The 48,282-nt window shown below is 62.8% G+C and carries 50 protein-coding genes, 1 tRNA gene, 1 other RNA gene and 1 pseudogene (1 of these 53 cut by a window edge); 30 read left to right on the top strand and 23 right to left on the bottom strand.

Features of this window, described 5'->3' with window-relative positions:
* Nucleotides 1–88 precede the first annotated feature (88 nt).
* Nucleotides 89–439, bottom strand: coding sequence for an MBL fold metallo-hydrolase (locus WG900_RS05320; RefSeq protein WP_339965288.1), 351 nt, complete (start codon nucleotides 437–439; stop codon nucleotides 89–91).
* A gap of 136 nt (nucleotides 440–575) precedes the next feature.
* On the opposite strand from WG900_RS05320, the gene WG900_RS05315 reads away from it, so the two are divergent.
* Nucleotides 576–1,001 (top strand): hypothetical protein, encoded by a 426-nt coding sequence (locus WG900_RS05315; protein ID WP_339965287.1) that lies wholly within the window; start codon nucleotides 576–578, stop codon nucleotides 999–1,001.
* A gap of 45 nt (nucleotides 1,002–1,046) precedes the next feature.
* Here the strand turns inward: WG900_RS05315 and murI are convergent, their stop codons facing one another.
* The gene (gene murI / locus WG900_RS05310) at nucleotides 1,047–1,856 is read right to left on the bottom strand and encodes a glutamate racemase (RefSeq protein WP_339965286.1); all 810 of its coding nucleotides are present in this window, start codon (nucleotides 1,854–1,856) and stop codon (nucleotides 1,047–1,049) included.
* A gap of 79 nt (nucleotides 1,857–1,935) precedes the next feature.
* On the opposite strand from murI, the gene plsY reads away from it, so the two are divergent.
* Together plsY and dprA are read left to right on the top strand one after the other, a co-directional pair.
* Nucleotides 1,936–2,526, top strand: coding sequence for a glycerol-3-phosphate 1-O-acyltransferase PlsY (gene plsY, locus WG900_RS05305; protein ID WP_339965284.1), 591 nt, complete (start codon nucleotides 1,936–1,938; stop codon nucleotides 2,524–2,526).
* Nucleotides 2,527–2,546: 20 nt separating this feature from the next.
* Nucleotides 2,547–3,646 (top strand): annotated as a pseudogene (dprA, locus tag WG900_RS05300) (DNA-processing protein DprA).
* Between the two features lie 8 nt (nucleotides 3,647–3,654).
* On the opposite strand, the gene WG900_RS05295 reads toward dprA, so the two are convergent.
* Nucleotides 3,655–4,614: a 2OG-Fe(II) oxygenase gene (locus WG900_RS05295; RefSeq protein ID WP_339965282.1), complete on the bottom strand. Its 960-nt coding sequence runs from the start codon at nucleotides 4,612–4,614 to the stop codon at nucleotides 3,655–3,657.
* 128 nt (nucleotides 4,615–4,742) lie between these two features.
* Between WG900_RS05295 and topA the strand changes: the two genes are divergently transcribed.
* Nucleotides 4,743–7,352: a type I DNA topoisomerase gene (topA, locus tag WG900_RS05290; protein WP_339965281.1), complete on the top strand. Its 2,610-nt coding sequence runs from the start codon at nucleotides 4,743–4,745 to the stop codon at nucleotides 7,350–7,352.
* A complete protein-coding gene (locus tag WG900_RS05285) occupies nucleotides 7,352–7,531 on the top strand; it encodes a hypothetical protein (protein WP_339965280.1) in 180 nt (59 codons plus the stop codon). The genes topA and WG900_RS05285 overlap by 1 nt, the downstream gene beginning before the upstream one ends.
* On the opposite strand, the gene WG900_RS05280 is transcribed toward WG900_RS05285, so the two are convergent.
* The 6 genes from WG900_RS05280 to lepB all read right to left on the bottom strand — a co-directional run bounded on the left by WG900_RS05280 (nucleotide 7,528) and on the right by lepB (nucleotide 12,338).
* A complete protein-coding gene (locus WG900_RS05280; protein ID WP_339965278.1) occupies nucleotides 7,528–8,247 on the bottom strand; it encodes a sterol desaturase family protein in 720 nt (239 codons plus the stop codon). The genes WG900_RS05285 and WG900_RS05280 overlap by 4 nt on opposite strands.
* 141 nt (nucleotides 8,248–8,388) lie before the next feature.
* A complete protein-coding gene (locus tag WG900_RS05275; protein WP_339965276.1) occupies nucleotides 8,389–8,997 on the bottom strand; it encodes a hypothetical protein in 609 nt (202 codons plus the stop codon).
* A 44-nt stretch (nucleotides 8,998–9,041) separates the two neighbouring features.
* Nucleotides 9,042–9,887: an SGNH/GDSL hydrolase family protein gene (locus WG900_RS05270; RefSeq protein ID WP_339965274.1), complete on the bottom strand. Its 846-nt coding sequence runs from the start codon at nucleotides 9,885–9,887 to the stop codon at nucleotides 9,042–9,044.
* Nucleotides 9,884–10,825: a GTPase Era gene (era, locus tag WG900_RS05265; RefSeq protein WP_339965272.1), complete on the bottom strand. Its 942-nt coding sequence runs from the start codon at nucleotides 10,823–10,825 to the stop codon at nucleotides 9,884–9,886. Before era ends, WG900_RS05270 begins: the two co-directional genes overlap by 4 nt.
* Entirely contained in the window at nucleotides 10,822–11,502 is a 681-nt protein-coding gene (gene rnc, locus WG900_RS05260) for a ribonuclease III (RefSeq protein ID WP_339965271.1), read from the bottom strand. Before rnc ends, era begins: the two co-directional genes overlap by 4 nt.
* Nucleotides 11,499–12,338 (bottom strand): signal peptidase I, encoded by an 840-nt coding sequence (gene lepB / locus WG900_RS05255; protein ID WP_339965269.1) that lies wholly within the window; start codon nucleotides 12,336–12,338, stop codon nucleotides 11,499–11,501. Before lepB ends, rnc begins: the two co-directional genes overlap by 4 nt.
* A 155-nt stretch (nucleotides 12,339–12,493) precedes the next feature.
* On the opposite strand from lepB, the gene pgi reads away from it, so the two are divergent.
* A complete protein-coding gene (gene pgi / locus WG900_RS05250) occupies nucleotides 12,494–14,008 on the top strand; it encodes a glucose-6-phosphate isomerase (RefSeq protein ID WP_339965267.1) in 1,515 nt (504 codons plus the stop codon).
* 12 nt (nucleotides 14,009–14,020) lie between these two features.
* On the opposite strand, the gene WG900_RS05245 is transcribed toward pgi, so the two are convergent.
* Nucleotides 14,021–14,410, bottom strand: coding sequence for a hypothetical protein (locus tag WG900_RS05245; protein ID WP_339965265.1), 390 nt, complete (start codon nucleotides 14,408–14,410; stop codon nucleotides 14,021–14,023).
* A gap of 183 nt (nucleotides 14,411–14,593) precedes the next feature.
* Here WG900_RS05245 and gorA point away from each other — a divergent pair, with 183 nt between their 5' ends.
* The 9 genes from gorA (at nucleotide 14,594) to WG900_RS05200 (ending at nucleotide 25,522) form a co-directional block, all read left to right on the top strand.
* The gene (gene gorA, locus WG900_RS05240; protein WP_339965264.1) at nucleotides 14,594–15,940 is read left to right on the top strand and encodes a glutathione-disulfide reductase; all 1,347 of its coding nucleotides are present in this window, start codon (nucleotides 14,594–14,596) and stop codon (nucleotides 15,938–15,940) included.
* 124 nt (nucleotides 15,941–16,064) lie between these two features.
* Nucleotides 16,065–17,591, top strand: coding sequence for an acyl-CoA carboxylase subunit beta (locus tag WG900_RS05235; protein ID WP_339965263.1), 1,527 nt, complete (start codon nucleotides 16,065–16,067; stop codon nucleotides 17,589–17,591).
* A 152-nt stretch (nucleotides 17,592–17,743) separates the two neighbouring features.
* A complete protein-coding gene (gene bktB, locus WG900_RS05230) occupies nucleotides 17,744–18,928 on the top strand; it encodes a beta-ketothiolase BktB (RefSeq protein ID WP_339965261.1) in 1,185 nt (394 codons plus the stop codon).
* A complete protein-coding gene (mce, locus tag WG900_RS05225) occupies nucleotides 18,925–19,362 on the top strand; it encodes a methylmalonyl-CoA epimerase (protein ID WP_339965260.1) in 438 nt (145 codons plus the stop codon). The genes bktB and mce overlap by 4 nt, the downstream gene beginning before the upstream one ends.
* Nucleotides 19,362–20,144, top strand: coding sequence for an enoyl-CoA hydratase-related protein (locus WG900_RS05220; protein ID WP_339965258.1), 783 nt, complete (start codon nucleotides 19,362–19,364; stop codon nucleotides 20,142–20,144). Before mce ends, WG900_RS05220 begins: the two co-directional genes overlap by 1 nt.
* An 8-nt stretch (nucleotides 20,145–20,152) precedes the next feature.
* Complete coding sequence (gene scpA, locus WG900_RS05215) at nucleotides 20,153–22,270, top strand: methylmalonyl-CoA mutase (RefSeq protein ID WP_339965257.1); 2,118 nt, start codon at nucleotides 20,153–20,155, stop codon at nucleotides 22,268–22,270.
* Nucleotides 22,271–22,281: 11 nt separating this feature from the next.
* Entirely contained in the window at nucleotides 22,282–24,303 is a 2,022-nt protein-coding gene (locus tag WG900_RS05210; protein ID WP_339965255.1) for an acetyl/propionyl/methylcrotonyl-CoA carboxylase subunit alpha, read from the top strand.
* On the top strand, nucleotides 24,300–24,740 hold the full coding sequence (locus WG900_RS05205) for a DUF488 domain-containing protein (RefSeq protein WP_339965254.1): 441 nt from the start codon (nucleotides 24,300–24,302) through the stop codon (nucleotides 24,738–24,740). The genes WG900_RS05210 and WG900_RS05205 overlap by 4 nt, the downstream gene beginning before the upstream one ends.
* Nucleotides 24,737–25,522 carry an acyl-CoA thioesterase gene (locus WG900_RS05200; protein WP_339965252.1) on the top strand — a complete coding sequence of 262 codons (786 nt, stop codon included), beginning with the start codon at nucleotides 24,737–24,739 and terminating at the stop codon, nucleotides 25,520–25,522. Before WG900_RS05205 ends, WG900_RS05200 begins: the two co-directional genes overlap by 4 nt.
* On the opposite strand, the gene aroB is transcribed toward WG900_RS05200, so the two are convergent.
* Together aroB and WG900_RS05190 are read right to left on the bottom strand one after the other, a co-directional pair.
* Nucleotides 25,523–26,629: a 3-dehydroquinate synthase gene (gene aroB / locus WG900_RS05195; protein ID WP_339965250.1), complete on the bottom strand. Its 1,107-nt coding sequence runs from the start codon at nucleotides 26,627–26,629 to the stop codon at nucleotides 25,523–25,525.
* Nucleotides 26,620–27,198 (bottom strand): shikimate kinase, encoded by a 579-nt coding sequence (locus tag WG900_RS05190; protein ID WP_339965248.1) that lies wholly within the window; start codon nucleotides 27,196–27,198, stop codon nucleotides 26,620–26,622. The genes aroB and WG900_RS05190 overlap by 10 nt, the downstream gene beginning before the upstream one ends.
* Nucleotides 27,199–27,401: 203 nt before the next feature.
* Here WG900_RS05190 and WG900_RS05185 point away from each other — a divergent pair, with 203 nt between their 5' ends.
* The 4 genes from WG900_RS05185 (at nucleotide 27,402) to WG900_RS05170 (ending at nucleotide 32,623) form a co-directional block, all read left to right on the top strand.
* The gene (locus tag WG900_RS05185) at nucleotides 27,402–29,219 is read left to right on the top strand and encodes an NACHT domain-containing protein (protein ID WP_339965246.1); all 1,818 of its coding nucleotides are present in this window, start codon (nucleotides 27,402–27,404) and stop codon (nucleotides 29,217–29,219) included.
* Nucleotides 29,216–30,106, top strand: a complete 891-nt coding sequence (locus WG900_RS05180) for a tyrosine recombinase (RefSeq protein ID WP_339965335.1) — start codon at nucleotides 29,216–29,218, stop codon at nucleotides 30,104–30,106. The genes WG900_RS05185 and WG900_RS05180 overlap by 4 nt, the downstream gene beginning before the upstream one ends.
* A gap of 9 nt (nucleotides 30,107–30,115) precedes the next feature.
* Complete coding sequence (locus tag WG900_RS05175) at nucleotides 30,116–31,063, top strand: acetyl-CoA carboxylase carboxyltransferase subunit alpha (protein ID WP_339965244.1); 948 nt, start codon at nucleotides 30,116–30,118, stop codon at nucleotides 31,061–31,063.
* Nucleotides 31,064–31,153: 90 nt separating this feature from the next.
* Nucleotides 31,154–32,623: a M48 family metalloprotease gene (locus tag WG900_RS05170; RefSeq protein WP_339965243.1), complete on the top strand. Its 1,470-nt coding sequence runs from the start codon at nucleotides 31,154–31,156 to the stop codon at nucleotides 32,621–32,623.
* Nucleotides 32,624–32,693: 70 nt separating this feature from the next.
* Here WG900_RS05170 and WG900_RS05165 read toward each other — a convergent pair whose 3' ends face one another.
* The 3 genes from WG900_RS05165 to WG900_RS05155 all read right to left on the bottom strand — a co-directional run bounded on the left by WG900_RS05165 (nucleotide 32,694) and on the right by WG900_RS05155 (nucleotide 33,669).
* Nucleotides 32,694–32,867 carry a Flp family type IVb pilin gene (locus WG900_RS05165; protein WP_339965241.1) on the bottom strand — a complete coding sequence of 58 codons (174 nt, stop codon included), beginning with the start codon at nucleotides 32,865–32,867 and terminating at the stop codon, nucleotides 32,694–32,696.
* A gap of 201 nt (nucleotides 32,868–33,068) precedes the next feature.
* Nucleotides 33,069–33,242, bottom strand: coding sequence for a Flp family type IVb pilin (locus WG900_RS05160; RefSeq protein ID WP_310533846.1), 174 nt, complete (start codon nucleotides 33,240–33,242; stop codon nucleotides 33,069–33,071).
* Nucleotides 33,243–33,348: 106 nt separating this feature from the next.
* Entirely contained in the window at nucleotides 33,349–33,669 is a 321-nt protein-coding gene (locus WG900_RS05155) for a Flp family type IVb pilin (RefSeq protein ID WP_339965238.1), read from the bottom strand.
* Here WG900_RS05155 and WG900_RS05150 point away from each other — a divergent pair.
* The 9 genes from WG900_RS05150 (at nucleotide 33,668) to mmsB (ending at nucleotide 41,627) form a co-directional block, all read left to right on the top strand.
* Nucleotides 33,668–34,057 (top strand): (deoxy)nucleoside triphosphate pyrophosphohydrolase, encoded by a 390-nt coding sequence (locus WG900_RS05150; protein ID WP_339965237.1) that lies wholly within the window; start codon nucleotides 33,668–33,670, stop codon nucleotides 34,055–34,057. The genes WG900_RS05155 and WG900_RS05150 overlap by 2 nt on opposite strands.
* 24 nt (nucleotides 34,058–34,081) lie before the next feature.
* Nucleotides 34,082–34,158 (top strand) — tRNA-Arg (locus tag WG900_RS05145).
* Between the two features lie 86 nt (nucleotides 34,159–34,244).
* Nucleotides 34,245–35,201, top strand: coding sequence for a bile acid:sodium symporter family protein (locus WG900_RS05140; protein WP_339965235.1), 957 nt, complete (start codon nucleotides 34,245–34,247; stop codon nucleotides 35,199–35,201).
* 78 nt (nucleotides 35,202–35,279) lie between these two features.
* Nucleotides 35,280–36,260: an NAD(P)H-dependent flavin oxidoreductase gene (locus WG900_RS05135; protein ID WP_339965233.1), complete on the top strand. Its 981-nt coding sequence runs from the start codon at nucleotides 35,280–35,282 to the stop codon at nucleotides 36,258–36,260.
* 104 nt (nucleotides 36,261–36,364) lie between these two features.
* Nucleotides 36,365–37,786 carry an aldehyde dehydrogenase family protein gene (locus WG900_RS05130; RefSeq protein ID WP_339965232.1) on the top strand — a complete coding sequence of 474 codons (1,422 nt, stop codon included), beginning with the start codon at nucleotides 36,365–36,367 and terminating at the stop codon, nucleotides 37,784–37,786.
* A gap of 2 nt (nucleotides 37,787–37,788) precedes the next feature.
* Entirely contained in the window at nucleotides 37,789–38,931 is a 1,143-nt protein-coding gene (locus WG900_RS05125) for an acyl-CoA dehydrogenase family protein (RefSeq protein ID WP_339965230.1), read from the top strand.
* A complete protein-coding gene (locus WG900_RS05120) occupies nucleotides 38,931–39,974 on the top strand; it encodes an enoyl-CoA hydratase/isomerase family protein (RefSeq protein WP_339965333.1) in 1,044 nt (347 codons plus the stop codon). Before WG900_RS05125 ends, WG900_RS05120 begins: the two co-directional genes overlap by 1 nt.
* Nucleotides 39,971–40,753, top strand: coding sequence for an enoyl-CoA hydratase-related protein (locus WG900_RS05115; RefSeq protein ID WP_339965228.1), 783 nt, complete (start codon nucleotides 39,971–39,973; stop codon nucleotides 40,751–40,753). Before WG900_RS05120 ends, WG900_RS05115 begins: the two co-directional genes overlap by 4 nt.
* A gap of 4 nt (nucleotides 40,754–40,757) precedes the next feature.
* Nucleotides 40,758–41,627 (top strand): 3-hydroxyisobutyrate dehydrogenase, encoded by an 870-nt coding sequence (mmsB, locus tag WG900_RS05110; protein WP_339965226.1) that lies wholly within the window; start codon nucleotides 40,758–40,760, stop codon nucleotides 41,625–41,627.
* Nucleotides 41,628–41,640: 13 nt separating this feature from the next.
* On the opposite strand, the gene WG900_RS05105 is transcribed toward mmsB, so the two are convergent.
* Genes WG900_RS05105 through WG900_RS05090 form a run of 4 tightly spaced genes read right to left on the bottom strand, consistent with a single transcriptional unit; the run spans nucleotide 41,641 to nucleotide 44,318 of the window.
* Nucleotides 41,641–42,156: an NUDIX hydrolase gene (locus WG900_RS05105; protein WP_339965224.1), complete on the bottom strand. Its 516-nt coding sequence runs from the start codon at nucleotides 42,154–42,156 to the stop codon at nucleotides 41,641–41,643.
* On the bottom strand, nucleotides 42,156–42,839 hold the full coding sequence (locus WG900_RS05100; protein ID WP_339965222.1) for a TPM domain-containing protein: 684 nt from the start codon (nucleotides 42,837–42,839) through the stop codon (nucleotides 42,156–42,158). The genes WG900_RS05105 and WG900_RS05100 overlap by 1 nt, the downstream gene beginning before the upstream one ends.
* 9 nt (nucleotides 42,840–42,848) lie before the next feature.
* A complete protein-coding gene (locus WG900_RS05095; RefSeq protein WP_339965220.1) occupies nucleotides 42,849–43,691 on the bottom strand; it encodes a TPM domain-containing protein in 843 nt (280 codons plus the stop codon).
* 9 nt (nucleotides 43,692–43,700) lie between these two features.
* Complete coding sequence (locus WG900_RS05090) at nucleotides 43,701–44,318, bottom strand: LemA family protein (protein ID WP_339965218.1); 618 nt, start codon at nucleotides 44,316–44,318, stop codon at nucleotides 43,701–43,703.
* A 197-nt stretch (nucleotides 44,319–44,515) separates the two neighbouring features.
* On the opposite strand from WG900_RS05090, the gene mscL reads away from it, so the two are divergent.
* Together mscL and ssrA are read left to right on the top strand one after the other, a co-directional pair.
* Nucleotides 44,516–44,929 (top strand): large conductance mechanosensitive channel protein MscL, encoded by a 414-nt coding sequence (gene mscL, locus WG900_RS05085; protein ID WP_339965331.1) that lies wholly within the window; start codon nucleotides 44,516–44,518, stop codon nucleotides 44,927–44,929.
* Between the two features lie 48 nt (nucleotides 44,930–44,977).
* Nucleotides 44,978–45,342: a transfer-messenger RNA gene (gene ssrA / locus WG900_RS05080) on the top strand.
* A gap of 122 nt (nucleotides 45,343–45,464) precedes the next feature.
* Here the strand turns inward: ssrA and WG900_RS05075 are convergent.
* The 4 genes from WG900_RS05075 to WG900_RS05060 form a co-directional block, all read right to left on the bottom strand.
* On the bottom strand, nucleotides 45,465–45,719 hold the full coding sequence (locus tag WG900_RS05075; RefSeq protein WP_339965216.1) for a hypothetical protein: 255 nt from the start codon (nucleotides 45,717–45,719) through the stop codon (nucleotides 45,465–45,467).
* 117 nt (nucleotides 45,720–45,836) lie between these two features.
* A complete protein-coding gene (locus tag WG900_RS05070; protein ID WP_339965214.1) occupies nucleotides 45,837–47,087 on the bottom strand; it encodes an N-succinylarginine dihydrolase in 1,251 nt (416 codons plus the stop codon).
* Nucleotides 47,088–47,091: 4 nt separating this feature from the next.
* Nucleotides 47,092–48,123, bottom strand: coding sequence for an arginine N-succinyltransferase (locus WG900_RS05065; protein ID WP_339965213.1), 1,032 nt, complete (start codon nucleotides 48,121–48,123; stop codon nucleotides 47,092–47,094).
* On the bottom strand, nucleotides 48,120–48,282 hold the 3' end of the coding sequence (locus WG900_RS05060; RefSeq protein ID WP_339965212.1) for a hydrolase. 1,019 nt of this gene lie beyond the right edge of the window; the window shows 163 of its 1,182 coding nt (coding positions 1,020–1,182); its start codon lies off the right edge, out of view; its stop codon occupies nucleotides 48,120–48,122. Before WG900_RS05060 ends, WG900_RS05065 begins: the two co-directional genes overlap by 4 nt.

Genomic DNA, 48,282 nt, shown 5'->3' with positions numbered 1-48,282 from the left:
AATCTTGTCGTAGTTCATGGGTAGAGCAAATCCCCAGCGGCTTCGCAGCCGGTTCCTCGAAACGCAGCGCCTCTAGACCATCGCAGGATCACTTTCCAGCGACTTTCTGTGGCAAACTGTCACGCAACTGGACCAGCAGTGTTTTGTTGCTTGGGTCGATCAGCCAATCAAGGTCATGTCCCGGTATAAGGTGCAGCCTCGGTTCCGCCCGGTCCAGATCGTGCAAGCCGTTAAGCCAGCCAATCAACGCGACCCGGTTCTGCGGCGCGGAGAAATCGGTGATCAGGCGGGCCGGCGGTCGGCGCTCAAGCCAGCTGACTTCGCGCGGCGCAGTATCGCCGACGAACAGGAATTCCGTGCCATTGGCGAGCTGCACATAGATCATCTGTGAACCCGGAGAATGCCCTGGTGTCGGGATCACGACCACGCCCGGTGCCACCAATTGCGGTCGGTCATGTGTGATTGTAGCCGCAATCTTGTGGACGGATACCCATGGCAGGGTAAGCTTGCCTTGGCCGCCTGGGACCTGAAATCTGTTCAGCCGCGCCTTAGCTGCGATAGCATCGCCACCGGGCGTGGCGGTTATCGCGGCCGGGCCATCCGAGATGGTCGGCGTGTTTGTGAGTCACAAGGATCAGGCTGGCAGAGCGCAAAAAATCGTCGACTCGCGCCTGAGCAGCCGCATCGAAATTCTCCATACCCAGTTCTTACGCATGAGCCGGTGTGGGCCCTGTTTCGATCATAATCGGCGGCGCGCCCGGCACGTCGAGGCGATAGGCCATCACGCCAGCCAGCTGCGGCCGGAAACTCGATCCGGCGGCCAGCAGATTGCCGGTCGAGCTGCGGAAGCCGATGAGTTCGAATGCGACCTAGTCAGGTTTTTGCCCGCGCCCTGCGGCCACAAGCTGACGCGCGCCAGCTATGTCCAGCCGTGCCGGCCTGCTCGACCAAGGCGAACTGTCGATAAACAGATACCACACCGGCGCGCCGACGAAGACTAGCAGGATCATAAGCAGTAGGTTGATGCGCCGTGTCATTTGTGGGCCCTATAGCATGGCGATTTGGTGAAGTCCCAAATCGGCAAGCGCCGGGGCGAGCTGGTGGGCTACCGCCTCATCCTTGCCGGTGAACAGTGCGAGGCCCTCCGTGACGCGGTCGAACCGTTGTCCGCCGACCAGCACCTGTACCCGGCGCGCGATCCCGCTGCCGCCGTGGACGAAATTGACCGCGCCGCCGAATGCCTCGGCCAATTCAGGCTCGACCAGCGGGAAATGCGTGCAGGCCAGCACGACCGTATCGATCTCTGCCCCGCGAACCTGCGCGGTGAGACCGGCTGCCGCGCGGGCAAAGACGGCGGGATCGACCGGTTGGCCGCGCAGCTTGGCTTCCGCAGCGGCGACCAGTCCGGGGGCGGCATGGCGCAGCAGCACCTTGCCCCGGGCGAATGCCGTCTCGAGCCGGTCGACATAGGGCTGACGAATCGTGGCGGCGGTTCCCAGCAGGCCGATCACGCCGGTCTGGGTGATCTCGGCCGCCGGTTTGATCGCCGGCACCGTGCCGACAATCGGGATTTCCAGAACGTCGCGCACCATGGCCAGCGCGATGGTCGAGGCGGTGTTGCAGGCGATGCAGACGAGCCGTGGCTGATAGCGCTCGGCCAGTCGCCCCAGCAGGCCGCAGACCCTTGCGGCAATCTCTGCCTCGGACTTATCGCCATAGGGCAGGCCGGCGTGGTCAGCGACGTAGATGACCGGAGCATCGGGCAGAACTTTCCGGATTTCCGCCAGTACGGACAAGCCGCCAACGCCCGAATCGAACAGCAGGAGGGGGGCAGCGGCGTCGGGAACTTGGGCCATATCGGCGGCATAGCCATTTTTCCGTTCCGATAAAGAGCATTGCCGCGCTAAGGGTTGATGCAGAGTTCGGGGGATTGTGATGGATCTGGCCACCTTGCTGCCTGTGCTGCTTGCCGGTTACTTGCTGGGCTCGATACCCTTCGGCTTGCTCCTCACTAGCCTGACCGGAGGCGGGGACTTGCGCTCGGTGGGTTCGGGCAACATCGGCGCTACAAACGTGTTGCGTACCGGGCGCAAGGGGCTTGCAGCCGCCACGCTGCTGCTTGACCTTGGCAAGGGCTTCGCGGCGGTGTGGTTGGCGCGGCATATGCTGGGCGGCGATCCGGCGATCGGCGGTCTCGCTGCCGTGATAGGCCACTGCTTTCCGATCTGGTTGAAGTTCAAAGGTGGAAAGGGTGTAGCCACGCTGATGGGCGTTGCACTCGGTCTCGCCTGGCCAATTGGCGCGATCTACGCTGCCGTCTGGCTGGGGATGCTGGCCGGCACCCGCATTTCATCGCTCTCGGGGATGAGCGCGGCCGTGTCTGCGCCGATTGCAGCATGGGCGCTGGGTTACACCGGGTTCGTGCCGGTGCTGGTGGTGCTCGCCGTGTTGGTAATCGGGCTGCACCGCGCCAATATCTCCCGGCTGCGCGCCGGGACCGAACCGAAAGTGGGCAGCAAGGGGTAAGCGCGGAGACGGCGCTGGACCTGGCGCGGGAAGAGGCATTTTCGCGAATCCGCTTGTTGCGTTCGCCCAATGTCGGGCCGGTCAGCTATGCGCAATTGCTGAGGCGGTTCGGCACGGCGGGGGCAGCCCTGGAGGCTTTGCCCGACATCGCTGGCAAGCGCGGCAGTCCCTATCGCGCGGCCCCAGCCGACCGCATCGAGGCGGAGATTGCTGCTGTCCGCCGCTCAGGCGCGCGCTATCTGTTCCAAGACTCGCCAGACTATCCCCCCTTGCTGCGCAGATGCGATTCCGAGCCGCCAATCCTGACGGTAAAAGGCGATGCCTCGCTCGGCGCGCGGCCTTGCGTGGCTGTGGTAGGGGCGCGCAATGCCTCTGCTGCAGCGATCAAGCTGGCGCGCGATTTCGCTGCAGAACTGGCCGGGCAGGGCGCGGTTATCGTCTCCGGACTGGCGCGCGGGATTGATGGCGCGGCGCACCGGGGCGCGCTGGCCGGGGCTTCGGGAGGCGGCGGTACGATCGGCGTGATCGCCAGCGGTATCGATTACCTGCCCGCCTGAACATGCGGATCTGCAGGCGCAGATGGGCGAAGAGGGGGCTGCTGATCGCCGAACAGCCCTGCGGGACAGAACCGCTCGCCCGCCATTTCCCGGCGCGCAACCGCATTATCGCCGGGATCGCGGCAGGCACGCTGGTCGTATAAGCCGCGCCCAAGTCCGGCTCGCTGATCACCGCGCGTCTTGCCGGGGAAATGGGACGCGATGTGATGGCCATTCCCGGCTCCCCGCTCGACAGCCGCAGCCACGGCTGCAATCAGCTGATCCGCGAAGGCGCCGTTCTGGTGCAGCGGCCCGAGGACGTCCTCGAACTGATCGAAGGCTTCACCGGCGCCCCGCGCAGTTTCCTGCGGGAAAGCGCCGAACCGCTGTTGTGCGACACGTTCGATGCCGAGGCTGAGCCTCCCGACATCACCGGCCTGCTGACCACGGCGCCGGTGGCGGTTGACGAATTGATTCGGCAATCGGGCGCCTCGCCGGCGGAAGTGCAGATGGCGCTGCTGGAGCTGGAACTCGCCGGGCGATTGGTGCGGCATGCGGCGGGCCGGGTGAGTTTGTCCGCTTAAGTCACCAATCAAGGCTGCCAGCGCGCTTCCCGGATCCAGCGGTTGTAGATCAGCTTCGTCCCACGCTTCACCGGCAGACCCGCGTGTTCGGTCAGCAGGTCGAGACTGCGGTCCGGCAGGGTGTTGCGGAACACCATTGCGTCGCCCTTGCGGCCTTTGACCTTGAGGCCGGTCTTCAGGAACGCGGTCTCGCCGCCATCATAGCCATCGTTCAGCCAGACCAGCGCGGTCATGGTGCGCTGGTTCTCGGCGGCGCGGACGAAATCGTGGTGCGGCTTGTATTCCTGCCCGGGTTTGTAACGCAGAACCTGCGCCGCCTCGCCGTTCTCCGCCGGCAGCCCTGCCGCCGCCGCGATGCGCTGGTTAAGCGCGTGGATCGCCGGGTCCTCAATCAGCCAGTGCAGCACCGAGCTATCGGAAGACCGGATTGGATCGCGCACCAGCTGGCGCTGGGCATTGTAGACCATCGATGGCTGGTATCCCGGCTCGGCAACTTTGAGCGCATAGTCACACTCTGCAGCGGTAAAGAGCCCGCGATAGATCGAGACCCACGGCTGATCGCTCACCTGTTCGCCTTTGGAGAGGTCCAGCGGATTGCCCTGAACGTCGATCATCATCGTCGCAATCAGATCGAGCGCCGCCTTGCGCTTCGCATCACGCGCCGCTTCCTGCTGCAGTCGCTCGATCGCGCCCAGCCAGTTGCGCTCGCCGGCAACACCGCTTGCCAGCAAGTTGGTCGCCGCCACGGCGCCGTCATGCGATCCCGCCGATCCGGCGCGCTCATAGAGCCGGCGTGCGCCAACCGGATCCTGCGCGATGTGGCCGCCCCACTTCATGTGGCCGAGCATCAGCATCGCCTGAGGCATGCCGCGCAGCACCATACCCTCGATTTGGGTCACGGCCCGCTGGCGCTGCCCGGCGGCAAACAGCCGCATGGCCTGATCAAGTTCGGGTGGGTTGCCGCTCATCACCGCAGCCTATGCCAGAGCTGTTCGCGCAATTCCAGAACCCGTCCTGACGAAGGTGGTTGACGGGGGCCAGCGAACCCTCCCACCCTCGCGCGTGTACATACACGTGAAGGAATACCCTTTCGGCCATGCAACTTGTCATCGTAGAATCCCCCGCCAAGGCAAAGACTATCGAGAAGTATCTCGGCAAGGACTACAAGGTCCTCGCCAGCTACGGCCACGTCCGTGACCTGCCGCCGAAGGACGGGTCGGTTCGCCCCGATGAAGACTTCGCGATGGACTGGGAGCTGTATGGCGACAAGGCGCGGCAGGTTAAGGCGATCACCGATGCCGCCAAACTGGCCGACCGTCTGATCCTCGCGACTGACCCTGACCGTGAAGGCGAGGCGATTTCGTGGCACGTGCGTGAGCTGCTGGCAAAGCGCAAGGCGCTGCCCAAGGATGTCCAGCGCGTCACCTTCAACGCTATCACCAAGGCCACCGTGACCGAGGCGATGACCCGCCCGCGCGAGCTGGATCAGGACCTGATCGACGCCTACCTCGCCCGCCGCGCACTCGATTACCTGTTCGGATTTACTCTTTCACCGGTGCTGTGGCGCAAACTGCCCGGCGCCAAGAGCGCGGGCCGCGTTCAGTCGGTCGCGCTGCGCCTGATCTGCGAGCGCGAGCGCGAGATCGAGGTGTTCAACCCGCAGGAATACTGGTCGGTCGTTGCCCAGATGGAGCAGGGCGGCACCGAATTCACCGCGCGGCTGGTCAAGTTTGGCGGGCAGAAGCTCGAAAAGCTGAGCCTTGGAGAAAAGGGCATTGCCGAGCGCGCTAAAGCCGCGGTCGAAGGCGGCGCTTTCCGGGTTGAGGAAATCGAGACCAAGCCGACCCGCCGGCATCCCTACGCTCCGTTTACCACCTCGACGCTGCAGCAGGAAGCCGCGCGCAAGCTGGGATTCTCGGCCAGCCACACGATGCGGATCGCCCAGACGCTCTACGAAGCGGGCGCGATCACCTACATGCGTACTGACGGTGTGCAGATGGACCCCAGCGCCATCCAGGACGCGCGCAAGGCGATCAATGACCGCTATTCGGGCCACTTCCTGCCTGAAAAGCCGCGCATTTACGAAACCAAGGCGAAGAATGCGCAAGAAGCGCACGAAGCCATCCGCCCCGTAGATTTCGCCGTCGACAAGTACGGTTCGGGCGACGAAGCGCGGCTCTACGACCTCGTCTGGAAGCGCGCGATCGCCAGTCAGATGGCCTCGGCAAGCCTTGAACGCACAACCGTCGTCATGCGTGACGGCACCGGTATGCACGAACTGCGCGCCAATGGGCAGGTCGTCAAATTTCCCGGCTTCCTCGCCGTCTACGAAGAAGGCCGCGACCAGAAGCAGGACGCAGAGGACGATGAAAGCGGCCTGCTGCCGCCGATGGATAAGGGCGATATGCCGCTCAAGAAGGGCGTCGAGGCCAGTCAGCACTTCACCCAGCCGCCGCCGCGCTATTCGGAAGCAAGCCTCGTCAAGCGGCTAGAGGAGCTCGGCATTGGCCGGCCTTCGACCTATGCTTCAACACTGCAGGTGCTGAAGGATCGCAATTACGTAAGAACCGAGAAAAACCGTTTTTTTGCAGAGGAATCCGGGCGACTTCTTACCGCGTTTCTTGAGCGCTTTTTCCCGACTTATGTCGCCTATGATTTCACCGCCGGGATGGAGGATGAACTCGACGACGTGTCTGGCGGACGCGAGGCGTGGAAGACCGTGCTCGCCAAGTTCTGGAAAGACTTCAAGCCGAAGTCCGACGAGGTCATGGAGCGCAAGCCCAGCGAAGTCACCGAGGCGCTCGATGAGTTCCTGTCCGACTACCTGTTCCCGCAAAAGGAAGAAGGCCACGATCCGCGACAGTGCCCGCAATGCGGCGTTGGCCGACTGTCGCTGCGCGGCGGTCGTTACGGCGCATTCGTCGCCTGCTCGAACTATCCGGAGTGCAAGTTCACCCGCAAGTTCGCCCAGCCGGGCGGCGCTGGTGACGGTGAGGACGGCGAGATCGGCAAGCATCCCGATACGGGCGAGCCGATCACGCGCAAGGTTGGGCGATTTGGTCCCTACATCCAGTTGGGTGAGGGCAAGGAAGCTGCGCGATCATCGATTCCGAAGGACATCGGCGAACTGGATCTGGACTGGGCGGTCAAGTTGCTGAGCCTGCCGCGCACGGTCGGTAATCACCCGGAAACGGGAGAGCCTATCACTGCAAGTCTAGGACGTTACGGACCATACCTCGCGCACAATGGTAAGTATGCCAAGCTGCGCAGCACGGCGGAAATCTTTGAGACCGGCATGAACAGCGCGGTCGCCAAGCTGGCGGAAGCAGCTGCCGGCGGCGGACGCGGCGCGCGCACGGCGGCCGAACCGCTCAAGGTCTTCGGCTCGCACCCGGAAAGCGGCGGCGAGATGAAACTGATGGCGGGGCGCTATGGCCCGTACGTCACCGACGGCGCGACCAACGCCACCCTGCCGCGTGACAAGAAGCCCGAAGACCTGACCGAGGAAGAAGCGGTCACGCTGATCACCGAGAGGGCCGCAAAAGGTCCGGCGAAGGGCAAGGGCCGCAAGAAGGCTCCGGCCAAGAAGGCCCCGGCGAAGAAGCCTGCTGCCAGGAAGGCGGCTCCGAAGAAGGCGGCGGCCAAGAAGGCCCCCGCCAAGAAGGCCGCTGCCGAGGTCGTTGCGGACGAGGACGTCCCTTTCTGATGGCCGAAAGCTTCACCCGCCATCGCCAGGCCTGGAAGGGCGAAGAGGTCGCGAAACTGCGTGCTCTCGCCGCCAAGGGCAAGGGCCTCAAGGAAATCGCCAAGGCCCTGAACCGCAGCGAGGAATCGACGAAGGACCGCGCCAAGGAAGACGGTATCGGGATTGCGAAACTGCGTTAGCTGATTTTGCGGAAAGCCAGCAGCGAGCCAATCTGCATGGTTGAACCTTTGTGGAATCCGGCGGTTTCCTGCCATTCCTCCGGGTTGCGGAAGGTGCCGAACAGCATATCGAACAGCGGAATATCAGCGTAGTTGTAGGCGTGGACGCCGCGTTGGTGGTGGATCGAATGGCTCTCCGGCCGCTGAACGATATAGCCCAGCCAGCGCGGGGTGCGGATGTTGACGTGCTGGAACATCGCCGGAAAGGTGCCCAGCACAGCGATAATAAGCGCAGCCTCGGCTGAAACGCCCATGACCAGCACCAGCGACAGCGAACCGAGCAGGGCCCAGCCCAGCGAATCCAGCGGGTGAAACCAAAACGCACCCCAGATATCGACCCGCTCGGCGCTGTGATGCATCTGGTGCGTCAGCCGCCACAGCCAGTCCACGCTGTGCATCGTCCGGTGCCAGAGATAGACCCCGAACTCGTAGACAAAGAAACCGCCCACCACTTGCAGCCAAAGCGGAAACGTGTCGGCCGGGATAAGCCGGTACTGTCCGAGCCAGGCGTCCCAAAGGAACGGCGCGTAGGTGATGATCGCGAAATAACTGAGGGTCGAGACGATTCCCAAGAGCGGCCAGTAGGGCACGCTTTCTAGCCGGTGCCCGCGTCCAAAATAGTCGAGAATGGCGAGCGCGACGAACATGCCCAAGGCGATGTAATGATAGGTACCCATCGGCGGACTTCCCCCGAAACCTGACGCGACGGGCGGAGGCTATCATGGGTTGGAAATCCGGGCAACTTGGGAGCCAGATCGAGATTTTCAAACGATCAATATGCGTGGCAAGGAATGCGAGAACGGAACCACGAATCTGTGTCAGGCACTCCAGTCGAGGAACATATGCGCGGCGGCGCTGGCGGCTACTGCCTCGTCGTTCATACGCTCTAGCATCATGCGCACCCAGGTGCGTTCGGTTTCGGTGTCAGCAAACGCGGCTTGCGGCACAAAGAAACTGCCCAGGTCATTGCCCACCACCCAGCCGCCGCTGGTGCGGGTGAGTCGATTCACGCTGATCCACTTGGCCAGCCATTCGCCCCGCGGGGTACTCAGTCGGAAACCGGCGTTCTCGATGGAGTAGGTGGCGGAAACACTGTCCGGAGTGCCATTCTCCGTAACCTGCCGCGCGTGCCGGTCAGAAGCGATCCGGTTATAGGTGGTGTTGACAGTCCACAGTCCGAACACGAACAGCAGGGCCGGCAGAGCCATCGACAGGAAATGGTGCGCCAGGACCATGTACGGAAGGGGTATGCGCTGGCTTGCCATGAAGGCCAGGCCCAGCCCGATCTCCATCGCGGCGAGGAAGACGAAAACCATGGCCAGCATATACAGCGTTGGCGAAGGCGCTGCCTGCTGCCCCACCTCACTGGTAGCGGCCATGACGTCGCGGTGATGCAATTCGGCGGAAAGCGGGGGCAGGGTGCTCATGGCGCTCACATTGGCCGCAAACCGCTGAACAACTGGTTTCGTAATCAGCGGTGGGTGCGGCTTCCGGTGACCAAGGCTTCCAGTGCCGCCGCAATGGCCGCGTGGCCAGCAGCTGTCGGGTGCCACGGCGCAGGAGCCTCGATGCCGCCCGGCTTGGGGCCGACGCTCCACTTGTCCGCATCGCACAAGGTATGCCCGCGTGAGAACTGGTCGGCGGCGAGCACTTCGGCGCCTTCTGCCAAGGCAGCGCGCGTCGTTACCCGGGCAAGCTGCTCGCCGATGTCGCGCGTTACCAGCGCGCCCTCGGGCGAAAGCTGGCTGGCAGCGCAGGGCGTATCGGGGATCAGCTTGACATATTGCACGAAGACCAGCCGCGCTTTCGGCGCACGCCGGAACACTTCACGGGCAACTGCGCGCAGGCTCGCTTCCAACTTGACGTAGTCTTCAGCCTTTGGCGGGCGGGGCGTTGTGCAAGCGCGCCTTGTGCCTTGCACGATCATGCCTTCGGGCGGGCAACTCGCGATAAACAGGTTCATGACATAGCCGACATCATTGCCGCCGATGGTGACGGTCACCAGCCGGGTATCGGCGTTCACTGCATCAATCTGGGCCGGCAGTTCGTTCCACGGGCCGAGAATGTGCGCCGTGGTCGCCCCGCCGCAGGTCTGGTCATCCAGCGCAAGGCCAAGCTTGACCGCAACCAGCGTGGCATAATTGGACGCACTCCGCCCGCACCGCTGCGGCGTTCCGGGCTTGATGCCGTTGATTCCGGTTCCAGCGGCGAAGGAGCTACCCATCGCGACGTAGCGGGCGTTGCTCGGCAGGCCGGCGGGAATGTGCGCGCAGGCAGAGAGTGCCAACGTGGCGAGAAGGGTCGCAGCGACCCTCACTTAACCCACTCCAGCCCCATTTCCTCGTAGATTTCCTTGTCGTCGCCCCAGCGCTCGTCGACCTTCACGTGGAGGAACAGGTGGACCTTCTGGCCGAGCAGGTTGGCCAGTTCCTTGCGCGCAGCCTCGCCGATCGACTTCAGCTTCGATCCGCCCTTGCCGAGCACGATGCCCTTCTGGCTGTCGCGGGCGATAACGATCTGCTGGTGGATTTCGACCGAGCCATCCTTGCGCTCGGTGTAACTTTCCGGGCGGACGATGGAGTCGTAAGGCAGTTCGTCGTGAAGCTGGCGATAGAGCTGCTCGCGAGTGATTTCGCAGGCGAGCAGGCGTTCGCTGGCGTCGGAAACCTGATCTTCGGGATAGTGCCAGGGGCTCTCAGGCATCAGGGCGGCGAGACGCGCCTTGAGTTCGGGAACGCCGTCGCCGGTCAGTGCGGAGATGAAGAACACCTCGTCAAACTGGCCTTCTCCGGCCAGCGCCTGCGCTGAGACGAGCATTGGCTCCTTGGCGGTTTCGTCCACCTTGTTGAGCACGAGGATCTTGCGTTCCGGGCGGCCAGACAGGCTTTCAAGGATCGATTCGAGGTAATCGAGCTTCTTCTTGCGGCCATCGACCACCAACAGGATCGCGTCTGCTTCCTGTGCGCCTTCCCATGCGGCGGAGACCATTGCCCGGTCGAGCCGGCGGCGCGGGGCGAATATGCCGGGGGTGTCGGCAAGGATGATCTGGGTGTCGGCGGTGTCGCTTTTGTCCAGCGCAATGCCCATCAACCGCGCACGCGTGGTCTGGGCCTTGGCCGAGACGATGGCGACCTTCTGGCCGACCAGTGCATTGACCAGCGTGGACTTGCCCGCATTGGGCGCCCCAAGGACGGCAACGAGGCCGCAGTGCTGCGCTTTGGGCTGAGTTTCAGTCTTCGTGGTAGGCTCGGTCATCCGAATTTCCTCAAGAATTCTGCGGCGGCCAGCTTTTCGGCGGCCTGCTTGCTGTTTGATGTCGCTTGTGCGGAGCCGACGTTGTGGACGCGCACCTCAACCGTGAAGCGCGCGGCGTGATCCGGGCCGGCGCGTTCCAGCAACTGGTATTCGGGCATCTTGCGGCGGTTGCCGGCGGCCCATTCTTGAAGCGCGGACTTCGGATGCTTCGATTGCCCAACCTTGCCGAGCACCTGATCGCTCCACAAGCGCCGGACAAGCGCGGACATCGCTGGGAAGCCGTGGGTCACGAAGCCGGCACCGAGCAACGCCTCCATGACGTCGCCAAGGATGTTGTCGCTTTCGCGCCCGCCATCGTCATGGGCCTGCTTGCCCAGCCGGATGTGATCACCAAGTCCGATCTCGCGCGCCACTTGCGCGTTGGCATCACGGCTGACCAGAGCGTTAAGCCGCTGCGAAAGGCGTCCTTCATCACCGGTGCCCAGTTCGAACAGCCACTGCGCCATTGAGAGCCCAAGTACGCGGTCACCCAGGAATTCGAGTCGCTGGTAATGGCGGCTCTCACCCGTGCTGCCATGGGTCAGCGCTTCGAGCCACAGCGCCTCGTCACCGAGCGGCGCGCCGATCAGGTCGTCGAGAAATGCCTTTGTCTCGGCAGAAAGTCGCGGCTCGCTCAAATCCGGCCCCCGATGCGGTCCCAACGCGCGGCATTGAACCAGGTCCACGGCAGCAGCCATGAGGATGATCCGTCGGTGGAGAACATCATCACCTGGGCTTTGCCGACAAGGTTTTCCTGCGGGACGAAGCCGATGCCGCCGCCGGGCTCAGCCTCAAACCGGCTGTCTTCCGAATTGTCGCGGTTGTCACCCATCATGAACAGGTTGCCTTCGGGCACGAGGAAAACCGGCGTGTCGTCCGCGGCGAAAGTGCCCAGATCGAGCACGTAGTAGCTCACGCCGTTGGGCAGTGTTTCCTTGAAGCGTGGATAGCGGCAGACAGGCGTTCCGTCTGCGCGCTTGGCCTGGAACACGGTGTTGCACTGGTTGTATGGCGCGACTTCGTATTCGGCATTAGCAACACGCTCCTTGGGAACTGCAGTGCCATTGATGTGCAGCACACCGCCGATCATCTGGATCTGGTCGCCCGGCAGGCCGATGACCCGCTTGATATAATCGACATCATTGCCCGGTGGGGCCTTGAAAATGGCCACATCACCGCGCTCTGGCTGGCTGGCCAGCAGGCGCCCCGGGATCAGCGGCAGGCTGAGCGGCAGCGAGTATTTTGAATAGCCATAGGACCACTTGCTGGCAAGCAGGTAGTCGCCCTTTTCAAGGCGCGGCAGCATCGATTCACTCGGGATGTTGAACGGCGAGAGGATGAAGCTGCGGAACACGATGACGATGACGAACAGCTTCAGCAGGAAGACGGGATAGCTGTCTTCCTTCTTCGCCGGCTTGGCCGGAGCGGCTTCGGCGGGCGGCGTGGCAACGCTGTCGATAGGTTCGGTGGTCATGGTTCCCCGTTCGTGACTGTATTAATCAAGTAACACACTATGCGCCATGTCTGCCTGTATCGGAGATGAATGACACCGCTAAGGGCGCTCTCCGGCTTGGCATGGCGGCTTGCGGGCGGCATAGGGCAGGGCGTGCAAAGTGAAAAGGGCCAGTAATGAGCGAAGCGGAAACCCGGGTATGGAATGCGCTGGAAAACCTGCCACGGCCAAGTCTTGCGGACCTGTTCGAAAATGGTGGCAGGGTAGATGGCTATTCTAAGGCGCTGGACCTGCCGGGCGGCACGATCCGGTTCGACTGGTCGAAGACTCACCTTGATGATACCGCTGTGGCCCTGTTCGACGAATTGGCGGCAGCCTGCGACTTTTCCGGCAAACGCATGGCGCTGTTCAGCGGCGAGGCAATCAACGTTACCGAGGGCCGCGCGGTCCAGCACACGGCCCAGCGCGGCGTGGGCGATGAGGCGGCAGTTGATGAGGCCGGCGTGTTTCACGCCCGGATGCGCGCGCTGGTCGAGGCGATCCATGGCGGCGCGCTGGGTGAGGTGAAGCACCTGATCCACATCGGCATCGGCGGTTCGGCGCTTGGCCCGGCGCTGGCGATCGATGCCCTGACCCGCGAGGGCGCGATGTGCGACGTTCATGTCGTGTCGAACATTGATGGCTGCGCGCTTGAAGCGGCATTCGCCAAGTGCGATCCGCAGGCGACGATGATTGCCATCGCTTCCAAGACCTTCACCACGATCGAGACGATGACCAACGCCGCCTCGGCGCTGGCGTGGTTGGGCGAGAATGGGGTGTCAGATGCCTATGGCCGTGTGATTGCGCTCACGTCTGCGCCGGAAAAGGCGGTCGAATGGGGCGTTGATGAAACGCGCGTGCTGCCGTTCTCGGAGTCGGTTGGCGGGCGTTATTCGCTGTGGTCATCGATTGGCTTCCCGGTGGCGCTGGCGATCGGTTGGGATGAATTTGCCTCGTTCCTTGATGGTGCGGCGGAGATGGACCGGCACTTCCTTACCGCCGAGGGCGCGGAAAACATGCCGTTGCGCGCGGCCTATACCGACCTGGTCTATACCCGTCTTCGTGGTTGCCAGACGCGTGCGGTCTTTGCCTATGACGAGCGCCTGCGGCTGTTCCCCAGCTACCTCCAGCAGCTCGAGATGGAATCGAACGGCAAGCGGGTGCGCACCGATGGCACTCCGGTCAGCGGGCCGACCGCGCCGATCACCTGGGGCGGTGTGGGGACGGACGCGCAGCACGCGGTGTTCCAGTTGCTCCATCAAGGCACGGTCCTGACTCCGGTCGATTTCATTGCGGCGATCCAGCCGGGCGACGCGCTCGATCCGGCGCATCACCGCATCCTGCTGACCAACTGCTTTGCCCAAGGTGCCGCGCTGATGGCAGGACAGGATAATGCCGACCCAGCCCGCGCCTATCCGGGCGACCGGCCGAGCGCGACGATCCTGTGCGACGAGATCAATCCCGCCACGCTTGGCGCGCTGATTGCCTTCCACGAACACCGCACCTTCGCGGCCGGCGTGCTGATGGGCATCAACTCGTTCGACCAGTTTGGCGTTGAACTCGGCAAGCAGATCGCCAAGTCGATCGAAACGGGCGGAGCAAGCTTCGATGCCAGCACAACGGCCCTGCTGGAGGTTGCTGGCCTGACCTGAACGCCAAAAACGTTAGGCCATGCAGGTCAGCGTGGTCGAGACGATGCGGCTGTTCGCCTTGTACTTGGCGGCGAAGGCCTTCCATGCGGCGTCTTGCTTGTCGCGTGGGACGTTGCTGACGCCGGTGTGGATGGTGACGACGCGCAGGCCAGCGCCGCGTCCTTTGCCGGATTCGCGCAGCACGGGCGAGAACGTCAGACGGTCTGCCGTGTAGCCGTGCGCGGCATACCAGCGGGCGTGGTCGGCAAAGGCTTCGCGAAACCCGGCGAGTGAGCCGCCCGGCACAATCTCGCTCACCCGCACACGCTGCAACTTTCCGGCGGGGCAATTGTCGGGAGCGGGGGCCGCCAGTGCGGGCGTGGAAACGGCAAGGGCCAGAGGGGCGGTGAGCATCTTTAGCATGGCGTCTAATCCATCAGGGAATGTCCTGAGTTCGTGATACGTTCCGATGCAGAAGCCGGCAATCACCCTACCGGCCAGTTAGTTCCGTAATGGCGCTAACTCGCCCCCGATGACACTGATCGCGAAAAGCGTTTGGCAAGGCAGGCCTGCTCACCCCATATCGCGCGTCAACAGGAGCATTTCATGTCTGAATTCGACTACGACCTTTTCGTCATCGGTGCGGGATCGGGCGGTGTTCGCGCCAGCCGGATTGCGGCCGGCTACGGCGCGCGCGTGGCGGTTGCCGAGGAACACCGCATCGGCGGAACCTGCGTGATCCGCGGCTGCGTGCCGAAGAAGCTGATGGTCTATGGCTCGGACTTCGCCCACGGGCTTGAAGATGCCGCCGCCTATGGCTGGATGATCGGCGAGGCGAAGTTTGACTGGAATGTCCTGCGCGATTTCGTCGCCAGCGATGTCGACCGGCTGGAAAAGGCCTACACCTCGACGCTCGACAACAACAAGGTCGACCATTTCCACGAACGCGCGGTTGTGATCGGGCCGAACTCAGTGCGGCTCGCCTCGGGGCGCGAGATCAGCGCGAAGATCATCCTCATCGCGGTTGGCGCCTGGCCGGTCCTGCCCGAATTCGAGGGCAACCAATATGCGATCACCTCGAACGAAGTGTTTGGCCTGCCGGAATTCCCGCGCCGCGTCGTGGTTCAGGGCGCTGGCTATATCGCGCTGGAATTCGCGGGAATTTTCAATTCGCTCGGCGCGGAAGTGACCGTGGTCAACCGCTCGGACCAGATCCTGCGCGGTTATGACCTGTCGCTGCGCGAGCGGCTGCTGCAGATCATGCAGGCGCGCCACATCAAGTTTCGCTTTTCCAGCCCGATTGAGAAGATCGTCAAGGAGGGTAACGGCACATTCTCGGTCCATACCGAAGGGCATCAGCCGATTGCTGCCGAAGCCGTGCTTGTCGCCACGGGGCGCAAGCCGAAGACCGAAGGGCTGGGGCTGGAAACCGCCGGAGTGGACCTCGGCCCGCTCGGCGAAGTGCTGGTCGATGACTATAATCAGACCTCATGCCCCTCGATCTATGCGGTGGGTGATGTGACCAACCGCGTGCAGCTCACTCCGATTGCCATCCGCGAGGGCCATGCCTTTGCCGACACCGTTTTCGGCAACAACCCGCGCACCACGGCTTATGATTGCATCCCCAACGCGGTCTTCTCGCAGCCGCCGCTGGCCGGGGTCGGGCTGACCGAGGAACAGGCGCGGACGCAGCTGGCCAACGTGAAGGTCTTCACCTCGGACTTCCGCCCGATGAAAAACATGTTCGCCGCCGTGCCAGAGCGCGGGCTCTACAAGCTCGTCGTCGATGCAGACACGGACAAGGTCGTCGGCGTCCACATGATCGCGCCCGAGGCGCCCGAGGTGCTGCAGGCCGCTGCAATCGCGGTGAAGGCCGGGCTGACCAAGGCCGATTTCGACGAAACCGTTGCGCTGCATCCCTCGATGGCGGAAGAACTTGTCCTGATGCGCTGACCTGCGCGCAAGAAACTTACTGGCGATATGTTTTAACCGGTCGCTTAAATCGGTTGACGAGGCCCGCGCAAAATGTCTTAGCGACCAGACCGATTCCGCATCTGCGAAGGGGTCCCGCAAGCATATGTCCGCCAATATCGCCGAAATGGAAAGCCGCCGCGATGCGGCCAGGATGGGAGGCGGCCAGCGCCGCATCGACGCTCAGCATGCCAAGGGCAAGCTGACCGCGCGCGAAAGGCTGCTGATCCTGCTCGATGAAGGCTCGTTTGAAGAGCTGGACATGTATGTCGAGCACAACTGCGTCGATTTCGGCATGCCGGAAAACGTCATCCCGGGTGACGGCGTTGTCACCGGCAGCGGCACGATCAATGGCCGGCTGGTCTATGTCTTCAGCCAGGACTTCACCGTGTTCGGCGGGGCCGTGTCTGAACGCCATGCGATGAAGATCTGCAAGGTGATGGACAACGCGATGAAGGTCGGCGCGCCGGTGATCGGTATCAACGATTCCGGCGGCGCGCGCATTCAGGAAGGCGTGGCTTCGCTCGGCGGTTATGCCGAGATTTTCCAGCGCAACGTCACGGCTTCGGGCGTTGTGCCGCAGCTCAGCCTGATCATGGGGCCTTGCGCGGGCGGCGCGGTCTATTCGCCGGCGATGACCGACTTCATCTTCATGGTGAAGGACAGCTCCTACATGTTCGTAACCGGGCCCGACGTGGTGAAGACGGTCACGAACGAGATTGTTACGCAGGAAGAACTGGGCGGCGCGATCACGCACACCACCAAGACCTCTGTCGCCGATCTCGCGCTGGAGAACGACGTCGAGGCGCTACTCGCCGCGCGCGATTTCTTCGATTACCTACCGCTCAACAACCGCGAGGATGTTCCCCAGCGGCCCAACTCCGATCCGTGGGACCGCCGCGAGGACAGCCTCGATACGCTGATCCCGGCGAACGCCAACCAGCCTTACGACATGCACGAAGTGGTGCGAAAGGTGCTCGACGAGGGCGACTTTTTCGAGATCCAGCCAATGCATGCGGGCAATATTCTGTGCGGCTTCGGACGGATCGAAGGCAAAACAGTGGGTGTGGTCGCCAACCAGCCGATGGTCCTCGCCGGTTGCCTTGACATCAACTCGTCAAAGAAAGCCGCGCGGTTCGTGCGGTTCTGCGATGCGTTCAACATTCCGATCGTCACTTTCGTCGACGTTCCGGGCTTCCTGCCCGGCACCTCGCAGGAGATGGGCGGCATCATCAAGCACGGCGCGAAACTGCTGTTTGCCTATGCCGAGGCGACCGTGCCGAAGATCACCGTGATCACCCGTAAGGCCTACGGCGGCGCATACGACGTCATGGCATCAAAGCACCTGCGCGGTGACTTGAACTATGCCTGGCCGACGGCTGAAATCGCCGTGATGGGGGCCAAGGGCGCGGTGGAAATCATCTTCCGCGGCCTCGACGCTGCCGGCATCGCCGAAAAGACCAAGGAATACGAGGACCGCTTCGCCAACCCCTTCGTGGCGGCGAGCAAAGGCTTCATTGACGAGGTGATCTACCCGCACTCGACGCGTCGGCGGATTGCCCTGGGTCTGAGGAAGCTGAAGAATAAGCACCTCGAGAATCCGTGGAAGAAACACGATAACATTCCGCTGTGAGGTAATCCTCCCCGCTTGCGGAGCGGGGTACCAAACGCAGCTTGGTGGAGGGGGCTCTCCCCATGCGCCGGGCCAAACAATAGTCCCCTCCGTCAGTCCTGCGGACTGACACCTCCCCCGGATCGGGGAGGGAACTGGAAGGAAGTAGGAACATGGAAGACATCTACATCGTCAGCGGCGCACGTACCGCGATCGGGGACTTCGGCGGAACGCTCAAGGGCTTTATGCCGGCGGACCTTGGCGGCATTGTCGTCACCGAAGCGCTCAAGCGTTCGGGCGTGTCGCCTGACGACGTTCAGCATGTCATCATCGGCCAGGTCATGCCGACATCGGCGCGGGACTCGATGCTCAGCCGCGCTATTTCGCTCAAGGCGGATATTCCCATTCCGGTCCCTGCGCTGACGCTCAACCGCCTCTGCGGCTCCGGCGTTGAAGCCATCATCAGCGCCGCTCGATTGATGATGACCGGCGAGGCTTCGATCACCGTCGCCGGCGGCGCGGAATCGATGAGCAATGTTCCTTATCACGACCACGGCGTGCGCTGGGGCAAGAAGATGGGCGACAACCCTGTCGAAGACGCGCTCACCGTCGGCCTGTCGGACGCGCTCGGCGGCTATCACATGGGCATCACGGCTGAAAACGTCGCCGCGCGCCACTGTATCAGCCGCGAGGACATGGATGCGCTCGCCGTCACCAGCCACCAACGCGCCAGCCGCGCGCAGGTTGAAGGCCGCTTCAAGGAGCAGATCGTTCCGGTCGAAATCAAGACCCGCAAGGGCGTGGAACTGTTCGACACCGATGAACACGTGAAGGGCAACACCACCATTGAAGTTCTGGCCGCGATGCGACCCGCCTTTAAGAAGGACGGCACCGTGACTGCTGCCAACGCCAGCGGCATCAACGACGGTGCAGCTGCGGTCGTGCTGGCAACCGGGGCCGAAGTCGAAAAGCGCCGGTTGAAGCCGCTGGCAAAGATTGTCGCCTGGGGCCACGCCGGGGTCGAGCCTGATCACATGGGCGAAGGCCCGATCAAGGCCGTGCCGATCGCGCTGGAACGCGCCGGTCTCAGCCTTGACCAGATGGACGTGATCGAAAGCAACGAAGCCTTCGCTGCGCAGGCTGCTGCCGTCGCCAAGGTGCTCGGGTTCGATCCGGAGAAGGTCAATCCCAATGGTTCGGGCGTCGGCCTTGGCCATCCTGTCGGCGCGACCGGCTGCATCCTTACCATCAAGGCCGCCTACGAACTGAAGCGCATTGAGGGCCGTTATGGCCTGATCACCATGTGCATCGGCGGCGGGCAGGGCATTGCCCTGATCATCGAAAGGGTTGCCGCATGAAATTGGGCCGGATGAACCACATCGGCGTTGCCACGCCCGATCTCGATGCCAGCATTGCGTTCTATCGCGACGTCATGGGCGCGACCGACATCACCGAGCCGTTCGTGCTGGAATCGCAGCAGGTCCGCGTCTGCTTCGTCAACACGCCAACCGATAGCGGCATTAACGGTACGCAGGTCGAATTGCTCCAGCCGACTTCGCCCGACAGCGCCGTGGGCAAGTGGCTCGAAAAGAACCCGCTCGGCGGCCAGCACCACCTGTGCTTCGAAGTGCCCGATATCCACGCCGCCAAGTCCGAGTTCGAGGCGCTGGGCAAGCGCGTGCTCGGCGAACCGCGCGTCGGCGCGCATGGCACGATGATCTTCTTCGTCCACCCCAAGGACATGGGCGGGATCCTGACCGAGATCATGGAATCCCCGAAAGGAGCGCATTGATGAGCTTCTCGAAGATCACCCTCGATCGCCAGGGCGCCGTTGCGGTTCTGACGCTGAACGATCCCGCGACGCGCAATTCGCTGTCGTGGGACCTGTGCCGGGAAATGGGCGATGCGCTCGACCAGCTTGGCGATGCGCGGGCGCTGGTGATCACGGGTGCGGGCAAGGGCTTCTGCTCAGGCGGCAACATGGCCTCGGAGACGCCCGAAGGTATGGGTTTTGGCGACATGATCGCCAAGGGCCTCGAAGATGCGGTGAACCCGATGCTGCGCAAGCTGGCGGGTCTGAAGATCCCGGTGGTTGCTGCGGTCAACGGCGCGGCGGCAGGGGCAGGGGCGCCGCTCGCGCTTCACGCAGATTTCGTGATCGCCGGCGAGTCGGCGTTCTTCTACTTCGCTTTCGCCAATGTCGGGCTTGCTCTCGATGCCGGGGCGAGCTGGATTCTGCCGCGCTTGGTCGGCCTCGCCCGCGCAAACGAGGCGCTGATTCTGGTGGAGCGTATCCCGGCGGCCAAGGCGCTCGACTGGGGCATGATCTACAAGGTCGTGGCTGACGAGGCTTTGCTGGCCGAAGCCATGGCGCTGGCCGCCCGCCTCGCGGCAGGTCCGACTGTGTCGTACGGCCAGATCCGGCAGGCGCTGCAGTTTGCGGCCAGTTCGACTTACGAAAACGCGCTGCGCACCGAGGAAGATGCCCAGCGCACCTCGGGCAATGCCAAGGATTGTGCGGAGGCCGTGCAGGCTTTCCTGGAAAAAAGGCCCCCGGTTTTCCGGGGCGAATGAGGACTACCATGGCGAAAATCGAAGACTGGCAGGCAGCCGCCGCGAAAGAGGTCAAGGGCCGGGACCTGACCTGGAACACGCCCGAAGGCTTTGCGATCAAGCCGCTCTATACGGCGGAAGACGCTGGCGATCCCGGCCTTCCGGGCTTCGCTCCGTTCACCCGCGGCGTGCGTGCATCGATGTATGCCGGGCGCCCCTGGACGATCCGCCAGTACGCCGGTTTCTCAACCGCAGAGGAATCGAACGCCTTCTACCGCCGCAACCTTGCTGCCGGGCAGAAGGGCCTTTCGGTCGCTTTCGATCTGGCGACGCACCGGGGTTATGACTCGGACCATCCGCGCGTTGTCGGCGACGTTGGCAAGGCCGGCGTGGCAATCGACTCGGTTGAGGACATGAAGATCCTGTTCGACGGTATTCCGCTCGATCAGATGTCGGTTTCGATGACCATGAACGGCGCGGTGATCCCGATCCTCGCCTTCTTCATCGTCGCGGGACAGGAGCAGGGCGTCGCCACCGAACTGCTCGACGGGACCATCCAGAACGACATCCTCAAGGAGTTCATGGTCCGCAACACCTATATCTATCCGCCCGAACCTTCGATGCGGATCGTTTCGGACATCATCGCCTATACTTCGGCCAACATGCCGAAATTCAACTCGATTTCGATCTCCGGCTATCACATGCACGAAGCCGGCGCGACCGCCGTGCAGGAGCTGGCCTTCACCATTGCCGACGGCAAGGAATACGTGAAGCGCGCGGTGGAATCGGGCCTTGATATCGATGCTTTCGCCGGCCGCCTGAGCTTCTTCTTCGGCATCGGCATGAACTTCTTCATGGAAGTGTCGAAGCTGCGCGCCGCGCGCACGCTGTGGCACCGCGTGATGGACGGGCTGGGCGCGAAGAGCGAACGCTCCAAGATGCTCCGCACCCACTGCCAGACCTCGGGCGTCAGCTTGCAGGAGCAGGATCCCTACAACAACGTCATCCGCACCACGGTGGAAGCCATGGCGGCGGTGCTCGGCGGCACCCAGTCGCTGCACACCAACGCGCTGGATGAAGCGATCGCTCTGCCGACCGATTTCTCGGCGCGCATCGCCCGCAACACGCAAATCGTGCTGACCGAGGAAACCGGCATTACCAAGGTCGTCGATCCGCTCGGCGGCTCGTACTACATCGAGGCGCTGACCCAGCAGCTGGTCGACGATGCGTGGAAGCTGATCGAAGAGGTCGACGGCATCGGCGGCATGACCAAGGCGGTCGCTACCGGCATGCCCAAGCAGCGCATCGAGGAAGCCGCCGCCGCCCGCCAGGCCCGCGTCGACAAGGGCGAGGACGTGATTGTCGGCGTTAACAAGTACCGGCTTGCCGAAGAAGCGCACCTCGACACGCTCGACATCGACAACCATGCGGTGCGTGAATCCCAGATTGCCCGCCTGCAGAAGATGCGCGCCAACCGTGACGAGGCGAAGTGCCGCGCAGCGCTGGATGCGCTCACCGAAGGCGCGAAGAGCGGGGGCAACCTGCTCGAACTCGCCGTCGAAGCCGCCCGCCACCGTGCCTCGCTCGGCGAGATTTCCGACGCAATGGAAGTGGCTTTCGGCCGCTATGGCACGCAGCCGGTTCCGGTCACCGGGATTTACGGCAAGGCCTACGCCGATGACAGCCGCTACGCTCAGGTCATCGAAGGCGTCGAAGCCGTCACCCGGCGCCTTGGCCGCGCGCCGCGCCTCTTGGTCGCCAAGATGGGTCAGGACGGCCACGATCGCGGCGCCAACGTGATCGCCTCTGCTTTCACAGACATGGGCTTTGACGTCACCAGCGGCCCGCTGTTCCAGACGCCGGAAGAGGCGTGCAAGCTGGCGCTCGACAACGATGTCGATGCGGTCGGCGCAAGCTCGCTCGCTGCCGGGCACAAGACGCTGATCCCCGAATTGATCGGCCACCTCAAGGCCGCCGGCCGTCCCGACATCAAGGTCGTCGCAGGCGGCGTCATCCCGCCGCAGGACTACGATTATCTGAAGAAGGCCGGCGTCCAAGGCATCTACGGTCCCGGCTCGAACGTGGTCGAATGCGCCGCGGACATGCTGGTCCTGCTGGGCCACAACATGCCGCCGTTGGATGCTTGAGGAGTAAGCGAATGTTCAAGAAAATCCTCATCGCCAACCGTGGCGAAATCGCCTGCCGCGTCATCAAGACCGCGCGCCGAATGGGTATCCAGACAGTTGCGGTCTATTCCGATGCCGATGCCCGCGCGCCGTTCGTCAAGATGGCGGACGAGGCGGTACATATCGGGCCCTCGCCGGCGTCCGAAAGCTACCTGATCGCGGACAAGATCATCGCGGCGGCCAAGCAGACCGGCGCCGAGGCGGTCCATCCGGGTTACGGCTTCCTTTCGGAGCGCACCTCGTTTGCCGAGGCGCTGGCCAAGGAAGGCATCGAATTCATCGGCCCCCCGGTGAACGCCATTGCCGCGATGGGTGACAAGATTGAATCGAAGAAGCTGGCCAAGGCTGCGGGCGTCAATGTCGTCCCCGGCTTCGTCGGCGAGATCGAGGATACCGAGCACGCAGTGCGCATCTCGGACGAGATCGGCTACCCGGTGATGATGAAGGCTTCGGCCGGCGGCGGCGGCAAGGGCATGCGCCTTGCCTACAACGAAAAGGACGTGCGCGAGGGCTTTGAGGCGACCAAGCGCGAGGGCCTCAATTCGTTCGGCGATGACCGCGTGTTCATTGAGAAGTTCATCCTCAACCCGCGCCACATCGAAATCCAGATCCTGGGCGACAAGCATGGCAACGTCCTTTACCTCAACGAACGCGAATGCAGCATCCAGCGCCGCCACCAAAAGGTGGTCGAGGAAGCGCCTTCGCCCTTCGTTACCGAAAAGATGCGCAAGGCGATGGGCGAACAGTGCGTCGCGCTGTCGAAGGCTGTGGGCTATTACAGCGCTGGCACGGTGGAACTGATCGTATCGGGCGCGGACCCGAGCGGCGAGAGTTTCTACTTCCTCGAAATGAACACCCGTCTGCAGGTGGAACATCCGGTTACCGAGTGCATCACCGGGGTCGATCTGGTCGAACAGATGATCCGCGTTGCTGCAGGGGAAGAGCTGGCCTTCACGCAGGACGATGTGAAGATCGACGGCTGGGCGATCGAAAACCGCGTCTATGCCGAAGACCCCTATCGCGGATTCCTGCCCTCGACGGGCCGACTCGTGCGCTACAATCCGCCGGTTGAAGGCTGGACGGATGACGGCGCCGAAAATGGCCGCCGCGGCATCGATGGCATCCGCGTGGATGACGGCGTCTATGAGGGCGGCGAAGTCTCAATGTTCTATGACCCGATGATCGCCAAGCTGATCACCTGGGGCGAAACGCGCGACGAAGCAGCGGACAAGCAGATCGCCGCGCTTGACGCCTTCGAGATCGAGGGGCTGGGCCACAACATCGATTTCGTCAGCGCCATCATGCAGCACCCGCGCTTCCGCTCGGGCGAATTGACCACCGGTTTCATTGCCGAGGAATATCCGGACGGCTTTACCGGAGCGGCCAGCTCGGACGAGCTGAAGGTGCAGCTTGCCGCAATCGCCGGGTTCATTGCTTCTGCCGATGCCGACCGTGCGCGCCGGATTGATGGCCAGCTGGGTGATACCCTGCCGCCGCCGCACAAGTGGCAGATCGTGGTAGATGGCGCAGCGCACAAGGTGAAGATCGGCCACAAATCGATCAAGGTTGACGGAGAAAAGGTCGACCTGAGCCTGGCCTACACACCGGGCGACCGCTTCGTGGAAGCCGAGATCGGCGATGGCGTGCTCGGCGTGAAGCTCGCCCGCACCCGCGCCGGCTGGAAAATGACGACGCGCGGCCGCATCCACGCCGTCCGTGTGCTGCCGCACCATATCGCGCATCTGGCTGATCACATGATCGAAAAGGTCCCGCCCGATCTTTCGCGGTTCCTGATCTGCCCGATGCCGGGCCTGCTGGTGTCGCTCAACGTTCAAGAAGGCGACAAGGTCGAGGCTGGCCAGCCGCTCGCCGTGGTCGAAGCCATGAAGATGGAAAATATCCTGCGCGCCGAAAAGTCGGCCACTGTGAAGAAGGTCAATGCCAAGGCGGGCGAAAGCCTGGCGGTGGATGCGGTGATCCTCGAACTGGAATGACGATGCCGACGATCTGGACCATCGGTTACGAACAGACGAAAATGGCGGACTTCATCGCTGCCTTGTCGGAAGCCGGAGTCCAGACCGTGGCTGATGTTCGCGCAATTGCCGCATCGCGCCGTCCGGGTTTTTCGAAGACCGCGCTGGCGGCGAACCTGGCCGAAGCGGGCATCAGTTACACCCACTTCCGCGCGCTCGGCACTCCGGCTGCGGGGCGCGAAGCAGCGCGCGCAGGCAAACTTGCGGACCTCAAGCGCATATACGCCGGGCAAATGGAACTGCCCGAAGCCATGGCGCAGGGCGCAGCGCTTGCCGACCTCGCTGCGAAGGATCGGACAGCGCTGCTCTGCTATGAGCGCGACCCGTCGTGCTGTCACCGCACATTGCTGCGCAAGGCCGTCCTGGCCGAATTCGACTGCGTTGATATTTTGCCATGACCTTTGCCGATCTGCTTGCGTGCGCCGAAGAATCTGAGGATGACTTCAACGTCACCGTTCCGGAAGGTTGGTTGCAGGGGCGTACCGCCTATGGCGGATTCTCGGCGGCATTGGCCTTGGCCGCCGCCATGCGCATGGGGGGCGAGGGGCTGCCGCCGCTGCGCTCCGCCTCTGTCAGTTTCGTCGGGCCGGCGAGTGGCGAGGCCGAAGTCCGCGCACGTGTGCTCCGCAAGGGGAAGAATGCGACCTGGATTAGCGCCGAGATCACTTGCGGCGGGGCCTGCACGCTGAACGCGACGTTTGTCTTCATGGGCCCGGTGAACTCAGCCGTGCATCTCAATCGTCAAGTGCCGCCCGCCGGGCTACTAGTGCCTGAGGAAGGCCGCGAGTTCGAACCCCATCCGCATATGCCGGTGTTCCTGCGCTGCAATTTCGAGGTCCGTTTTGCCCTGCCGAAAGCCGAGGGCAAGAGCGCGGAAATCTGTTGGTGGGTGCGGTTGAAGGACCGTGCGGCGCTCGATCCGATGGTCGAGGTCCTGCTCGTCGCCGATGCCCTGCCGCCGGGAATTCTGCCGCTCTTGACGCCGGCCACTCCGGTCAGTTCGATGACCTGGATCGCCAACCTGCTCACTCCCGCGCCAATAACGCGCGACGGGTGGTGGTTGCTGCGATCGAGCGCTGACTATTCAGAACGTGGCTGCTCCAGCCAGCACATGGGCCTGTGGAATGCCGATGGCGAGCCGGTGGTGTCAGGAATGCAATCGGTCGCCGTATTCGGCTGATCAGACTGCAAGTTCCGCATCGAGGAACCGAGCTACATCTGCCAACTCGACGTCCTTCGCGAGAAACGCGGAACCGATGCCGCGCATCAGGACAAAGGGCAGGGTGCCCGCGTCCATCTTCTTGTCGTGCAGCATGTGCTGGACCAGCGTTTCGCCCGCGCAATTGAGCCCTAGCGCGGACAATCTGTGCGGCAGGTCGGTCGCGGCGAAATGGGCTGAAATGCGATCAGCCTCAGCAGCCGCCATCAGTCCGCGCCGCGCCGAATAGCGTGCCGCCAGAACCATGCCCATGGCCACGCCCTCGCCGTGCAGCAGGCGGTCGGAAAAGCCGGTCTGTGCCTCTAGCGCGTGTCCGAAGGTATGACCAAGATTGAGCAAAGCCCGCGCGCCGGTCGTCTCGCGCTCATCCTCGGCCACAACGCGCGCCTTGGCTTCAACCGAAGCGGCAATGGCGGTTTCGCGGGCCTGCGCATCGCCCGCAAGCAGCGCCGGTCCATTCGCCTCGCACCAGTCAAAGAACGCCGCATCGCCTAGCAGGCCGTATTTCACGACCTCTGCATAGCCGGCGCGAACTTCGCGCGGGGGCAGGGTATCGAGTGCATCGGGATCGGCCAACACCAGCGATGGCTGGTGGAACGCGCCGACAAGGTTCTTGCCCGCTGCCGTATTGATCGCCGTCTTGCCGCCGACACTTGAATCGACCTGCGCCAGCAGCGTGGTCGGCACCTGTATGAAGTTGCAGCCGCGCTTGAGGATGGACGCGGCAAATCCGGTGAGATCGCCGATGACGCCGCCGCCCAGCGCGATGATGTGATCGCCGCGCTCGACTTCGAGTTCAAGCAGCCAGTCGACCAGCGCGGACAGCGATTCCCACGACTTGGTTTTTTCGCCCGGGGAAAGCACGCGCCATGCGGGCTGCTTTCCGGCGGCGAGCAACGACGCTTCGACCGCTGCGCCCCATGCGGCATGGACATTGGCATCGGTCACGATTGGCACCACGGCCTTGCGCAAACGTGGCCCGCAAGCCTGCGCAATGTCGCCGAGCAAGCCGCGCTGGACACGGACGTTATAAGGCCGCCCCGCCAGCGAAACCGCGATCACAGCCATGCGTCGATCTCCTTCACCACTTGCGCCAGTGCGTGCGCATGCGGGACATTGCCGCTCTTCACCCGGATCGGGGCTTCGGCATAGAATTGTTCGCGCTCCGAGCGCAGCCGAGCGAGGATTTCGCGCGGATCGCCGCCCCGCAGCAGGGGACGGTTATCCTTGCGGCCAACGCGTTCGACCAGCACGTCAACATCGCTGTCGAGCCAGACGGTTATCGCCCGGTCCAGGATCAGCGCACGGGTTTCCGGGTTGCAGAAGGCGCCGCCGCCGGTGGCGATGACCTTCGGCTTTTCGCCAGCCTCGCCGATCAGGCGGGCGATTACGCGCCGTTCGCCGTCGCGGAAACTGGCCTCGCCATAAAGTTCGAACATGTCGCTGATCGTCATGTGCGCCGCTTCCTCAATCGCGTCGTCAGCGTCGACGAAGGCGAGGTGCAGCAAGCTCGCAAGCTTGCGGCCAATCGTCGATTTGCCTACGCCCATCATGCCCACAAGCACGATTGGCCGGTCAATCCGCTGGACCAGCGCCGAAATTTCGGCAGTTCCGGGCATGATTGTTTCATGTTCCATTGCAGGCCCGCCTATAGATGCGATAGGGAAGGGCGCAAGCTTTCCGGGGAGTGGTTCGGCGTGGCGATGCTCGCAGGCAGGGATCGAATATTGGCTGTAACAGCGTTGGTCGTGCTGGTTCTGGTGATCTGGGCCTGGATTGACGGCGGCAAACGTGAGCTGCGCCCGATGTCGCAGGACGTCACGGTTCCGGAGCAACCCAAGTGAAACAGGCCCGTATCGCGCTTGCAGCCTCGCTGCTCGTCACTTCGGCGATCGCCATTGCGCAGCAAGGCCCCGAATCGCTGCTCCCGCCCGGTTTTGACAAGCCGCAGCCCAAAGCCGCGCCGCAGGCACCGGCCAATTCCGGCGGGCCGACGACGATCTCCTCGCCGGTTGTACAGGCGATCCCGGGGCGTTCGGCGCCTTCGGGTGGTAGTGTAACGCTTCCTGCCAACATTCCTTCGCTCGACCGCATCGAAAAGATGTCGCCGGAAGAGCTTGCCACGCTGCTTGGCAACAAACCGAAGTTCGACGTTCCCGCCGGCGCACGCCGTGAAATGAAGCGGCTAGGTGTTCTGGATGAAAGTGAGGGCGGCCTGCCTTCGTGGACCTTTGCCGGGCAGAACGCCTCGCTGGTGCGTGCGGCCCTCGCGGGCAACAACGGCCAACTGGTTTCGCGCTGGGGCCACATTCTGCTCCGCCGCGCGCTGGCCTCGCGGCTTGATGCGCCCGCCGGCATGGCGCCCGCTGAGTTCGCCGCTCTGCGAGCCGCGTTGCTGGTGCGCATGGGTGAGGGCGCGGCGGCGCGTGAATTGGTTCAGGATATTGACGCGGCGAATTATTCTCCGGCGCTCAGTCAGGCGGCACTTGATGCCTATGTCCAGACCGGCGATTTTACGGGTGCCTGCCCGGTCGTCACCTTTCAGGGCGGCGTGCGCAAGGACAACCAGTGGAAGGTTTTCCAGGCGATCTGCAGCGCCTATTCGGGCGAAGGCAGTCGCGCGATGACCGTGCTCGATCGCCTGACGCCCGGTAGCGGTGTGGAGCGGATCGACGTGCTCCTCGCTCAGAAATACGCCGGCGCCGCCAACCGCGGTCAGCGCGCGGTTAAGATCGAATGGGACGGCGTCGAGGGGATGACTCCGCTGCGCTACAACCTCGCGCTCGCCGTGGGGCTAGAGCCGCCGGCAAGCCTGACCGCCTCTTCGCCTGCCTCGCTGCGCGCCAATCCGGCGAGTTCGCCTTTTGCGCCGCTCGAACTGCGCGCCTCGGCTGCCGATTTTGCCGCAGGGCAGGGCGTGCTGTCGAGCGCGGCAATGGTCGACCTTTACAGCCAGGTCTTCGCGCTTGGTGGCTCGGGCGACTGGGCAAGCCGGGCGGGACAGTTGCAGGCGGCCTATCTCGCGGCGTCCGACAAGGAAAAGGTCGCGGCGATTACGGCGCTGTGGGGTGATCGCTCTACGCCGCTGCAGTTCTATTCGCGGCAGGTCCTTACCGCCTATGCCGCCGCCCGCCTGCCGGTTTCGAGCGAGTTTATCGAGGAATCACCCGGCCTGATCGCATCGATGCTATCCGCCGGGCTTGATGAAAACGCGGTCAAATGGGGCGCAGTCGTTCCCAATGGCAGCGAGGGCTGGGCCTTGCTCGCGCTCGCTCAAGCTAACCGAACGGCCGAGGTGTCGCGCGATCAGATCGATACGTTCCGTGACGCTGATGAGAGTGAGGAGCAGGCGAAAACCCGGATGTTGGTCGCCGGACTGGCCGGATTGCGGCGCATTTCGCAACAAACCGGCAACGATCTCGCCAGCGACATGGGCTTCTCGCTTGCCGCTGACAGCCGCTGGGCGCAGGCGATTGAACAGGCGGCCGCCGTCAACAATCCGGGATTGGTCGCCTTCCTCGCAGGGGTCGGCATGCAGGGGCCGACGTGGAGCAAGATGACCTCGCGCCATCTCTATCACATCGTCGCCGCGCTTGACCGGGTTGGCCTTCGTGCAGAGGCCCGGATGATCGCTGCCGAAGCCGTGGCGAGGGCCTGATCACGTCCGATCCGGTCGCATCCTTCCTCGCCATGCTCGCCGCCGAACGCGGCGCTGCGGTGAACACGATTGCCGCTTATCGCCGCGACCTTGAAGGGGCGGAGGAAATCGTCGGAGACATCGCTGCTGCCAGCCCCGAAGCTCTTGGCAAACTGGGCGCCGCGTGGAGCGCGCTGGCCCCGTCCAGCCTCGCGCGCAAATGTTCTGCGCTTCGCCAGTTCTACGCCTTTCTTCAGGACGAGGGCCTGCGTGAGGACGATCCTTCACCAGCGCTTCCCCGGCCCCGGACACGGCGGCCCTTGCCGAAGCTTCTGGGCCACGGCGATGTCGATGCCCTGTTCGCGCTCGCCGAAGTTGAGGCCGAATCAGACAAGCCCGAGGCCGTGCGGATGCTGGCACTGCTCGAACTGCTCTACGGATCAGGACTGCGCGCCACCGAATTAGTATCTTTGCCGCTGAATGCCGTGCCCCGCGATGCGCCGTTCCTGCATATTACCGGCAAGGGCGGCCAGCAGCGGCTCGTTCCGGTCAGCACCCGGGCCAAGCAGGCCCTGTCCCGTTGGCTCGACTTGAGTGTCGACGGCGGCAAGCACCTGTTTCCGTCGCGCGGCAAATCGGGCCATCTCACGCGGGTTCGGCTGTTCCAGATGCTCAAGGATCTGGCCTTGCGGGCAGGTCTCGCGCCCGAGAAGGTCTCTCCGCACGTCTTGCGCCATGCCTTTGCCACGCACCTGCTTGAGGGCGGGGCCGATCTGCGCGTGCTTCAGACATTGCTGGGTCACGCCGACATTTCGACAACGCAAATCTACACGCATGTTGACGCCGCGCGACTTGTTGCACTGGTCAATGGGCGTCATCCCCTTGCCGCGCATCGCAGCCGCGATTAGAGGCGAGCCATGGTCTCTTACCTCGAATTCGAAAAACCGCTCGCCGCGCTTGAAGCCCGCATCGCTGAACTGCGCACATTGGCCGCCGATGGTGACGTCGACCTGGCCAGCGAGATCGCCCGGCTCGAGAAGAAAAGCGCTGCCCTGCTATCGAGCACTTATGGCGCGCTGACCCCTTGGCAGAAAACGCAGGTCGCCCGTCATCCCATGCGGCCGCACTTTGTCGATTACGTGCGTCTTGCTTTCACCGAATTCATGCCGCTGGGGGGAGATCGCTATTTTGGCGAGGATGAGGCTATCCTTGGCGGGTTTGCCCGGCTCGATGGTCGCCGCGTCATGCTGATTGGCCATGAAAAGGGCCACGATACGGCTACCCGCATCCGCCACAACTTCGGCATGGGCAAGCCCGAGGGCTATCGCAAGGCGATTCGCCTGATGGAGTTGGCCGGACGGTTCGGCCTGCCGGTCGTGACGCTGGTTGATACTTCGGGCGCATTCCCGGGTGTCGAGGCCGAAGAGCGCGGGCAGGCCGAGGCCATTGCCCGTTCGACCGAAGCCTGCCTGTCGCTGCCGGTGCCGATGGTCTCGGTGATCGTGGGCGAGGGCGGTTCAGGCGGCGCTGTGGCGCTGGCCTCTGCCGAACGCGTACTGATGCTCGAACACTCGGTCTACTCGGTGATTTCGCCCGAGGGCGCGAGTTCGATCCTGTGGCGCACGCCCGAAAAGGCGCCCGACGCGGCCGAAGCAATGAAGGTAACTGCCCAGCACCTCGAACGGCTTGGCGTGATTGACCGGATCGTTCCCGAGCCTGTCGGCGGCGCCCACCGCGACCCCGCGCTTACCGCCCAGCGGCTTGCCGGAGTGATCGGCGAGGAACTTGATACACTTGCAAAAATTCCGGGCAACGACCGGATCAGGCTGCGCGAAGAGCGATTTCTGCGTATTGGTCGTTCCTGAACCGGGTTCGCTTTTGCGCGTCCCGGCAGGCTTGGGGCTGCAACTTTTGAAAAGTTGCGGCGTTTCGCCGACTCGCAGAGGAGATACCCCATGACCGTCCAAAAGATGACTGGCCGCGAAACGCTTGTTCTCATGGCCAGCGCCGGCGCGCTCGCCCTTCTGCCAACTGTGGCCAGCGCCCAGAACGCCCAATCGATCAGCCAGTCTGACAAGGAACAGGGGGCCAAGGCGCATCCGCAACTGCTTGAGGAATTCGGCGGCGCGGTAAGCGGTCCGCAGGCTGCCTATGTAGAAGGCATCGGCAAGGACGTCGCGATCTACTCCGGTCTCAGCAATGCGCGGTCTGACTTTACCGTGACCCTGCTCAATTCACCGGTGAACAACGCCTTCGCCATTCCGGGCGGCTATATCTACGTTACCCGCGATCTGGTCGGGCTGATGAATAACGAGGCCGAACTCGCCGGCGTGCTGAGCCATGAAGTCGGCCACGTCGTCGCCCGTCACTCGAACAAACGGCAGAGCGCGGCGACGCGTAATACCGTTATCGGCGTGCTGGGGTCTGTGCTTGCTGGAGCAGTGCTGGGGAACAATGCCATTGGCGGCGTGGTGCAGAAGGGCCTGTTGCAGGGCTCGCAGCTTCTGACGCTCAAGTATTCACGCAGCCAGGAAACCGAGGCGGACAATCTCGGCGTCGAATACCTCAAGCGCGGCGGTTACGATCCGCGCGCCATGGGTACGGTGCTGCAGGCGCTGGCCAACGAAAATGCGCTTGAAGCGCGCATTCAGGGCCGCGCGGCGACGAAGGTGCCGGAATGGGCGTTGACTCACCCGTCCGATGCCCCGCGTATCAAGGCGGCACTGGCAAGGGCCGGGTCGGCCACCGGCAAGACCAACCGCGATCGTTTCCTCGCCGGTGTCAATGGCATGATGATGGATGACGATCCGAAACAGGGGATCATCGAAGGTCGGCGCTTCACGCACCCCGATTTCCGCTTCAGCTTTGACGCACCCCAGGGCTTTTACATGACCAACGGCACGCGCGCCGTTGCGATCACCGGACAGTCGGGCCAGGCGGAACTGACCAGCGCGGCCTATGGCGGCAATCTCGACAACTACGTCCGCTCGGTATTCAGCGGACTCGCAGGGCAGGGGCAGACAATTGATCCGCGCACCGTCCAGCGCACGACCGTGAATGGCATTCCGGCGGCTTACGGCGCTGCGCGGGTGAACTCGTCGAGCGGCCAGGTTGATGCCGTGGTCTTCGCCTATGAACTTTCAAATTCGCAAGCGTTCCATTTCGTCACACTGGCCAAGGCCGGTGCGGCGCAGTCGTTCGATCCGATGTTCGCATCGATGCGGCGGATTTCGGCAACCGATGCCGCAGCAATCAAGCCGCGCCGGCTCTCGGTGGTGACCGTGCGTTCCGGCGACACTGTGCAGTCGCTTTCCGCCAGGATGGCCTACACCGATTACAAGCTCGACCGGTTCCTGGTGCTCAACGGGTTGACCTCGACATCGAAGCTGACCCCCGGCCAGAAGATCAAGCTGGTCGTATACTGATAACGCAAAAAAGGGGCGCGGATTGCACCGCTCCCCTTCCATTGCAACCCCTGTTTTTCAGGGCTGTTTATCAGGCGTTGGTCGAAGACATTGCCGAAGAAGTCTTCGAGAAGGTCTTGTCGAGCTCGGTGCCGAGACCGCCAATCGTGGTCATGATCGCAACAGCAATCAGAGCGGCGATCAGGCCGTATTCGATGGCAGTAGCGCCGGTTTCATCGCGAAGGATCTTTGTGACGAACGACATATGCGGTCTCCATGGTTCGGAGGGTGGGACTTTGCTCTTTCCGCTCCCCGGAAGAGTCCATGCCGTTTTCGCTCATAAGGTTAAAAGCGGACTAAAGAGATTTCCCTAACGAAAGTTCATATTAAACAACTTGGCGACAGACAAAGAAAAGGGGCGGCAGGTAAACCTGCCGCCCCAAATCTTGTCGAACTTGACCCGCTATTAGGCGTTGGTCGAGCTCATTGCCGAAGAAGTCTTCGAGAAGGTCTTGTTCAGTTCGGTGCCGAGGCCACCGATCGTCGACATGATGGCGACGGCGATGAGAGCAGCGATGAGGCCGTATTCGATAGCGGTTGCACCAGCTTCGTCACGGAACAGGTTGTTGATGAACTTCATGATTTGGTCTCCAGTAGCAGTCTTGTTTAACCCAGCTCGTCCCGTCCCACCGGTAGAGCGCAATCACTGAATTAGAAGGCAGGTATTGAAGAAAGGTTAAGTCGAATTACTGAAGCCCGGTTTCTACCTTGTGCCACATTTTTTCGACTTCACTTGCAAACCCGTCCATTCCCAGAACCGCGGCCATGGCAATCATTCCAACGAGCAGGCCATATTCAATGGCGGTTGCTCCCCGGGTGTCAGCCATGATGCGACAAAGAATGGACTTGATCTGCATGTTTAACTTGCCGTCCAGTTCAGCGATGAACCCATTTGCTGGGTGACCGGTTAAAATAGGGTTACGAAGAGGCGTGAGATTGGAAAAATTTCCGACAGCGGTGCCTGTGGTGGCTTTGGCATTGATAGATGATCGCGGCTTCGTGCTCATGCAGCGGCGGCGTGAATCATCAATGCATGGCGGCCTATGGGAATTCCCGGGCGGCAAAGTAGAGGCGGGGGAAACCATTGCCGGGGCGTTGGTGCGGGAGATTGCGGAGGAGCTTGGAATCGGCATCACACCCGCAGATCTCTGTCAGGCGGGTTACGCCGATGGCGCTCATCTGCCCGTTGGTGAGCAATCACCGGTGGCAATCACCCTGTTTGCTTGCCGCGCCTGGAGCGGCCAGCCGCAGTGCCTCGACGGGGAGGAAATCGCCTGGATCGCGGCAGATGCGCTCGCCCGACTGGCGATGCCGCCGCTCGATTATCCACTTGCGCACCAATTGCTCGAATTCATGGCGAAAGAAGCAAAAAAGAGCATTGCCAAGACCGGATGACCTGCCTATGTGCGCCACTCCAACGCGCCCGTAGCTCAGCTGGATAGAGCATCAGACTACGAATCTGAGGGTCGGACGTTCGAATCGTTCCGGGCGCACCATTTTCCCAAAGGGCCATCCGTCAGGGTGGCCTTTTGCATATTTTGCATATGAGCCGCGCATTGCCCGGCTTGCCATGAGGAGCGTCATGAAGCCTGACGGATTCCTGATCGCGATTGCCGCCGCTGTGGCGCTGGCCTTTGCCGCGCCCACCATCGGTGCTTCAGACGGCCAATTGGCGATGGGCATGGTCACCAATCTTGGCGTGGCGCTGGTCTTCTTTCTGCACGGCGCGGCGGTTTCACCTGCATCAATGCGAAGCGCGGCGACGAACTGGCGGCTTCATGCGCTGGTGCAGGCCTGCACCTTCGCCCTGTTTCCGCTGATCGGCCTCGGAGTGTGGCACGCGCTGGAAGGCGTCTTGGGTCCAGAGCTGCGACTCGGCTTCTTTTTCCTCTGCGTGACGTCGTCGACCATCTCGTCCTCAGTCGCGATGACCGCGCTGGCGCGGGGCAATGTTGCGGCGGCGATCTTCAATGCCACGCTGTCGGGCCTGCTGGGCATGGTGCTCACGCCGCTGCTGCTGGCACTGGTGGTGGCGGGCGGGGCGCAGGTTACGCCCGTTGCCTCGCAGATTGGCGGCATTTTTGCCAGGCTGCTGCTGCCCTTTGTTCTTGGTCAACTGTGCCGGGGATTCATCGGGTCCGCGCTTGACCGGCATAAGGCTATCGTCGGCAAGGCAGACCGCGCGGTCATCGTGCTCATCGTCTACGTCGCGTTCTGTGACGCGGCGCTTGCTGGGCTGTGGGGCCGTGATCATGCACTGGCGATATTGTTTATGACCGTCCTGTGTTCGGCTTTGCTCGCAGTCGCGCTGATCGTGACGACCCTGGCAAGCCGCGCCATGGGGCTCAGCACTGAGGACGAGATCGCCGCCGTGTTCTGCGGCTCAAAAAAGAGCCTCGCCAACGGAGCGCCGATCGGCAAGGTGATCTTCGGCGCATCGCCGGCGCTTGGCCTCATCCTCATTCCGCTGCTGCTTTACCACCAGATCCAGCTGGTCGTTTGCGCCGTTCTGGCGCGGCGATATTGCGCGCGCAGGTAAGACCGATTTCGGCGGGGCGATTGGATTTGCCCGCGCCTGGGCGTATCGGCGGGGAAATCACTCTTCAGGGGAGCTCCCATGCCGTTCAAGACCCGCGTCACCGAAATGCTCGGTATAGAGCACCCGATCGTCCAGGGCGGCATGATGCACGTCGGCTATGCGGAGCTGGCCAGCGCGGTTTCCAACGCCGGCGGACTCGGCATCATCACTGCGCTCACGCAGCCCAGCGCCGAAGCATTGCGCGACGAGATCGAGCGTTGCCGGTCGATGACTTCGAAGCCATTCGGCGTGAACATCACCGTATTGCCGTCAATCACGCCGCCTGACTACAAGTCCTATGCCCAGGCGGTTATCGATGCCGGAATCAAGATCGTCGAGACTGCCGGCACCGCCGAAGTGCGCGAGCTGTGGGCGATGATGAAGCCGCACGGCATCACCATCCTGCACAAATGCACGGCAGTGCGCCACGCGCTCTCGGCCGAGCGCAACGGCTGCGACATCATCTCGATCGATGGCTTCGAATGCGCCGGCCATCCGGGCGAGGATGACATTCCGGGCCTGATCCTGATCCCGGCAGCCGCCGACAAGGTGAAGATCCCCATGCTCGCCAGCGGCGGCATCGGCGACGGCCGCGGTCTGGTTGCGGCACTGGCGCTGGGCGCCGACGGCATCAACATGGGCACGCGGTTCTGCGCCACGCAGGAAGCGCCGATCCATCCCAACATCAAGCAGAAGTACGTAGAGAATGACGAGCGGGGCACGAACCTGATCTTCCGTTCGCTCCATAACACCGCGCGCGTCGGGAAGAACGGCGTGTCTGACGAGGTCGTGCAGCGCCTCAAGAAGCCCGACGCCAAGTTTGAGGATGTCCGCGAAATGGTTGCCGGCCGGAAGGGCGCGGAAATGCTCAAGTCGGGCGATACCGAGGGCGGGATCTTCTGGGCAGGCATGATCCAGGCGCTGATCCATGATATACCGACCTGTCAGGACCTGATTGACCGGATCATCGGTGATGCAGAGGCGATTGTTCGCCAGCGCCTGGGTTCGATGCTCGCCTGACCGGCGGAAAAATCTTGCCAATGCCGGACAGAATCGGCAGTAGCTTAATCGATCGATTAAATCGCACGTGCGCGTGCCCAAATGACAACCTGAGGATTCGACCAATGGCACTTGCCCCCCAGATCGCCGATACGCCCGAAGCGAAGGAAATCGCTGATCTCATCGCCCGCAGCCGCGCTGCGCAAGAGCAGATCGCCGATGCCACGCAGGAGCAGGTCGATCGCTGGATCAGGGGCATGGTTTGGGCCGTGGCCAAGGAATCGACCGCCGAAATGATCGCGCAGCATACTGTCGATGAGACGCAGCTGGGCAATTACGACGGCAAGTACCTCAAGATCTTCCGCAAGACCCGTGCCACGCTGATGGACATCATCGACGATAAGTCGGTTGGCGTGATCGAGGAAGATCCGGTCCGTAACCTGATCAAGATCGTCAAGCCGATCGGCGTGATCGGCGCGTTGTCGCCTTCGACCAATCCTGAGGCGACTCCGGTGATCAAGGCGATCTCGGCGGTGAAGGGCCGCAACTCGATCATCATTTGCCCGCACCCGCGCGCGAAGATCACCAACAAGATCATCTGCGACCTGATGCGCGATGCGCTGGTCAAGATGGGCGCCCCTGCCGATCTGGTGATCCCGATCGAAACGCCCTCGGTCGAAAGGACCAACGAAGTGATGCGACAGTGCGACCGCATCCTTGCCACCGGCGGCACGCCGATGGTCAAGGCAGCCTATTCGTCGGGCACCCCGGCGCTCGGCGTCGGCGTTGGCAATGCCGTGATCACGGTCGATGAAACCGCCGATCTGGATGACGCAGCTGAGAAGATCCGCATTTCCAAGACGCTCGACCTTGCGGCCTCGTGCTCGTCCGACAATGCCGTGATCCTGCTCGATGCGATCTATGACGAGATGCTTGAAAAGCTGGTCCATCAGGGCGGTTATGTCGTCAACGAGGACGAGAAGGCCAAGCTGCAGGGCGTGATCTGGAACAACGGCCTGATCAATGCCAATGCCGTGGCCCAGCCGGCGGAAAAGATCGCCGGAATGGCCGGTTTCGGCCTGCCGGAAGGCAAGATATTCTTCATCGTTCCGGAAACCGGCGCCGGTGCGGACTACCCGTTCTCGGGCGAGAAGATGACTGTCACCATGGCGCTGTACCGCGCCAAGGACATCGACGAGGCCATCGCGCTGACAAACGAGATTCAGGCCTATCAGGGCCAGGGCCACTCGTGCGGCATCTATTCGCGCTCGGACGATAACATCCTCAAGCTGGCCATGGGCACAAAGACCAGCCGCGTCATGGTCAACCAGCCGCAGTCGGCCTCGAACTCGGGCAACCTGTGGAACGGCATGCGCCAGACTTTCAGCTTGGGCTGCGGTTCGTGGGGCGGCAACGCGACGAACAACAACATCACCTGGGCCGATCTGGTCAACGTAACCTGGGTGTCGAAGCCGCTGGCCAAGACCAAGGAGTTGCCGAGCGATGAAGTGCTGTTCGGCAAAGATATCATCGAGTTGATCGGCTGACCATGACCGGACAATTTGACCTCAACGAAGACCAGCTCGCCATTCAGGATATGGCGCGCAAATTCACCGCTGATCGCATTACGCCTTTTGCGGCGAAGTGGGACGAAGAGCACCACTACCCGATCGACGTGTGGAAGGCCGCCGGCGAACTGGGCTTCGGCGCGATCTATGTGTCCGAGGAAATGGGCGGCATCGGGCTTGGCCGGCTTGAGGCGGCACTGATCATGGAAGCCATGGCCTATGGCTGCCCGGCGACCAGCGCCTACATCTCGATCCACAACATGGCGGCGTGGATGATCGACACCTTCGGCGGCGACGAGCTGAAGGCGCGTTACCTGCCTGAAATGGTCTCGATGGAGAAGATCGCATCTTACTGCCTGACCGAACCCGGCTCGGGATCGGACGCGGCGGCGCTAAAGACGACCGCGCGGCTCGACGGCGATCACTATGTCATCAATGGCACCAAGCAGTTCATATCGGGCGGCGGTGTCAACGACGTCTATGTGGTGATGGTCCGCACCGGGGGTGATGGTCCAAAGGGAATTTCATGTCTTGTGGTGGACAAAGACACGCCGGGGCTTTCGTTTGGCGCGCCGGAAAAGAAGCTCGGCTGGAACGCCTCGCCGACCGCGCAGGTTGTGTTTGACAACGTGAAAGTCCCGGTTGCCAATCGCGTCGGCGAAGAGGGTGATGGCTTCAAGTTCGCCATGGCGGGACTTGATGGTGGGCGTATCAACATTGGTGCCTGCTCGCTCGGCGGGGCGCAGCGCTGCCTTGATGAGGCGGTGCAGTACGTCAAGGATCGCAGCCAGTTCGGCAAGGCGATTGCCGAATTCCAGAACACGCAGTTCACGCTGGCTGACATGGCGACGGATCTAGAGGCGGCGCGCGCTCTGCTTTACCTCGCGGCGACCAAGGTGACTGCCGGATCACCCGACAAGAGCCGCTTCTCTGCCATGGCAAAGAAGCTCGCCTCCGACAGCGGCAGCGAGATCGTCGACAAGGCGCTGCAGATGTTCGGCGGCTATGGCTACCTGCGTGACTATCCGATCGAGCGCTTTTGGCGCGACCTGCGCGTCCACCGGATCCTCGAAGGGACGAATGAGGTGATGCGGATGATCATCGGGCGGGACCTTCTGAAGTGATCACAGACGAGCTGATCGTCCGGCGCGAAGGCGTCGCCGGTTATCTCACGCTCAACCGGCCCAAGGCGATCCATGCCCTGACGCAGGGTATGGATCACGCGATGACCGAGGCGCTGCTTGCATGGCGCGGCGATGACGCCGTCCACGCCGTGATCATCGATCACAGCGAGGGCAGGGGCTTCTGTTCGGGCGGCGACATCAACCTGCTCCGCAATTCCGCGCTGAACGATGGCGGCGTTTCCGGCTTGCAGTTCTTCTATGAGGAATACCAGCTCAACCACCTGCTGATGACGTACCTCAAGCCGGTGATCGCCTTCATGGATGGCATCACGATGGGCGGCGGCGTCGGCATTTCGCAGCCTGCGCGGTTCCGCGTGGCGACCGAAAATACGCGCTTTGCCATGCCAGAAACCGGCATAGGCCTGTTCCCGGACGTTGGCGGCGGATGGCACCTTTCGCGCCTGCCGGGGCGGATGGGTCAGTTCCTTGCGCTCACTGGCACGCGGCTCGACGGGGCGGAGTGTCTGTGGACCGGTCTTGCGACCCACTACCTGCCTTCCGACGCGCTGGCCGAAGCCAAGGCGCGTATCGAGCAGGGCCACGAACCGGGGCAAGTGCTCGCCGCTCTGTCAGTAACACCGCCGCCTGCGCGGATCGAGGCCCATGCCGCGCAGATAGCCCGGCATTTCGCTTCTGACCGCTACGAAGACATCCTTGCCAGCCTTGCCGCCGACGACAGCGATTGGGCCCTGAAGGAACTCGCCACCCTGCGCACCAAGAGCCCACAGACTTGCAAGGTGGCGCTACGTCAGCTGCATGACAGCCTGGAATGCGCCGACTTCGCCGAAAACATGGCGATGGAATATCGCATCGCCGCGCGCGTGCTGACCCGGCCCGATTTTGCCGAAGGCGTGCGCGCGCTCATCGTCGAGAAGACCAACGATCCCAAGTGGGACCCGGCCACCCCCGAAGAGGTCAGCAATGACCTGATCGCTTCGATCTTCGCGCCGCTCCCCGCTGATCAGGAATGGAAACCCCTATGAGCTATGAAACCATCCTCACGGAACAGCGCGGCGCGGTCACGCTGATCACGATCAACCGCCCGCAGGCGCTGAACGCGCTCAACAGCCAGGTGCTCGACGAGCTGATCGACGCCTTCGGCAAATTCGAGGCAGATCCGTCGCAGCTCTGCGCCGTGCTCACCGGTTCGGGTGACAAATCCTTCGTCGCCGGCGCCGACATCAAGGAAATGGTCGAGAAGGACGCGGTTGACTTCTACAAGCACGACTTCTTCTCGAAGTGGACCAGCCACATCGTGCACGCCGTGCGCAAGCCGTGGATCGCGGCGGTGAACGGCTTCGCTTTGGGCGGCGGCTGCGAAGTCGCCATGATGGCGGACTTTATCATTGCCTCGGAAAAGGCGCGCTTTGGCCAGCCGGAGATCAAGCTGGGCGTCGTACCCGGCATGGGCGGCTCGCAGCGGCTGACCAAGGCCGTGGGCAAGGCCAAGGCGATGGACATGTGCCTGACGGGCCGCATGATGGATGCCGCAGAAGCCGAGCGTTCGGGCCTCGTCAGCCGGGTCGTGCCGCACGAGGAATTGCTCGATACCGCGCTCAAGGCCGCGGCCGAGATCGCCGCTATGCCGCCGCTCGCCGCGATCGCCAACAAGGAACTCGTCAACGCCGCATTCGAGACCACGCTCGAGCACGGCCTTCTGCACGAACGCCGCGTCTTCCAGATCACCGTCGCCACGGCTGACAAGGCCGAGGGCATGAGCGCCTTCGTCGAGAAGCGTCCCGGCGTCTGGCAGGGGCGCTGATCCCATGAAGATCGCTTTCATCGGCCTTGGCAACATGGGCGGCGGCATGGCCGCGAATCTCGTCAAGGCGGGGCACGATGTGCGCGCTTTCGACTTGTCGGCAGCGGCGCTGGAATACGCGCGAGAGAATGGATGCACGACATTCACGGCGGCGCGCGAGGCGGTGGAAGGCGTTGATGCTGTCGTTTCGATGCTGCCCAATGGGAAGATCGTTGACGCCGTCTATACGGCTGACCTGATCGGTGTCGCGCCGAAGTCGGCAATCCTGCTCGATTGCTCGACCATCGATGTCGCGACTGCCAAGAAGGTTGCCGAAGCTGCGAGTTCCGCCGACTACGAAATGGTCGACGCCCCAGTTTCCGGCGGCATCGCAGCGGCCAATGCGGGCACACTGACCTTCATGGTCGGCGGCAGCGACGAAGGTTTTGCGCGTGCGGAGCCGATCCTCGCCAAGATGGGCAAGGCGGTGATCCACGCGGGCGCCAGCGGGGCGGGGCAGGCGGCAAAAATCTGCAACAACATGTTGCTCGGCATCCACATGATCGGCACCTGCGAGGCCTTTGCCATGGCGCAGAAGCTCGGGCTCGATCCGCAGATCTTCTATGACATCGCCTCGGTCTCATCGGGCCAGTGCTGGTCGATGACGAGTTATTGCCCGGTGCCGGGCGCAGGCCCGCAAAGTCCGGCGGACAATGACTACAAGCCCGGTTTCGCCGCCGCGCTGATGCTCAAGGATCTGACGCTGGCTATGGAAGCTGCCGGCACCGCCGGTGTCGACGCCGAAATGGGCAAGCGCGCCAAGGAGCTTTACCAAGCGTGGGTCGATGCCGGAAACGGCGGGGTCGATTTCTCGGGGATCATCAAGACGCTCTAGCCGAGCAGGCGTGCTAACCGAGAAGTCTGGGCCCCATCAGCATAAGCAGCTTGCCGTCGATCGCGTCACCCAGAGCGCGGCGCTCGGCAATGAAGTCTTCTAGCCGGTCAAGCGCGACGCGATGGACGGTGATGTTCTCACTCTCGGTCCCGCCGCCCTCACTCACCTTGACGAGGTCATGCGCCCGGATCAGCGAATAGCTTTCCGTCACCATGCCCGGCGACGACCAGAATTCGCCTAGTGATTCCATCTGGCCGGCGCGGTAGCCGGTTTCCTCCTCCAGTTCGCGCGCGGCGGCGGTGAGGTCTTCCTCGTCAGCGTCGTCGCCGTCGCCGATCAGGCCGGCGGGCAGTTCGATGCAATTGCAGTCTAGCGGCACGCGGAACTGTTCGACCAAGATGGCGTGGCCGCCATCGATGGCGAGAATCACAGCGGCCCGGATTCCCCGCGCGCGACTGACGTATTCCCACTTGCCATTCACCTTCGCGGTGATGAACTTGCCCTGCCAGACGATCGTTTCTTCAGTCATCAAACCTCAATCAGCCGATCAGGCAGTTCGTTGACGTCGTTCTCGGCGCGCGGAAAGTGTTCGGCGAGGACGACGCCGACTTCCCGCGCGGCAGCGATCAGACCATCAGCGGTGTTGCCTTTGGCAATTTCCGCGATCATCGAAGCCATGGCATGACCCCAAACCTCGGGGTTGACCTGACCGGTGATCGCTTCGTCAGCGACGATTTCCGCACGGTGTTCCGCCATCGACAAGTAGATCAGGATGCCAGTGCGACCATGGGTGCGCCGCTCGGCTCCGACCTTGAAACAGGTGACCGCGCGGGCGCGGACGCGGGCGTTACGGATCGGGCGAGGGGTGAGCCACAGGCGCAGCGGCTTCCACAACAGGATCAGCCATGTGGCGCCGAACTTCAGCGCGGCGACGACGGCGGCCAGTTCGAACAACTGGCGCGGCGTCCATTCGAGTGTCCAGCCACCGATAAACCGGTCCCATAGCCCCAGGTAGAAGTCGGGCGCGATGGCAAGTGCCACCAATGCCAGCACCGCGGCCACGGCCGACCAGACCAGCGCCACGTCATGGTAGGTGTCTGAGCGGTCGGTAATGATGGTCACGATCTCGCCCGCCGTGCCGGACTCTGCCGCGCGCACCGCTTCGGCTACGCGGTGCCGATCTGCTTCGGTCAGCTGAATCTGCTTGGCCATGTCGTACCCCTACCAGCTGCCCGAGGAGCCGCCGCCGCCGAAGCTGCCGCCGCCGCCCGAGAACCCGCCGCCGCCGCCAAAACCCCCGCCAGAAAAACCTCCGCCGCCGCCTCTTGAACTGCCATGTGCGAGGCCTTCCAGAACCGACCACATGACCACCGTGCCAAGTCCGCTGTCGTCACGATAGCGCCGTCCGCCCGATCGCGAGCGGATGATAGCGGGCAGGATGAAGAGCATGAAAAAGACGAAGATAAAGAATATGACGGCCAAGGGGTTGGACTTTTCGGCCTTTGGTTGGGCCTGCGCTTGCTGAGCGACCTTGGCGGCCTCATCTGCAGGCAGGGTAAGCTGTTTGATGATCGCATCGGCACCGGCTTCGATCCCGGCGGGCATATTGCCTGCCTTGAAAGCCGGAACGATCTGGTTCTGCATGATGAGCGATGACAGGCCGTCGGTCAGGATCGGTTCAAGACCGTAGCCGACCTCGATCCGCACCTTGCGTTCCGTCGGTGCGACGATCAGCAACACGCCGTCATTGCGCTCCTTGTCGCCGATGCCCCAATGGCGGCCGAGCTGATAGCCATAGTCGGAAATCTCGTAGCCCTGCAGATCCGGCAGAGTCACAACCACCAATTGTCGTTGTGACTGCTTCTCCAGTCCGTCGAGCTTCTGGACCAGTCGCGCTTCGACATCGTCCGGAATGATGTTCGCGCCGTCAACTACGCGGCCGGTGAGTTCAGGGAACGTCTGCGCTTGCGCCGGCAGCGCCAGCAGGCTTGACAGCGCCGCCAGCAGCAGCGCAGCAAGCCTGGTCAGGCGATGGGTTGGCAGGCGCCCGGTCTGGCCGAGCATGGCGATTTCCTAAAGCTTGCCTTCAAGGCTAGGGGCAACTTCCGCGCCGGGTGTCGATGCCTGATAGGGGACCATGGGCTTGGCGCCGTAGAAAATCTTCGCGCCAACGGCATCGGGGAAGGTGCGGATCGTGGTGTTATATTCCTGCACCGCGCCGTTGTAGTCACGCAGCGTGATGCGGATGCGGTTTTCCTGCCCTTCAAGCTGGCTCTGCAGCATCTGGTAATTGGTGATGCTCTTGAGCTCGGGATAGGCTTCGACATTGGCGAGCAGGCGCCCGAATCCGGCAAGCGAGCCTGACAGCTGGTTCTGCGCGTCCTGGAATTGCTTCATCTTGGCCGGATCGCTGAGATCATCGCCGGTCAGCTGGATGGAAGTTGCCTTGGCGCGAGCCTCGACGACACCAACGAGGATGCCCTTTTCCTGGTCAGCTGCCCCCTTTGCCACGGCGGCAAGATTGGGGACGAGGTTGGCGCGTTCCTGGAAAGCCGCCTGAACGTCGGCCCACTTGGCCTTGGCCTTTTCCTCTGCCGTGGGCACCGAATTGATGCCGCAGCCGGCAAGGCTGAGCGCTGCGCCGCCGACTATCGCGGCGTGGGTCAGGCGGCGGGTGAGCGAATGGCGCATGGAATCAGTTCCCTCTCATGGCGGCACGGGCCGCTGGTGCATCCGAATGTAGAGGGCCTGCAGCGCAGTTCAAGCGGTGCCCACGAACATTCTGGTTATCAAGGTTTACTTGACAACATCGGCCAAGATGGCAGCGTTAACAGGTGGTAAATGGCCATGGAGCCGCGTGGGGCGGCTGAGGGGGACGCATTATGGGTATGCTGAGTGAATTCAAGGAGTTCGTGAACAAGGGCAATGTCATGGACCTTGCCGTCGGCGTCATCATTGGTGCCGCTTTCGGCAAGATCGTGACCGCTTTGACCGACGATATCATCATGCCGCTGATCAGCGCGATTGTTGGCGATACCGACTTTTCCAGCCACTACACAGTGCTGGGTGGCGGTGACAAGGTGACCGAGGGGATGTCGCTGGCGGCAGCTCGCGAAGCTGGTGCCAATGTGCTCGCCTGGGGCGACCTGATCAGCGTGGTCATCAACTTCCTGATCTTGGCTTTCGTGATCTTCCAGCTGGTGAAGTTCGCAAACCGCATGAACCCACCTGCGCCTGCCGCACCGGCCGGCCCGAGCGAAGTCGATCTCTTGACAGAAATCCGCGATGCGTTGAAAAAATAAGGCAAATCGCTTTCTGAGCGACTGGGGCGGCGCCTTGAGAGGTTGCCGCCCCTTTTCTTTTGCGCAGGTACTCCCTATATCGGCCTTGCCGGGTTCGCCCGGCTATGGCGATAAATTGTTGCGTGCAATAGATGCAGCGGACCCGGGGGCGGTACCCGGCGGCTCCACCATTACTACCCTGATCTGATCAGGGGCCTTGTTATCGCAAGGGTAATGACGGGGCCGAACTAGGATCGACGTGTATTGAAAAGCGCAGTTTTTGCTCGGGCTGAGTAACCCGCTTCAAGGCTCACAACACACAAGTGCCAACGATAACGAAGCACTCGCTCTTGCTGCGTAATGTGATGGGTTAACGCCCTGAATTTACAAAGCTAAAGCGCGGTTGGACCGACCGGGCAACAGAACGGATTCCAGCGGCCCGGGGTGGGCCGGGCAACAGAACCACCCCACTATTTTGCACCGGGCCAACTGCCTGGACCGTCCGAAACGTCAAACGCGTGGGCCGGGCAACAGAACCAACCCACTTATTTTAAGATCAGCTGTTTTGTGTGACTTGTGAGGCCTGCGCCTCGCGTGCGGCCTTCTCATACTTCAGACAGTCGAGCACCTTGCCGCCTGCCATGAACACGGCGCCCGAGCAGGCGAGGAACAGCATCCAGCCGCCATAGCCGGGGAACTGGTCAAGATAGTGAACTCCGCGCGAGCAGGCGCCGAGCGCAAGCGCATAGATGATCAGGAAAGCTTCGACCCGGGTCTTGATGGTGAACAACCGGGCAACCTTACGATACATCCGCAATCCCTTTTTACACTTGTATGACTATCCGCAACCTTCGTGCCAACGCCTGTTTCGCGAGGTCTGCGATGGTTAAGGACAGCTTAAGTGTAAAGCTTACCGACAGAGTAACATTCACGCCAGCTGTTCGAGACCAAGCGTGGCGAGAAGCGCCCGACGTGCCTCGACCACCGTTTCCTCGAGCGAAACGAACTGCAGGTCGAAAGGTTCGATCTGTTCGGGCCAATGTTTCGCAATAACCGCCTCGATGGCATCGGCCTTGGCCTCGTCCAGCAGGAAGCGGGGATCGACCGTCACCGGATCAGCAACCACGCGCAGGCGCAGGCATGCCGGGCCGCCGCCATTGGCCATAGATTGCCGGACATCGACGTGTATGACTTGCCGGATCGGGCCATTGCTGGCGGCCAGACGGTCGATGTAAGCGCGGGTGGCTGGCTGTTCATGGCATTCAGATGGAACGATCAGCGCCATGCCGCCAGGCGGCAGCGAGACCAGCTGCGCGTTGAACAGGTACGATGCGATGGCGTCCGCCAGACTGACTTCGTTATCTGGTACCACGACGATTTCCGCCTCGGGGAGCATATCGCGAATAGCGCTGTAAGTGCCTTTGGGATCGGCGAAGGCCAGTTCATGGCAGAACAGCACATGCTCATTGGCGACGGCAACGACATCGTTGTGGAACGCGCCGGCGGCGATGGCGTCGGGGTTCTGTTCGACGAACAGCGCGCGTTCCGGATCGAGCAGATGCCCGCGTGCGACGGCGCGGCTCGCCTGTTCATGCTGGCGGGCCGGAAATTTCCCGCCCGTGCGGCCATAGACGAAGATCTCGATGCCGGGCTGGTCGTGTGCGGCGGTCATCCGCATATGGTTCGCCGCGCCTTCATCGCCGAAGCTGGGAGGCACCGGCGGGTGCAGGGCAAAGTGGGGCCGACTAGCAAAGGCAATCGCCAGTTGGCGGAGGGTATCTGGCCATTCCTGCGCCCGGTGCGGCATGGAAACGAGGTTGGCCGGGGTAATGTGGCAGCGGCCATCAGCGGTATCGGGCGCCGGCGATACGGTTGCGGCGTTGGCCGTCCACATCGAGCTGGCTGACCACGCAATGGCGGTGAGCACGTCGTCCGTCTCTGGCCGAGCGTTGAGCGCGGCAAGATAGGTGTAATTGGGCCGTGGCAGGGGGACAAGAAAGCCCTGCGGCAGACCCAGCGCCATGTTGTGCCGCATCTTTTCCAGACCTTGCAAGGCAGCGGCGCGCGGCTGCGAAGCCTGTCCGGCATGGCGGGTCGCGGCAAGGTTGCCATAGCTGAGCCCGGCGTAATTATGGCTCGGCCCGATCAGGCCATCGAAATTGATTTCCACCAGCGCCATCGCCCTACCACCTCGCCACGTGTGTCACAGACTGACCCGGCTCAACCCCTAGGGCACGCGCACTTTGTCTGTCGATAGCGATGCCGTCGCCGCTGGGCTCGGTCCAGCCGTACGCCGTTCGGAAACCGGCGAGCTTGCCGGTGGCGAGCAGGCGCTTTTCGCCGCGCCGGTGTTCGCCAAGTTCGTCGGAAATGGCGATGACCTGCGCGTCCTTGGCCTCGCGGATCGAATGGATCTGGTCGGTCCGGACGGTCATCGTCGGGCCGCCATCGAAGATGTCGATGTAGTTTTCCCAAGCAAAGCCTTCTTCCTCAAGCATCCGCATCGCCGCGCGGCCTGAGGGGTGCGGCACGCCAATGACCGAGCGGGCGTGATCGGACAACATGGCAATATAGACCGGGTGCTTGGGCATGAGGTCAGCGATGAACTGGTTGCCGAATTTGGCGTTGAATTCGTCCGCGTCCTGGAAGTTCATGCCAAAGAAACGCCCGGCAACCCCGTCCCAGAAGGGTGAGCCGCCGGCTTCGTCAATCACGCCACGCAGCTCGGCCAGCGTGCGATCAGCAAAGCGGCTGCGGTGTGCGCGCATGAAAAGGTAGCGGCTGCGGGCGATCAACAGGCCAAGCCCGCCGGCGCGCTCACCGGGATGAAGGAACAGGCCGCCAACTTCGCTCGCGCCTTCAAGGTCGGTCGACAGGTTGAGAATGTCGGCGCGGAAAGTGCGGCCCAATTCCTCGCTGTGCTGGGTCAGCGCGCCGATGCGGTAGGAATAGAACGGCCACTTGAGACCGACGGCGGAAAAGATCTGGCAAGTCCCGCGGACTTCACCTGTCTCGGTGTTCTCCAGCACGAAGACGAACAGATCGTCCCCGACCGCCTCTTCGGTGCGATCAAATGCTGCTGCCGAGCGTCCGAGCTTGGTGCCGAGCGCCTTTCGATCGGGCGGCAGGTTGGTGAACCCACCGCCAGTCCGTTTGGCCATCTCGTAGAGGTGTTGCAGATCGCTTGCAGTGGCAGCGCGGATGACAAAACTCATGACATGGCTCCATCGGAAAGGCGCGAGAGGATGAGGGCGGACAGCGCTGCGCGTTCCGCCAGACTGGCGACGATCAGATATTCATCGGGCGAGTGAATCGCGCCGCCCCGCACGCCGAGCGTATCGACGACTGGTACCCCGCAGGCGGCAATATTGTTG

It is taken from the genome of Novosphingobium aquae, assembly GCF_037572715.1.
Classification (GTDB): Bacteria; Pseudomonadota; Alphaproteobacteria; order Sphingomonadales; family Sphingomonadaceae; genus Novosphingobium; species Novosphingobium aquae.
The sequence above is the reverse complement of the archived record's forward strand: the minus strand, read 5'-3'. Positions and strand labels throughout refer to the sequence as shown.

What these genes read in the sequence shown, in the direction of transcription:
- bktB (WP_339965261.1), top strand. Translation starts at nt 17,744, where the DNA reads ATGGAAGACATCTACATCGTCAGCGGCGCACGTACCGCGATCGGGGAC.
- WG900_RS05135 (WP_339965233.1), top strand. Translation starts at nt 35,280, where the DNA reads ATGCCGTTCAAGACCCGCGTCACCGAAATGCTCGGTATAGAGCACCCG.
- scpA (WP_339965257.1), top strand. Translation starts at nt 20,153, where the DNA reads ATGGCGAAAATCGAAGACTGGCAGGCAGCCGCCGCGAAAGAGGTCAAG.
- WG900_RS05115 (WP_339965228.1), top strand. Translation starts at nt 39,971, where the DNA reads ATGAGCTATGAAACCATCCTCACGGAACAGCGCGGCGCGGTCACGCTG.
- WG900_RS05190 (WP_339965248.1), bottom strand. Translation starts at nt 27,198, where the DNA reads ATGGAACATGAAACAATCATGCCCGGAACTGCCGAAATTTCGGCGCTG.
- WG900_RS05220 (WP_339965258.1), top strand. Translation starts at nt 19,362, where the DNA reads ATGAGCTTCTCGAAGATCACCCTCGATCGCCAGGGCGCCGTTGCGGTT.
- WG900_RS05155 (WP_339965238.1), bottom strand. Translation starts at nt 33,669, where the DNA reads ATGAGCACGAAGCCGCGATCATCTATCAATGCCAAAGCCACCACAGGC.
- WG900_RS05160 (WP_310533846.1), bottom strand. Translation starts at nt 33,242, where the DNA reads ATGAAGTTCATCAACAACCTGTTCCGTGACGAAGCTGGTGCAACCGCT.
- topA (WP_339965281.1), top strand. Translation starts at nt 4,743, where the DNA reads ATGCAACTTGTCATCGTAGAATCCCCCGCCAAGGCAAAGACTATCGAG.
- WG900_RS05105 (WP_339965224.1), bottom strand. Translation starts at nt 42,156, where the DNA reads ATGACTGAAGAAACGATCGTCTGGCAGGGCAAGTTCATCACCGCGAAG.
- WG900_RS05235 (WP_339965263.1), top strand. Translation starts at nt 16,065, where the DNA reads ATGTCCGCCAATATCGCCGAAATGGAAAGCCGCCGCGATGCGGCCAGG.
- WG900_RS05165 (WP_339965241.1), bottom strand. Translation starts at nt 32,867, where the DNA reads ATGTCGTTCGTCACAAAGATCCTTCGCGATGAAACCGGCGCTACTGCC.
- WG900_RS05140 (WP_339965235.1), top strand. Translation starts at nt 34,245, where the DNA reads ATGAAGCCTGACGGATTCCTGATCGCGATTGCCGCCGCTGTGGCGCTG.
- WG900_RS05280 (WP_339965278.1), bottom strand. Translation starts at nt 8,247, where the DNA reads ATGGGTACCTATCATTACATCGCCTTGGGCATGTTCGTCGCGCTCGCC.
- WG900_RS05245 (WP_339965265.1), bottom strand. Translation starts at nt 14,410, where the DNA reads ATGCTAAAGATGCTCACCGCCCCTCTGGCCCTTGCCGTTTCCACGCCC.
- era (WP_339965272.1), bottom strand. Translation starts at nt 10,825, where the DNA reads ATGACCGAGCCTACCACGAAGACTGAAACTCAGCCCAAAGCGCAGCAC.
- WG900_RS05210 (WP_339965255.1), top strand. Translation starts at nt 22,282, where the DNA reads ATGTTCAAGAAAATCCTCATCGCCAACCGTGGCGAAATCGCCTGCCGC.
- WG900_RS05075 (WP_339965216.1), bottom strand. Translation starts at nt 45,719, where the DNA reads ATGTATCGTAAGGTTGCCCGGTTGTTCACCATCAAGACCCGGGTCGAA.
- mce (WP_339965260.1), top strand. Translation starts at nt 18,925, where the DNA reads ATGAAATTGGGCCGGATGAACCACATCGGCGTTGCCACGCCCGATCTC.
- aroB (WP_339965250.1), bottom strand. Translation starts at nt 26,629, where the DNA reads ATGGCTGTGATCGCGGTTTCGCTGGCGGGGCGGCCTTATAACGTCCGT.
- WG900_RS05295 (WP_339965282.1), bottom strand. Translation starts at nt 4,614, where the DNA reads ATGAGCGGCAACCCACCCGAACTTGATCAGGCCATGCGGCTGTTTGCC.
- WG900_RS05205 (WP_339965254.1), top strand. Translation starts at nt 24,300, where the DNA reads ATGACGATGCCGACGATCTGGACCATCGGTTACGAACAGACGAAAATG.
- WG900_RS05175 (WP_339965244.1), top strand. Translation starts at nt 30,116, where the DNA reads ATGGTCTCTTACCTCGAATTCGAAAAACCGCTCGCCGCGCTTGAAGCC.
- WG900_RS05130 (WP_339965232.1), top strand. Translation starts at nt 36,365, where the DNA reads ATGGCACTTGCCCCCCAGATCGCCGATACGCCCGAAGCGAAGGAAATC.
- mmsB (WP_339965226.1), top strand. Translation starts at nt 40,758, where the DNA reads ATGAAGATCGCTTTCATCGGCCTTGGCAACATGGGCGGCGGCATGGCC.
- plsY (WP_339965284.1), top strand. Translation starts at nt 1,936, where the DNA reads ATGGATCTGGCCACCTTGCTGCCTGTGCTGCTTGCCGGTTACTTGCTG.
- mscL (WP_339965331.1), top strand. Translation starts at nt 44,516, where the DNA reads ATGCTGAGTGAATTCAAGGAGTTCGTGAACAAGGGCAATGTCATGGAC.
- pgi (WP_339965267.1), top strand. Translation starts at nt 12,494, where the DNA reads ATGAGCGAAGCGGAAACCCGGGTATGGAATGCGCTGGAAAACCTGCCA.
- WG900_RS05170 (WP_339965243.1), top strand. Translation starts at nt 31,154, where the DNA reads ATGACCGTCCAAAAGATGACTGGCCGCGAAACGCTTGTTCTCATGGCC.
- WG900_RS05200 (WP_339965252.1), top strand. Translation starts at nt 24,737, where the DNA reads ATGACCTTTGCCGATCTGCTTGCGTGCGCCGAAGAATCTGAGGATGAC.
- murI (WP_339965286.1), bottom strand. Translation starts at nt 1,856, where the DNA reads ATGGCCCAAGTTCCCGACGCCGCTGCCCCCCTCCTGCTGTTCGATTCG.
- WG900_RS05065 (WP_339965213.1), bottom strand. Translation starts at nt 48,123, where the DNA reads ATGAGTTTTGTCATCCGCGCTGCCACTGCAAGCGATCTGCAACACCTC.
- WG900_RS05090 (WP_339965218.1), bottom strand. Translation starts at nt 44,318, where the DNA reads ATGCGCCATTCGCTCACCCGCCGCCTGACCCACGCCGCGATAGTCGGC.
- WG900_RS05150 (WP_339965237.1), top strand. Translation starts at nt 33,668, where the DNA reads ATGCAGCGGCGGCGTGAATCATCAATGCATGGCGGCCTATGGGAATTC.
- WG900_RS05125 (WP_339965230.1), top strand. Translation starts at nt 37,789, where the DNA reads ATGACCGGACAATTTGACCTCAACGAAGACCAGCTCGCCATTCAGGAT.
- WG900_RS05070 (WP_339965214.1), bottom strand. Translation starts at nt 47,087, where the DNA reads ATGGCGCTGGTGGAAATCAATTTCGATGGCCTGATCGGGCCGAGCCAT.
- WG900_RS05095 (WP_339965220.1), bottom strand. Translation starts at nt 43,691, where the DNA reads ATGCTCGGCCAGACCGGGCGCCTGCCAACCCATCGCCTGACCAGGCTT.
- WG900_RS05285 (WP_339965280.1), top strand. Translation starts at nt 7,352, where the DNA reads ATGGCCGAAAGCTTCACCCGCCATCGCCAGGCCTGGAAGGGCGAAGAG.
- gorA (WP_339965264.1), top strand. Translation starts at nt 14,594, where the DNA reads ATGTCTGAATTCGACTACGACCTTTTCGTCATCGGTGCGGGATCGGGC.
- WG900_RS05275 (WP_339965276.1), bottom strand. Translation starts at nt 8,997, where the DNA reads ATGAGCACCCTGCCCCCGCTTTCCGCCGAATTGCATCACCGCGACGTC.
- WG900_RS05100 (WP_339965222.1), bottom strand. Translation starts at nt 42,839, where the DNA reads ATGGCCAAGCAGATTCAGCTGACCGAAGCAGATCGGCACCGCGTAGCC.
- lepB (WP_339965269.1), bottom strand. Translation starts at nt 12,338, where the DNA reads ATGACCACCGAACCTATCGACAGCGTTGCCACGCCGCCCGCCGAAGCC.